Source organism: Kribbella sp. NPDC049584, assembly GCF_040675555.1.
Classification (GTDB): Bacteria; Actinomycetota; Actinomycetes; order Propionibacteriales; family Kribbellaceae; genus Kribbella.
Genome location: NZ_JBFAPF010000013.1, coordinates 1 through 54,827 on the forward strand (window position 1 = coordinate 1; position 54,827 = coordinate 54,827).

The following is a 54,827-nucleotide window of genomic DNA, read 5'->3' on the forward strand; positions in this document are numbered from 1 at the left end:
TGTTGTTGGTGAGTGTTGTTTTGCGGTTTGTTCTCCCCATCCCCCCCCCGACCCGCGCCCCGCCCCGCTCAGCGGAGCCGGGCGCGGCTGGTTGTGGCGAGTTGCAGCGGACCGTCGCAGCCCTTGTCGCGTTCGATGCCCGGCGTTCACCCGCCTGACGTAGCGTGAAGGTATGGCTCCGACACCCTTGCTCGGTTCCCGGACCCTCGACCGGCAGACGGCCCGCACGCTGCCGCCGGGCCCGAAGCTCCCGACGCTCGTCCAGACCGTGCTGTTCGCCAGTCACCGCCGGACGTTCTTCCCGCGGATGCGGGACAAGTACGGCGACGTGTTCACGATCCGCCTGGTGCCGTCGAGCCGGGTGTGCGTCGTACTGAGCCGGCCGGACCATATCCGCGAGGTGTTCGGCAGCCCGCCCGCGGTGATGCACGCCGGCGAGGGCAACACGGTGCTCGAGCCGATCATGGGTTCGCACTCGTTGTTGCTGCTCGACGACGAGGACCACGTCCGGATGCGCAAGCAGCTGATGCCGGCGTTCTCCGGCGCGGCACTGCGCGGATACGCCGGGATGGTGCTGGAGCTCGCCCAGGCCGAGGTCGCGAAATGGCCGGTGGACAAGCCGTTCAAGGTGCACCAGCGGATGCGGAACCTGACGCTCGAGATCATCCTGCAGGTGATCTTCGGCGTGACCGACATCGACCGGCTGAACACCCTGCGCCCGCTGATGGACAAGATCGTCTCGGTGTCGCCGGTGATCATGCTCGGCGGTTTCTACCCGCCGCTGCTCCGGATCCGGCCGTGGAAGACGTACCTGGACACCCAGCGCAAGGTCGACGAGATCCTGTACGACGAGATCGCGAAGCGCCGCGAGACGTTCGCCGGGCGCAACGACGTACTCTCCCGACTGCTTGCTGCGGGCAACTGGTCCGACGTCGAGCTACGCGATCAGCTGGTGACGTTGCTGCTGGCCGGGCACGAGACGACGGCGACCGCGATGGCCTGGGCGTTCCACGAGCTCGCGCGGCGGCCGGAGGATCTCGCGTTCGGGCAGCGGGCCGCGGATGCCGGCGCGGACGACGAGCTGGAGGCGATGGTCAAGGAGGCGCTGCGGGTGCATCCCGTGGTGTACCAGGTCGGCCGTCGCCTCACCGAGACGACCGACATCGCCGGCTACCGCCTCCCCCGCGGAACGACGATCATGGCCGCGATCGGGCTGGTCCATCGGGATGCGGAGCACTTCCCGATGCCGCAGGAGTTCCGCCCGCAGCGGTTCCTGTCCGACGACCCGCCGGCGCCCGGCACCTGGATGCCCTTCGGGGGCGGCGCCCGGCGCTGCATCGGCGCAGGCTTCTCGCTGATGGAAGGCACCGAGATCCTCCGGGCAGCCCTCAGCGCCTACAACTTCCAGGCCCCGAACCCGAGGCCCGAGCCGCCCCAGGCGAAGAACGTCACCCTCGTCCCGCGCCACGGCTCGGTGGTCAGCGTCACCCGACGCTAGCTCACTGGCGGGTTATGTCGTCGGTAGCGCGAAGTACGACGTCATCGGTGACATAACCCGCCAGCGACGCTCCTGGGTCAGTCCTCGGGGTCCCCGACGTCGCCGAGGTCTACGTCGTCGTAGCTCTCGAGGTCTTCCTCGTCGTCGTCCTCGAGCTCGAAGTTGTCCTCGTCGTCGACCAGGTGCACGGCCGCCTCCTCGGCTCCGGCCGCGGCGCCGTCGATGCCGACATCCTCAGCGAACAGCTCGTCGTCGTCGTCGCCGTGCGCGCCCTCGTCGGGGGCGACCAGGCGCCCGGTGCGGACCACGCCGACCTCCGGGCCGCCGACGTCCTCGCCGTCCTCGGCGTACGGGTCGGTGTCCGGGACCTCCTGGGCGAACCGCTGGTCGAGCGTCTCGCCCTGCAGCGCCTCGTCGGCGGTCGTGCCGAAACCTTCGCCCGCGGACCACTTCTCCGGCGGCGAGTACCCCTCGTCGAGCAGATCGTCGACACCCCGGTCGTTGAGGGTGTCCTCCTTCTGCAGCTGATCCTCGTCGTCTACGGAGTAGCTGCCGTAGTCCTCACGGTTGTCGTCACTCATGGGGCAACCTTGGCGCGTCGCAAGCCATGGAATCAAGCTCGACGCAGAATGGGGCAGGTGGATCCGGTCAGGCTGACGTTGGACCAGTTGCGGGAACTGCGCGACGACATCGCGCCGCACGCAGCCCAGCGGTCGCGTGCCTCGATCCGCCGACGCGTCGAACGCTTGCGCAGCCGGGCCTTCTTCATCGCCCAGTGCGCCCTCGCCGCCGGGGTCGCCTGGGCGCTCGGCCGGTACGTCGTCGGCCACAAGCAACCGTTTTTCGCGCCGGTCGCCGCCATGGTCTGCCTCGGCTTCAGCTTCGGCCAGCGACTCCGCCGGGTAGCCGAGGTCATGGTCGGCGTGGCGGTCGGCGTCGGTGTCGGGGACCTGTTCGTCCGCGTCTTCGGCACCGGCATCCCGCAGATCATCTTCGTGATCGCGCTCGCGATGAGCGTCGCCGTACTGCTCGGGGCCGGCACGCTGATGACCACCCAGGCCGGTGTCCAGGCCGCGATCGTCACCACCTTGCTTCCGAACCCGGGCGCGGGCTTCAGCCGCTGGCTCGACGCGGTCCTCGGCGGCCTCGTCGCGCTGGCCGCGGCCACGATCGCCCCGGCCGCCGCGATCAGGCGTCCGCGGCAGCAAGCTTCCGCCGTACTGAGTGAGCTGGCCGAGATCCTGATCGAGACCGCGGACGGCCTCCGCTCCCGCGACGAGGAAGCGCTCACCGATGCGCTCCGCCGCGCCCGGTCGAGCGAGTCCCGGCTCGACGAATTGCGCAGCGCAGCCGACGAGGGCGTCGCGGTCGTCCGGCTGTCGCCGTTCCGCCGCCGGCACCGCGGGCGGGTCCAGGAGATCGCCGATCTCGTCGTACCGCTGGATCGCGCGATCCGGAACATCCGGGTCCTGGTCCGGCGGTGCGCGGTGTCGGTGTGGCGGGACGAGGCGATGCCGGCGGAGTACCCGATGCTGCTCGAGCGCCTCGCCGACGGCACCCGCCTGATCGCCGAATCCCTGTTCGAGCCGGCCGCCGAGGTCGCCGCCCACCGCGTGCTGGGCGAGCTCGGCCGCCGTACTGCGGTGATGCCCCTGCCGACCGGCCTGTCCGCGGTCGTCGTACTGGGCCAGCTCCGGTCCACGATCGTCGACCTGCTCGAGCTGACCGGCACGTCGTACGACGACGCCCGGAAGCTCGTCCCGCTGCGGTTGGACGGGCTCGACGAGAAGTAGTGGCTCAGGTCACATCGGGAATTCCCGTCATACCTGCGCACCGGCCGCGTCTCACTGGCATGACGATCCACCGACTGATGACCACGATGGCCAACGAGCAGGTCCGTGAGCTCGAGGACCTGCTGGCGGTCGACAACCAGGCCACTGACGACCGGAGCGACGCCGCCGCCGAGCAGTAAGGCGCGAACCGGACGAACGGATCCCGGCGGCGCGCCGCACGGTCCTGCCCACCGAGCTGGACCGCACGGAAGTCGCACCAACGCAGAGGCGCCCAGTGCGAGGCGCCGCCGGATCCGTTGCCGGTGCACCGCCACAGAGGTGCACCCAAAACCACCCACCGACCTTCCTGACGCCGCTTGCGCGAGGCTCAGGCCGGTCCGGCGGGTGGTTTTTGTCTGAAGGGAATGAAGGAAGGAAAGATGCCCTCGCTCCGCTCGGGGGTGGGGTCAGAGCTTCGCTCGGGGTGGGGTCAGGGCGGGCGGGCTCAGGTCGCCACGGTGATTTCGGTGGTTACTGAGTTGGCGATGAAGCATTCCTGGTGGGACAGGTGGTGGATCTTTTCGATCGTCTCCGCGTCGGGCTCGGGGCCGTTCCAGACGATCTTCGGGTGGAGTGTGACCTGTGTGATCGCCAGCCGGCCCGCGGCGTTCGGTGCCATCACTCCGACGGCGTGGTCGTCGTACGCGTCCACCACCAGGCGCTTCCGGGCCGCGATCGACAAAAAGGTCAGCATGTGGCAGGACGACAGCGCCGCCACGAACGCCTCCTCCGGGTCGACCGGGCCCGGGTTGCCCAGGTACTTCGGGTTCGCCGAGCCGGGCACCGTGATGCCGCCGTCGAAGCGCCACTCATGGTCGCGGTTGTAGCTGTCGTAGGCGAAGTCGTACTCACCACGGCTCCAACTCACATCGACAGTGTGCGACGAGTGCTCCGACATGTTCAGCTCACCCTTCCGAGACGGCCGTCTTCGCGGTTGCGGTGACGGGATTGCATCGTACGGGAGTATGTCCCGGCAGCTTCGCGACGAAGTCGCTGTCGTAGCGAGCGGCCATACCGGCGACCGGGAAGTCCGTGGTCACCCACTGCGCGCCGCTGTCGAGGGCGATCCCGAGCCGCGTGTAGTCCTCGTCGCGGATCGTCGCCATCGGCTCGTCGGACCGGGTCCGCACCAGGTAGCCCTTGCGAACCAGCCGCTGGATCTCGGCCTGGCCCGTACCGCGCGGGTCGTTCACCTCGGTGACCGCGGCGTCCGGCGCGCCTTCCGGTCCGCGCGTGAAGACCGCCCGGCCCTCCAGGTTTGGCTTCCCGGCGGTGTAGGTGTCGCGGATCGCGCCCGGTCCGCCGTTGTCGAAGTAGAACATCACCTGGCCGCGGACGTCCTTCAGCTTCGGCCAGCCCATGGTCAGCACGGACTGCTCGAGCGTCAGGCCGGGCTTGCGTACGTCGTCCGGCGTGAGGATCTCCTTCTCCGTGAACACCGAGCGGATCTCGGTGTCGACGCTGTCCAGGTTGCCGGCGTCCCACGGCGGCGCGACCACCCCGCCGGCCGCGACCACGTTCGGGTCGGACTGCTTCAGTTCGAGGTTGATCGCGATCGGCACGTGGCTCGGATGCGCGTCGGACCAGGTCTTCACCTGCTGCAGGCACAGCACGAACGTGTCGCAGTTGGTGTTGTAGTCGAAGTCGGGGATGTGCATGACCTTGATCCCGGGCTTGGCCATCGCCGGATCGGTCAGCGGTCCCTGTCCGGTCAGCTTCCGGATCAGCGGATACGTGTACAGGCCGCCCTGCGGATCCGGGAACAGGTCGAGCTCGAGCGAGCGGACGTTCTGGTCCTCCAACTGCTGCGAGATCGGAGCATGCGAGTACCAGAGGTCGACCGAGCCGGCGTTCTGCTGCTGCTGGACCTTCTGCTCGTTCGGGCTGAGCTCCCGGTGGTACGAGTTGTGCGAGCCGACCACCTGCATCTGGTTCAGCCGCAGGCTGTCGCCGCCGTGTGAGTCGTGTCTGGTGACCGCCGTACCACCGGCGACCCCGGATGCGGCGAGTGCCACCGAAGCCAGGCCGGCCACCGTGGTTCTGCTGATGCGCATGCGAAAACGTCCCCTCCGTCGACTGCGATTGAGGGCAATCTGTCACAGGAAGGTGGCAACGTTGTCCCCCCGGACGATGGACAATGTGCGACATGGTGACTTCGGGGGCGTATCCGCTCCGCCGGACGCCGACCCAGGACCGGGCCAGCCGGCAGGTCGAGCGGATCCTGGACGCGGCCTGCGCCGAGGTGGTCGAGCGCGGGTACGACGCGGCGTCGACGAGCGGGATCGCGAAACGGGCCGAGATCGCGGTCGGCAGCGTGTACCGGTACTTCCCGGACAAGCGCAGCCTGATCCAGGCGATCGAGCGGCGGAACCAGGCGCGCTACACCGAGGCGGTCAGCGAGCGGCTGGCCGACGTATCGAGCTGGCGGGCCGCGGTCGACGTCACGCTGGACACGTTCCGGGAGATGCACCGGACCGATCCGGGGTTCAAGGCGGTCGTGCTCAGCGGGCTCGGCGATCCGGAGCTGGAGTCGAAGCCGGGCGAGTTCGACGATCAGCACGCCGCGGAGTTCGCGGAGCTGCTCGCGGCGCGGTTCGGCGCGCGGGATTCGCGGGACTTCCGCCTGGCCGTCACGCTCAGCATCGCGATGGGCGAGTCGCTGGCTCATCTGGCGGACCGACTGTCCACGACCGAGGCGGAGTACGTGCTGGCTCAGGGTCGGCCGGTGCTGTACAACCTGCTCGCCCCTCATCTCCCTGCTTGAGCCGGTAGCGGCTCAAGCAGGTTGTTCTGGCCGGCGGTGCGGCCGGCGACTTACGGCTGCGGTACCGCGGCCGCGTACGGGCCGAGGGTCGGCCAGTGGCTGACCCGGCCGGCCAGGCGGGCCCGGCGGGGGGTCCGGACGTCGTACGCGACGATCACCCGGTCACCCTTGGCGTAAGTAATCCTGCTCCCGACCGGGAACTTGCGGCCGACCTCGTACGGTCCCTCGCCCCGGCGGGTGTAGTACTCGACGATGACCTCGGTGTAGACCGCCGGGGCACCGCTCTCCAGTTGGCCGCGGACCGGGCCACGCACCCGGATCACTCGTCCCGCGGTCTTCTCCTCCGTACTGCTGGGCTCGTTCCGCCGGATTCCGGCCAGAACGTCGGTCACGATGAAGGCTGCAACCACCAGCACCAGGCCGAACCCACCTAGTACAACGATCGTCAACATGGCACTCACCCCCGACGCGCCGCCCGCGAGCGACGCGGTCGTTGTTGTCGTTCCTGCCTCGCGCGGCCCTTGCCGCACACCGGTGAGACGCCACCGGATTCCACTCGGTTCCAGGTAAAGACAAATTCCTTTCTACAGCATCATGGTAGAGCCCGGTGGAGCGGTGTTGCTAGAGGTAGAGTTGACCTGAAGTTGTCAGATTCCGCCCATTCCGAACTGGTACTGCGGCGGCACCGGCCGCTCTGTGCCGAGTGCCTGTTCGGCGGCAACCCAGTAGTCGGTGAGTGGATTCGCGCCTTCGCGGACCGTCGCCAGCTGGATACCCGCGGCCAGCAGATCGTGTGCCGCGGCCGGATCGCCGGTCTCCAGGGCATGCCGGACGCGGAGGAGCTGGATCCGCGGGTCGTCGGGGGCATGCTCGAGCAGCCGCCCCGCCCGTACGACGTCCGAGTCAAGGGCGGCCGCGACCGCCTCAACCACCAACGGAACCAGGCCTGGCAGCAATTCGACGGCACGTTCGTAGTACGCCAACTCGCCTGTGACCAAGCCGAGATTGCGCAGCGCCCAGGCGTTCGCACCGGACCGTTTCCACGCGTCGATCGCACCGTCGACATCACCGTGGTAATGCCGCGCGACTCCCCTGTGATACCAAACCAGCCAGTTGTCCTCGGCCGCTTCCAGCAGCTCACGCCAGGCCACCAACGTCCCATCCGGTATGCCGTCAACCGCCGGCAGCCGCCCTTCGAGAAGGGGCAACCAGGCCCGCTCCCGGGCGGTCATCGTGGCGTCGTCGAACGGTGTACCTGCCGACACCGCCCATCCCGTCCGGGCCAGCTCCAACGCTCCCCACCCTGACCCCACCGCCAGGCGTTCTACCGGCGGAGCGTCCACAACTCCCAGCCAGTCGACCTCGCGTGCAGCCAACCCGTCCAGCACCCCCGCCAACGCAGTGGCCCCCGCTGATCGAGCTGTCTTCCAGTCCTCGGAATGCGCGGCACCGGCGTCCATCGACAGCCGCCCGTACGCCTCCATCCAGTGCCACTCAGTGCGCTCTGGCAGCTTCAGGTGCTCCATCTGCGTCCGCGCGAGCCCCGCCTGAATCTCGGCGTACCCGTCACCCTCCAGACCAGGCGACAGCCATTCCTGCCAGCGCCGCCCACCATCGCCCTGTCCCCAGACGAACAGCTTGCGTCCCTGCAACCGCTCGGTCGACGCCTGTACCAAGCCGGTCCCTGAACCGTCCACGGACGCGATCCAAGACTGCTCCTCGGCCAGCGGTTCGAAGAAGTAGTCGACGGCCTGCGGATGCCGCATCGGATAGGTGAGGTCGGTCTCGACGTCAATCAGATCGAGCCGGCTCCCGTAGCCGAACCGCCAGGCCTGGTCCGCCGGCACCAGCACTCGGCTCTCCGGCGTCTGCGCGACCGCGATGTTCGACCACCAGTACGCCGGGACTTCGACGTCGGACGGGTTCTGCAGCCGGACGCCGACGTACAGGAACTCGGAGTCGGCCGGCAGCCAGAAGTCCAGTTGGGTGACGAGGTTGCGGGTGCGTTCGAGCTCCCACAGGCGGAGGACCGGCGTACCGTCCGGGCCTTCGACGCGGGCGGCGTGCATCGGCGCGCAAGTGCCGGTCCAGTGGCCGGTGCTGCCGACGTTCCACTCGACACCGCCGGCGAACCAGGCGTTGCGCAGGGCAAGGTTCGCGGGCTGGAACACCGGGTTGCGGTAGAGCAGTTCCTGATCGGTGGCCTTGTGGACGATCGAGTACAGCCGTCCGCCGAGCGTCGGCAGGACGGTCGCGCGCAGGTGGTCGTTCTCGAGCACGAGCGCCGGGAACGAGGTCTCGACCAGGGTGCGGTCGTACCCGTCCTGGTCGAGGCACGGGAGCGTGCTGTGCAGACGGCCGTACTCGATGTTCTCCCGAAGCTCGTCCGGAAGGTCGGCGATGTTCTCGACGACATGCGGTTCGCGTTGCGTCCGGAGCGGCGCGAGCGGGTTCTCCGGACCGAGCGAAGCTGCGGGAAGTACGAGGTTTTGCGCAGAAAGGATCGTCACTGCCTCATCTTCGCAAGTGCGCTATACATGGTCGACATGGACGCTGATGTGATCGTGGTCGGAGCGGGTTTGGCGGGGCTGGCTGCGACTGCGGAGCTGGCCGACGCGGGGCGGAAAGTGTTGCTGCTCGACCAGGAGCCCGAGGCGTCTCTGGGCGGGCAGGCGTTCTGGTCGTTCGGCGGGCTGATGTTCGTGGACTCTCCGGAGCAGCGGCGGATGGGCATCAAGGACTCCCGCGATCTCGCCCTGCAGGACTGGCTCGGCTCGGCCGGATTCGACCGGCTGGACGACGAGGACAAGTGGGCCCGGCAATGGGCCGAGGCGTACGTCGACTGGGCGGCCGGCGAGAAGCGTCCATGGCTGCATGGGCAGGGCGTGCGGTTCTTCCCGGTCGTCGGCTGGGCCGAGCGCGGCGGGTACAACGCGGACGGCCACGGCAACTCGGTGCCCCGCTTCCACATCACTTGGGGCACCGGCCCAGGCCTGGTCGCGCCGTTCGAGCGGCGGGTGCGCGAGGCGGTCGCGAAGGGGCTGGTCGAGTTCCGGTTCCGGCATCGGGTGGACGAGCTGACCGTCACGGCCGGGGTCGTCGACGGTGTCGCGGGCAAGATGCTCGAGCCCAGCGACGTACCGCGTGGGGTGTCGAGCTCGCGGGTCGAGGTCGGCGACTTCCAGCTGTCGGCGCAGGCGGTGATCATCACGTCGGGCGGCATCGGCGGCAATCACGACCTGGTCCGGTCGCAATGGCCGAAACGGATGGGTGAGCCGCCGAAGCGGATGATCAGCGGCGTACCGGCACATGTCGACGGGCGGATGCTCGCCATCACCGAGAAGGCCGGCGGCCGGTACGTGAACCGCGACCGGATGTGGCACTACACCGAAGGCATCCAGAACTGGGACCCGATCTGGCCGATGCACGGCATCCGGATCCTGCCGGGGCCGTCGTCGCTGTGGTTCGATGCCACCGGCAAGCGACTGCCGGTGCCGCTGTTCCCGGGCTTCGACACCCTCGGCACGCTCGAGCACATCATGACGACCGGGTACGACTACACCTGGTTCGTGCTCACGCAGAAGATCATCGAGAAGGAGTTCGCCCTGTCCGGCCAGGAACAGAACCCGGACCTGACCGGCAAGGACATCAAGGGCGTGCTCGGCCGGGCTCGCGGCGGGGCGACCGCGCCGGTGCGGGCGTTCATGGACAACGGCGCCGATTTCGTTGTCCGCAGCAACCTTCCCGATCTGGTCCGCGGGATGAACGACCTGACCGGTGAGAACCTGATCGACCTCGACGACCTCGAGCGGCAGATCGTCGCGCGGGACCGCGAGCTGACCAACACGTTCACCAAGGACCTGCAGGTGACCGCGCTGCGCGGCGCCCGCAACTACCGCGGCGACAAGCTGATCCGGGTCGCGTCACCGCACCGGATCCTCGATCCGAAGGCCGGCCCGCTGATCGCCGTACGGCTGAACATCCTGACGCGCAAGTCCCTCGGCGGCCTGCAGACCGACCTGGACTCGCGCGTACTGCGCGATGACGGCACCCCGCTACCCGGCGTCTATGCGGCCGGCGAGGTTGCGGGCTTCGGCGGCGGCGGTGTCCACGGCTACCGATCGCTCGAGGGCACGTTCGTCGGCGGCTGCCTCTTCACCGGCCGTACGGCGGGCCGCGCCGCAGCCCAAGCAGTCTCGTGACCGTCCCGGGCGCGGAGTACGAGGAGCTCGCTCATCTCGACGACCTGAGCACCACCGGCACAGCCGTGTCCGGCCACACGAATCCGGCCGATTACGCGGGTGCCACCCACGCCGGTCTCCCCGCGCCGCCCGGAGTGCCCGGCGTCCAGATCGACGGCTATTTCCCGAGTACGTCGTCGACGAACACCACCCACGGATGGCACCACGACGCGCAGTTCGTCATCCGCCTCCCCGAGGAGTGGAGCGGCGTACTCGTGGTCTCCGGGGCGCCCGGCGTACGCACGCAGTACGCGAACGATGTCGCGATCTCGGACTACGTGCTCTCACTCGGACACGCGTACGCCGCAACCGACAAGGGCAACACGGGCGTCGAGTTCTACGTCGGCTCGCAGCGGCCCGGTGACGCGATGGTCGAGTGGAACGAACGGATGACCGAGCTGACTCGCGCGGCCCGAGGGACGGTCGAGCAGCACTACGGACGCCCGGCCGACGAGGTGATCGCGGCCGGCATCTCGAACGGCGGCTACCTCGTCCGCTGGCAACTCGAGAACCATCCCGAGCTCTACACCCGCGGCGTCGATCTCGAGGGCACGCTGTGGACCGCCGACGGCCCGAACCCGTTCATGTCGTTGCCCCCAGCAATCAAAGGCTACGAGCAGCAGTCACCCGAGGCGGTCGTCGCAGCAGGTTTCGATCCGGCGTCGGACTTCCTCTGGGAGTACCACTACACGATCTACTGGCGGCTGACCCAGCGCATCTACACCGCGGAGCTCGATCCGACGTACGCCGGCGACGAAGCGGAGTACGACTATGCCCGGCGCCCGGCGGCACATGAAGCGCTCCAGCGGATCGCGTTGACCGGCAGGATCGAGCGCCCGCTCTTCACGATCCACGGCACGTACGACTGCCTGCTGCCGATCGGCGCCAACTCCGACGCGTACGCCGAACTCGTCCGCGAGGCGGGTCGATCGGAGCTGCACACGTACCAGCGGGTCGAGGCAGGCAATCATCTCGACGGTCTCGTCGACACCTACCCCGACCGGTTGGTACCACTCGTTCCCCTGCTGCGCGAGGCGATCAGTACACCATCGTGAGCAGATCGGCGAACAGCTCCTGGTCGTCGATCTCCAGCCCCCTGTTGGTGAACCACGTCGCCATGTTGTGGCAGTCGCGCATCAGGAAGTCCATGCCCTTGGGGTTACCGACGATGTCGACCACCTGCGGCAGGTCGATCATCACGATCCGGTCCCCCTGGGCGAGGACGTTGTACGGCGAGAGGTCGCCGTGCGCCAGCCCGGCCCGGGCCAGTTCACGCATCCCGCCGCGGACCTGCTCGAAGTACTGGCCGAGCAGTTCCTTCGACGGCCGGACCTGGGCGAGCCGTGGCGCGGCGCCGCCCTCACCGTCGTCGATGAATTCCATCAGCAGCTCGATGCCGTCGATCTGGACCGGGTACGGCACCGGGACGCCGGCTTTCCACAGCCGGTTCAGCGCGTCCCACTCGGCGTACGCCCAGTGGCCGGCCGCGACGCTGCGGCCGTGTGCCGTCTTCTTCTGCATGGCACGACTGTCACGGCTGTTGCGGGTCCGCCGGCCTTCGACGTACGACGTGCTGCGGTGGAAGGACCGGTGCTCCTCGGTGCGGTACCGCTTGGCGGCCAGCAGCGAGGACTTCGCCGGGTTGTCGCCGATGGCTTCGACGGCCCGTTCGACCAGGAAGACGTCTGCTTCCTTACCGGTTTTGAGGACGCCGAGCTCGGTGTCGATCGCAGCCTGTTCCGTCACAACCCATGAGGGGCGTGGTTCCGGGCCGCGAGAACCGCGCTCGACGTCCAGCCAGGTGGACCACCGCTGATCCGGACCGAGCTGCTCGTCGACCGAGTGGAACTTGAAGACGAAAGCGTCAGCCGGATCTGGTTGGGACTCGTCGCCGGTGAGTTCGGACCAGCGGGAGTCGAGATCGGGGAAGTAGTTATCGGTGAGTTCGTACTCTGAAGACAACTGGGGTGCTCCTGAACCTAGAGATGGAACTGATGCGGACATGCCGCAGCACAGTGATGGCCATCCGTCAGCCCTCCTTAGGTCCAGGCAGCGATCGCCGCCGCTCGGTCAAACCAGGATGCCCGGGGGCTCCAGGTCTCGCAACGTATTTAACGCAGGTGAGAACGCGCGGTCGGCCGCAGCCGCAGTTCCTGTGCCGGCCCCGCGGTCCGGCAGACCAGTTCCGGCAGTACGCGCTGCTGCCAGACCCGCGATCCCGCCAGCGCGCGCCGATGCTCGTGGTACGCCGAGTCGTCGGCGAACCGTGCGAACCAGGCGAGCACCACCTCGTCCCGCAACGGCAACGCCGGAAAGTTGTTCTCGGCAACCAAACTCTCGAATACGGCGACCGGTGCGGCCCCGGTGGCAGTCAGCACCGGCACGACCTGATCGGTGAAGAACTCGGCGAACCCGTCGTCCGCCGAACCGCGGTGATACACGGCCCCGGCGACAACCGACGACGCGGGAGCGGTGCTGCCGATCGGCGGCCGGGGCGCATCGCGCTCGGGGTAGCGATCGTCCAGCCGGAGCGGCCGCAGCAGCAGCGCGTTGTCCGAGTCGATCATCGTCGCATTGGCGACCGCGGCGTGCTCGCGCCAGACCGGGCCGTAGTAGAAGGCCTTCAACGCCTCCGCCCGTGCCGGCAGGTCCCGGAATCCGCGGATCCAGACGAACCGGTCGGGATCGTCCAGATCGCGGAACTGACCGGCGATATGCATCCCGGTCTCTTCCTGACCTTCGACGAAATACGTGTCGAAGGTCTCGATCAAGGTGTCACGCTGCCCGGGGTGCAGCGTGTACTGGCGCAGGTCCACGACGGCGCAGCACTCGTTCATAGGTGCAAACCAAGCATCGAAACCTGACAGTTACTGTCAGGCGACAGTCGTTTGAAACACCCGTAACAGGCAAGTACTTGAAAGCTCCGGCCGATTTTGATCTGGTGGAGGTCAGTGGTTCAGCCCCTTGCCACCGGACATGTACGACGACACGACGAGGTTTCTCCCGTGACGATCGCAGCTGTCAACGTCGAAGATTGCAAGCAGACCATTGCCGATGCCACCCATGAGCTTCTGCTCGAGGCGGATGGCGCCCCCGAGCCCCGGCGCCAGGCTTGTCTTGACGAGGTCGTTCTGCTGAACGCCCCGGTCGCGAGATCGATCGCTTCCCGCTACCGCAGCAAAGGCGTCGACTCCGACGACCTCGAGCAGGTCGCTTACCTGGGCCTGGTGAAGGCCGCCAACGGATACCGCGTGGACGCCGCCACACCCTTCCTGTCGTACGCCGTACCCACGATCCGGGGCGAGCTGAAGCGCTACTTCCGCGACTGCGCCTGGACGATCCGGCCGCCGCGTCGGGTGCAGGAGATGCAGGGCAGCATCGCCGCGGCGGAGCCGGAGCTGATCCAGCGCCTCGGTCACGTGCCGAGCGACGAGGAGACCGCGGCGGCGCTGGGCACGGATCCGGCCGAGGTCGCCGAGGCCGCGTCGGTCCGCGGCTGCTTCAGCACGCTCTCACTCGACGCCCCGGGGGCGCCGGAGGGCGGGACGAGCCTGATCGAGACGGTCGCCAACGCCGAGGACGGCTACGACCTGGTCGAGGACGTGCACACCCTCACGCCCGCGGTCTCGTGCCTGGGCGATCGGGACAAGCACATCCTCCAGCTGCGGTTCTGCAACGGGTTCACGCAGGAGGAGATCGGCCAGGAGCTCGGGGTCAGCCAGATGCAGGTGTCCCGTCTCCTCCGCGGGATCCTGGAGAAGCTCCGGGGCGAGCTGGCCAGCGGCGTACCGGCGAACGGGCAGTAAGTCGAGGTCGGTGCGGTAGCGTCGCTTCCGTGGACTTCGAGGAGGCGGCGGATGCGCTGTATGCGGCCCCGGCGGCCGACTTCATTGCTACTCGCAACCAGCTCGCGAAGCAGCTGAAGGCCGACGGCGACCCGGTCGGGTCGACGCGGCTGAAGGCGATGCGCAAGCCGACCGTTGCGGCCTGGGTGACGAACCTGGTCGCCCGCAAGGCGCCGGACGAGCTGGACGACCTGCTGGCGCTCGGGGACGAGTTCCGCGAGGCGACCGCCGACCTCGACGGCGACCGGCTGCGGGAACTGACGCCGAAGCGTCACGAACTGCTGGACAAGCTGGCCAAGGAGGCTGCTCGGCTGGCGGCCGAGGACGGCCAGAAGATCAGCGCGGACGTCGGCCAGAAGCTGCGCGAGACGCTCGACGCTGCGCTGGTCGACCCGGCCGCGGGCGATGCCGTCCGCGAGGGCCGACTGAGCAGCGCACTCCGGCACGTCGGCTTCGGCGTCGTCGACGAGAACGGCGAACCGTCCAACGTCACTCCGCTGACCGACGAACGCCGCCAGGCCGCCCGCGACCGCCGCAAGACCCAGCAGGCCGAGACGGACGCCGCCCAGGAGAAGGCCGCGGCCGCACAGGAAGAGAAGGAGCGCGAGGCCGCCGAGCGGGCCAAGGCCAGGCAGGTGTTCGAGGAGGCGGTCGCGGCGGCACAGGAGGCCGAAGCGAAGGTCGAGGACCTCGACACCCAGCTCGACAACGCCCGCGAGGCGCTCGCCGAGGCGCAGGCCCTCGTCCACCGCCTGGGCGCCGACCTCGACGAGGCCCGGCGTACCGCCCGGGAGGCCCAGAAGGAGAGCCGCGAGGCGCGGAAACGGTACAACCGGCTCTGAACTGGGTACCGGCCGGGCCGACGCGGAGAGGAGCCGTCGATGGCACGGGCGATCTGGAGCGGGTACATCAACTTCGGACTGGTCTCGGTTCCGGTCGGGCTCTACAGCGCGACCCAGGAGCACGAGATCGACTTCCACCAGTTCCAGAAGGGGACGTCGGACCGGATCCGGTACAAGCGGGTGAACGAGCGCACCGGCCGCGAGGTCCCGTTCGAGAAGATCGTGAAGGGACACGACGTCGGCGGCGGCGAGTACGTGATCGTCGAGCCCGACGAGCTGGACGACATCGCACCGGGCAAGTCGCGGTCGCTGGAGATCGACACGTTCGTCGACCTCGACGAGATCGATCCGATGCACTTCCAGAAGAGCTACTACCTGGCGCCGTCGGACTCCGAGAACGCCTCGTCGTACGCCCTGCTGCGGGATGCGCTGGCGAAGACCAACCGGGCCGGCATCGCGAAGTTCGTGATGCGCGGCAAGGAGTACCTGGCGACGATCCGGGCCGACGATCGGGTGCTCGTGCTCGAGACGATGTTCTTCGCCGACGAGATCCGTGACCCGGACGAGGAGCTCGGCTCGTTGCCGCGGAAGTCCGGCGCCGGCAAGCAGCTGTCGATGGCGGTCGACCTGATCGAGGCCATGAGCGGCGAGTGGAAGCCGGCCGCGTACAAGGACACCTACACCGAGCGTGTGAAGGAACTGGTCAAGTCCAAGCACCAGGGCAAGGAGGTCGTGTACTCCGAGGAGGAGCCCCAGGCCACCAACCCGACCGATCTGGTCGCCGCCCTGCGGGCCAGCGTCGAGGAGGCCCGGAAGAACCGCAGCTCGAGAACCAAGAAGACCGCCGCGAAGAAGACCACCACGAAAAAGGCTGCGAGCAAGAAGACCACCGCCGGCAAGAAGGCAACTGGCAAGCAGGCAACTGGCAAGAAGGCGGCGCGGAAGAAGGCTGCTTAGTTGCCGAGGAGGTAGCGGCTCGGGTTCGCCGGGGCGCCGGCGTCGAGCCAGCGGTGGAAGCCTTCCGGGTTGCGGCGTTCGAACTCGTCGAGGCAGATGCGGCGTACTTCGGCGACGGCCTGCCGGTCGCGGAGGCCGGCACCTCGGGAGAGCTGCATCGCGGTGTCGGACCAGACGCCGCAGAGCTCCTCGATGCTCAGCGGGCACTGCAGCGACTCGATCAGACGCTCGTCGTCGGCGAACTGGGCCTCGGTGAGGCGCTCCAGCTTGCGTTGCTTCCGGGACCGGCGCCGACGCGGCGGCCGGTCCGGCACGACGAGGTCGATCACGATGAACAGGGCGGCAAGCATCAGCGCCGCCGCTATCCCGAGCGCGCCCCAGGCGAGCAGCCGCACCAGCCCGGGCAAGCACAGCACTGCCGCCGAGCACGCGGCCGCGATCACCGCCGAGGAGCCGTACGACGCTTCGTCGGCCACATGCCGAACCACCGCAGCGAGCGGCCAGACGAGCAGGAACACCACCGCCAGCAGGATCGATGCGGCCAGCGGACCCAACAGCAGCACACCGCAGAGCGCCCCGGCTGTCCCGACTCCGAGACCCGCCGCGACCCCCATTCGCCGTACCACTGCAGACCGACGCATCACCGCAACTCACTCACCGTCACCACAGGCCGGATCCCCCTCCCCCGACGAACGAACGAGCCATCGGCACCGTTCCCCGTTCAGCGTGGCCCCAACCAGGTGACCTGTTCAACCCGTGGGCCGAGCTGTGGCACGGACCGTCATCACGGATCATGTTCAGATGAGGACCTTCGCCGAACGCGTCCGCGGCCTCGCCCCGGCCCCGTGGGAGCACGACGCAGAGCTGCTCCGCAGTCTGTACGACGCTCAGCTCGGCAGCCGGCACGCGGACCTCGCCGCCCGCTGGATGCAGTCCCAGGGCACCGGCTTCTACACGATCGGCTCGGCCGGTCACGAGGGCAACGCGGCCGTCGCCGCCGCCCTGGAGCCGACCGACCCCGCGCTGCTGCACTACCGCTCCGGCGCCTTCTACCTGACCCGCGCGGCCCAGTGCGGCTCGAAGGAGGGACTGCGCGACATCCTGCTCGGCGTCGCAGCGGCGACCAGCGAGCCGATCGCGGGCGGTCGGCACAAGGTGTTCGGCCGGCACGAGCTGTCGATCATCCCGCAGACGTCGACGATCGCTTCCCACCTGCCGCGCGCGATGGGAGTCGCGTTCTCGCTGAACCGGTCGGCGAAGCTCGGCGTACCGTCACCGTGGCCGGCCGACTCGATCGTGGTGACCAGCTTCGGCGACGCGTCCGCCAACCACTCGACCGCGACCGGTGCGATCAACGCTGCGCTGCACGCGTCGTACCAGGGTCTGCCGATGCCGTTGCTGCTCGTCTGTGAGGACAACGGGATCGGGATCAGCGTGCGTACCCCGGACGGCTGGATCCGGCAGGCGTACGGCTCCCGCCCGGGCCTGCGGTACTTCGACGCGGACGGCACCGACCTGGACGCGGCCCTGTCGATGGCCACCGAGGCGGCGACCTTCGTACGACGCAACCGGCGCCCGGCATTCCTTCGCCTGCGCACGGTCCGCCTGCTCGGCCACGCGGGCTCCGACGTCGAGACGGCGTACCGCTCTCCCGCCGAGCTGGCCGCGGACGAGGAACGCGACCCGCTCCTCGGCACCGCGCGCTACCTGCTCGGCGCCGGCTACACCGCCGACGAGATCGTCGAGCTGTACGAGGACAAGCACGCCGAGGCGCTGCGGGTCGCGGCCGAGGTCGCCGGCCTCCCGCAGCTCTCGTCCGCCGAGACCGTCGCGGCCCCGCTCCAGTTCCCGTCTCGGGACGCTGTCGCCGGGGCCTTGCCACAGGCCACTCCGTCGACCGAGCCGTTGACGCTGAGCCAGTCGATCAATCGTGCACTGAGCGACGTGCTCGCGTCGTACCCGGAGGCGATGGTCTTCGGCGAGGACGTCGGCCGCAAGGGCGGCGTGTACGGCGTCACCCGCGGACTGCAGAAGGTCTTCGGCCCCGCCCGCGTGTTCGACACGCTGCTCGACGAGCAATCGATCCTCGGGCTGGCGCTCGGCGCGGGGGTGTCGGGGCTGCTGCCGATTCCCGAGATCCAGTACCTCGCCTACCTGCACAACGCCGAGGACCAGCTCCGCGGCGAAGCGGCCTCGCTGAAGTTCTTCTCGCAGGAGCAGTACGCGAATCCGATGGTGCTGCGGATCGCCGGGTACGGATACCAGAAGGGCTTCGGCGGCCACTTCCACAACGACGACGCGATCGGCGTACTGCGGGACATCCCGGGCATCGTCATCGCGTCGCCATCACGGCCGGACGACGCGGCGGCGATGCTGCACGCCTGTACGGCGGCGGCGCGATCGTCCGGCACTGTCAGCGTGTTCCTCGAGCCGATCGCGCTCTACCACCGCCGGGATCTGTACGACGACGGCGATGAGCGGTGGCTGTCGACGTACCCCGATGAACCCGTGCCGATCGGGCGCGGCCGGACGTACGGCGACGGGACCGAGCTGACCATCGTCACGTTCGGGAACGGCGTGCCGATGAGTCTGCGGGTGGCGGCCCGGGTGCCCGGCGTCCGCGTCCTCGATCTGCGCTGGCTCGCGCCGCTGCCGGTCGAGGATCTGTTGCGCGAGGCAACCATCACGGGCCGCGTCCTGGTCGCGGACGAGACCCGGCGGTCCGGCGGTGTGTCCGAGGGCATCCTGGCCACGCTGATCGACCACGGCTACACCGGCCGGCTGGCCCGGGTCACGAGCTACGACTCGTACGTCCCGCTGGGCGCGGCGGCGCACGACGTACTGCTGAGCGAGCAGACCATCGAGACGGCGGCGCGCTCGATGCTCAGCTGAACAGCCGCTGCCAGATCGACTTCTTCCTGGCCGGCCGGTGCTCCTCGACCTTGGACCGGGGAGCGGGTGCGGGGCGATCCATCCGCCACTGGGCGATGATCGCATCCTCGTCGATCGGGCCCGTCGGCACGACCGGTCCGGTGGTGTCGCGGATGCTGAGCCGGATCCGCTTGTTCAGATCAGCGAGATAGTCGCGGACCTCGGACTCGCGCCGCATGCCGCGGATCTTCTCGTGCACCTGCTGCTTCTCCTTGCGGAGCAGCATCGCCGGCGGCAGCAGCGCCTCGGTCTCGACGTCCTCGCGGTGCAGGAACTCCTTGACCCACCAGTCCGGATCATGCTCGTCGGCCAGCTTCAGCGGCTTGCCGGCACCGGGCAGATTGTCGAACTCGCCCTGGTTCTGCGCCAGCTGGATCTGCGACTCGACCCACTCCTGGTTGCTCATACCCGGTGGTCTGCGCTTGGTCATGGCCACACCTCGCTGTCATATCGACAGTTGCTTTCCGATCCAGAATACTGGCTTGTGAATGCAATCACAAGGCATACTCGAAATGTGCAGCTCACCGACGAAGAGATCGCGGCGATGACGCCTGCCGAGCGGCGGGACCTGATCCTGCGGCTGGCGCCCCATCCGGGCGGACTGCCGTCCCGGCGAACCCTGGACCGCCTGCGCAAGTGGCGGACCGTGCTGATGCTGGTCTGCGCGGCCGCCCTGATCCCGTGGACGGTGTATCTGGCGATCACCCTGCCGAGTCACTACGTGGCGCGGAACTGGGTCGCCACCTGGGTCGGCTTCGACATCCTGCTCCTCGCGATGATGGTGCTGACCGCGCTGGCCGGCTGGAAGCGCAAGCAGTTCGTGTTCCCGACCGCGTTCGCGACCGGGGTGCTGCTGATCTGCGACGCCTGGTTCGACGTGATGACCAGCCAGCGCGGCGGCGACCTCACCCAGGCGCTGCTCAGCGCGCTGCTGGTCGAGCTGCCGCTGGCGTTCGTCCTCATCGCCGGCCCGCTCCGCCTGCTCAGGTACGTCGCCATCCGGCACGGCATGATCCACCCGGACTCGCACCTGTGGCGGATGCCGATCCCGATTCCGGATCTCTACCCGCAGAACAGGGTGCCGCTTAGGGTGGATCCTCGAGACTGAGGAGGATGCCGCATGGGTGTTGAGGTGCTGTCCGTTGTCGGTGGCGAGCGGGTGGCGGACGCGGTACGGCGTACTCCGTCGACCAATCCTGCCCGGTTGAGCGAGGTCGTCGGGACGGTCGGTAGCGCCGGGCCGGAGGTGTTCGTCCGGGCCGCCTCGGTGGCGCACTCCGCCCAGGCCGCGTGGGCCGCGACACCGGCGCCGCAACGCGGGCAGCTGATCTCGAACGTGGGCCGGCTGATGAGGGCCAACAAGGAGCGGCTCGCCGCGCTCGTCACCCGCGAGATCGGGAAGCCGTTGGGTGAGGCGCTGGGCGAGGTGCAGGAGATCATCGACACCTGCGACTTCTTCCTCGGCGAGGGCCGGCGGCTCTATGGGCAGACGGTGCCGTCCGAGATGCCGGACAAGCAGCTGTTCACGTTCCGCCGACCGGTCGGGACAGTCGCGGTGATCACGGCCGGCAACTTCCCGGTCGCGGTCCCGTCCTGGTACATCGTGCCCGCCCTGCTCTGCGGCAACACGGTCGTGTGGAAGCCGGCGGAGTACTCCGCGGTGGTTTCCGACGCGTTCTACGAGATCTTCGCGCATTCCGGCGTACCGGCAGGGGTCTTCAACGTCGTGTACGCCGACGGCTCGGACACGTTCACGGGTCTCGAGCAGGCGCTGCAGGCGGGGCTGATCAACAAGGTCGGTTTCACCGGGTCGAGCGTCGTCGGCGAGCGGATCGGTGAGCTGTGCGGCCGGCATCTGCAGACGCCGTGCCTCGAGCTCGGCGGCAAGAACCCGATGGTGATCACCGAGGACGCCGATCTCGACCTGGCGGTGGAGGGCGCTCTCTTCTCCGGCTTCGGCACGGCGGGACAGCGGTGCACCTCCCTCGGTACGGCGATCGTGCATCGGTCCGTCCACGAGGAGTTCCTCGACCGGTTCGCTTTCGCCGTCGGCGAGGCGGCGATGGGTGATCCGGCGCAGGATGTGTTGTTCGGACCGTTGCTGGACGAGAAGTTCGCGGCCGGGTTCGAGAAATCGCTGGGGTGGATCGAGCCGCATCACCGGGTGCTCGGGCGGACCGGTCGGGTCACCGCGGACAATCCGCGGGCCGGGTTCGTCGGCGATCCGTCGGACGGATTGTTCTATCACCCGGTGATCGTCGCGGGCGTACAGCCGGACGACGCGCTGTTCCTGAACGAGACCTTCGGGCCGATCGTCGGCGTCACGCCGTACTCCGAGCTGGACGAAGCGATTGCTCTGGGCAACAAGTCGGGGTACGGGCTGTCGAGCTCGATCTACACGACCGACCCGAACAAGGCGTTCCGGTTCGCGCAGGGGATCTCGGCCGGGATGGTCAGTGTGAACAACTCGACCTCCGGGGCGGAGGCGCACCTGCCGTTCGGCGGGAACGGGAAGTCGGGCAACGGATCGCGGCAGAGCGGGATCTGGGTGCTGGACCAGTTCACCCGCTGGCAGTCGATGAACTGGGACTACTCCGGCAAACTCCAGAAAGCCCAGATGGACACGCAGACGGTAGAGGCCGACCTGTCCTTCGAACTCCCGTGACCACGGTGCCCGAGTCCGCCGACGTGGTGATCGTCGGCGGCGGGGTGATGGGGACGAGTATCGCGTTCCATCTGGCCGAGGCCGGAGTCGAGCGCGTTCTGCTCCTGGAGAAGGATCAGCTCGGCTCCGGGTCGACGTGTAAGGCGGCGGGTGGGGTTCGGGCGAACTTCTCCGACTCCGTGAACATCGCGCTCGGGGCGAGGAGTCTGGAGGCGTTCGCTGCGTTCGGCCAACGGCCCGGCCAGGAGATCGATCTGCATCGGGTCGGGTATCTGTTCCTGCTGGACACCGACGAGCAGGTGGAGCAGTTCCGCGAGAGCACACAACTGCAGAACACGCTCGGCCAACCGACGCGGATGATCTCGGTCGACGAAGCGGTCGAGCTCGCGCCGATCGCCGCGCCCGACGGATTGGTCGGCGCGTGTTTCTCACCGACGGCCGGTCACTGTACGCCGGAATCCGTCGTACTCGGGTATGCGACCGCGGCCCGCCGTCTCGGTGCGACGCTGCTGACCGGCTGCGAGGTCGTCGGGATCGATGCTGTTGGCAACCATCTGACCGCGGTGCGGACCAGTCGAGGTACCGTCCGGACGGGCACGGTGATCTGCGCGGCCGGGGCGTGGTCCGAGGGACTTGCCGCGTCGGTCGGGGTCGAGTTGCCGGTCACCCCGCTCCGCCGGCAGATCGTGGTGACCGAAGCGATTCCCGATCTCCCGGCGGACCTTCCGATGACGATCGACTTCGGCAGTACGTTCTATTTCCACCGCGAGGGTCCTGGTCTGTTGGTCGGCCTGTCCGATCCCGACGAGCAGCCCGGCTTTCAGCTGAGCCGCACGGATACCTGGATCCCCCGCCTGACCGACGTGATGGCGCGCCGCGCACCGTCGCTCCTGGACGTCGGCCTCACCGGCGGCTGGGCCGGCCTGTACGAGATCACCCCCGACCACAACGCGCTGATCGGCGAGGCCGACCACGTCTCCCGCTTCCTCTACGCCACCGGCTTCTCCGGCCACGGCTTCCTCCAAGGACCCGCCGTCGGCGAGGTCATCCGAGACCTGTACCTCGGCCGTAAGCCCTTCGTCGACATCAGTCCGCTGGACGCGCGCCGCTTCGCACACTCCGCAAACCGCGCCGAACGAAACATCGTCTGATGACACTCCTCCTCACCCGCTCCGACATCCTCGCGGCACTCGACTTATCCACCGCCCTTGCGGCCCTGCGCGCCGGATTCCTGCAGTCGGCCGACATCGAGCCACTGAGGATCCGCACCGATCTCCCGGCGCCCGGCACGGCGACCACTCTCCTCCCGGGTCTGATCCCAGGCATCCCCGCCTACACCGTCAAGGTCAACGCCAAGTTCCCCGACGCCTCCCCCGCCCTACGCGGCATCGTCTGCCTCCACGATCTGTCCGACGGCTCACTCCTAGCCATCCTCGACTCAACCACCATCACAAGCTGGCGAACCGGCCTCGCCGCAGCCCTCGCAACCGACCTACTCGCCCAGCCCGAACCGGCCGCGGACACCGTGGCGGCCGGCACGACCGGGGCGGGCACAACCGCGGCTGGCACAGCGGGAATCGGCACGCCCGGCGTCGGCGCGACCGGGGGTGGTGCGGCGAGGGGTGGGGTGGTTGGGGTGATTGGGGCGGGGGCTCAGGCTGGGATGGTGGTTGCGGGGCTGGCTGTTCTGCGGGAAGTCAGCCGTCTTGTCGTGCACGACGTCGCCCCTGAGCGGGCGACTCGATTTCTTGCTCAGCAAGGGATTCCGGGCAGGGTGGTGAGCTCGCCGCGGGCGGTGGTTGAGGGCGCGGATGTTGTTGTGTTGGCTACCTGGTCCCGAGCAGCGTTGCTGACGGCGGCGGACGTGCGGCCCGGGCTTCACCTCACCACATTGGGAGCCGACGAACCGGGCAAGGTGGAGCTGTCCGCAGACCTGTTGTCCGCCGCGCGGGTGGTCGTCGACGACCGGACGCTCGCCGTACAAATGGGCGCCCTGGGCAACGTTGGACTGTCCCACGATGCCGTGAGCGCGACGCTGACCGAAGTCCTGACGGGTGTCGCTCCCGGGCGTCGCACCGGCGACGAGGTCACCGTGTACGCGCCTGTCGGCCTGCCCTGGCAGGATCTTGCGATCGCCTGGCCCGTCTTCCAAGCAGCGCAGGGGCGCGGGCAGGTGATCGACTTCCTGAGTTAGTTGACGACTGCGCCGGCCGTGAGGTTGAGCGCGGTTCCGGTAATGGAGCGGGCCAAATCAGAGGCCGCGAACGCAGCGAGGGCACCGACGTCGGAGAGGGTCGCGGCGCGCTTGAGCATCGTGCTGTCGGCGGTGTGTTTCGCGATCGCCCGAGCCGCCTTCTCGGGGAAGTCGGCCGGGACCGCCTCCGGGATGCCGTTGGTCTGCAACGTCACCACGCGAATCCCGTGCGGCCCGAGCTCCAGCGCCAGACCGCGGCGGAGCGCCTCGACCGCACCGAAGCCCACCTGGAAACCGCCGAGGTTCGCGGCCGGGTCGCCGTACCCGCCGAAGGTCAGGATGACGCCGGAGCCCTGCGGGATCATCCGTCGCGCGGCCGCCCGAGAGGTCAAATAGAACGTGCGGACCATCGTCGTGATCGGCTGCTCGAAGTCCGCGAGGGACATGTCGACCAGCGGAGTACCGAAGAACTGCTGGTGGCCGATCAGGTTGAAGGAGATGTCGATCCGGCCTAGCGAGTCGGCGTGTTCCTCCACGGACTTCTCGTCGAGCGCGTCGACCACGGCGACGTCGGCGGTCCCGCCCGCGGTGCGGATCTCGTCGGCGACCCGCTCCAGCCGTTCCGCCGTACGTCCGGCCAGATGCACGGTCGCACCCTCGGCCGCGAACGCGCGAGCGACCGCGCTGCCGATCGGTCCGGCCGCGCCGTACACGATCGCGTGTTTGTCGGTGAGCATCATCAGTGGGCCTCCTCGGCCAGTTCGGTGACGAGGTCGTCGAGCTTCTGCATCGATGCGCGGATCCCGCGCTCCATCCCGCCGGCGACGTACAGGTCGCGATCCTCGACCGCGAAGAACACCGTGTTCTGGGTCAGCGTGGTGACCCCATCGGCCTCGTCGAAGGTGATCAGGTTCAGGTAGACGGTGCCGGGCGCCTGGTCGAACTCGTACGTCTGCACGATCCGCTCCGGCGTCGGCTCCCCGTGGTACAGCCCGTGGAACACATAGCCCTTGCCGTCACCGTCGTAGTGCGTCCACCGCCAGCGGCCACCGTGCCGCGGATCGAGCTGGTTCACGACCAGTTCGAGGTCGGCCGGTCCGAGCCAGCGCTTCACCAGCTCGGGCTCGGTGTACGCGCGGAACAGCAGCTCCCGCGGCGCGTTGAACTCCCGGACGATGACGACCTGCGGTACGCCGGGCTCCGCGACGATCTTCACGATTGCTCCTTCAGGTCGTCGAGCAGATCGTCGAGGCGGTCGAAGCTCTCCGCCCAGTACGCGCGGTAGTCCATCAACCAGCCGACCGCCTCGCGGAGCGGCTCGGCCTCGAGGTGGCTCAGCCGCGCGGTCGCCCGCTGCGAGCGGCTGATCAGTCCGGCCTGCTCGAGCACCTTCAGGTGTTTGGAGACGGCCGGTTGCGACATGCTGAACGGCGCCGCGAGCTCCGCGACGGTCGCGTCACCGTCCTTGAGCCGGGTCAGGATCGCCCGGCGGGTCGGGTCGGCGAGCGCGGCGAAGACGCCGGTCAGCACGACTTCAGAACCAGATGGTTTCAGAACCATGTGGTTAAGGATGCGTCCGGCGTACGCCGATCGTCAAGGCCCGATCAGGGATGCCGCGGCGTTTCCCAGCGGTTCGGGTCGCACAGCGACGGGTCCCAGCCGTGATCGATGCAGTACTGCCGGAGGATCTCCTCGCGGGTCGACGGCAGGCTGGTCGGGCGCGTCGGCGTCGGGGTCTTCGTGCTGGTCGTCGTCCGCGTCGGCTTCGGATCGGGCGTCAGCGTGCGCTCGGTGGTCTTGGTGCTGCTCGGACGCCGGGTCGACTGTTGGGTCGGCCGCTGCGTCGGTGCATGGGTCGGCACGGGAGTCGTCGTCGGGACCCGCGGCGGCGTGACCGTCGGTCGCGATACGGCCGGAGTTGCCGGCGTCATGCTGGGTGAGGCGGTGGGCGACGGGGACTGAGTGCCCATGACCTTCACGGCCGCGTCGTCCGAATCGCCGCCGAACAGGCCGATCGCGGACGCCGCCCAGAGGTTGACGCCGAGGAACATGACGAGCGCCGCGCCACCGGCGTAGACGACCCGCCGCGACGGACCGCCGTACTGCCCGATCGGCCCGCGGACCGGGTTGCCCTTGCCGTCGACCCAGAAGTGCCAGCCCTCCGGTGCGGGCGGCCAGGACGGATCCGGCCGCCACGTCTTCGGTGGGACCCAGCTGCGACGGGGCGGGGACGGCCAGTTAGGCGGTACCGCGAACCGCTTCACTCGAAAATCCTCCAGCTCTTCGTGCAGGCGCGCGCACCCAAGCCAACGACTCAGACCCGATGCAGGCTACTTGCGACTCGGCGTCATCCGCGTGTCGGGCTGACTTTTTCGATAAAACCCCTGGGTCGCACGGCTGCAAGCCGCGTTGGCGCGTCGGCCGGCTAGAGCACGTTGGTCAGCAAGCGGGTGAGGTCCTCCCCGAACGGGCGGTCGGCGTCGATCGGAGGCACGACGTCGTCGACCGCCTGGATGAGATCCTGCAGTCCGGGTGGGATCGCTCTGCCGGAGAGCGCGAACGCTTGGCGTACGGCGAGGAGCTCGCAGGCCACGATTTCGCGGGTGAGGCGGATCGCCTCGGCGAGGTTGCCGACCGCCTCCCAGGAGAAGGTCTGCACGTCTTCCTGGCCGTTGGACGTCTCCGCCGTACTGATTGCTGTTGGCAACGTCAGGCGGCGGAGCTGGTGAGTGGTGGCGACGGCGCGCTTGTGGACCGCGACGAGGCCGGCCTGCGGACCTGGCTCGCGGGCGAGCTGGGCGGTCAGGCCGGTGGCGTTGGGGTCGAGCAGGCGGTGCAGTCGGGCCGTTGAGACCTCGGCGGCGTGGGCCAGGGCGGTTGTCACGTGGTCGCAGTACGCGGCGAGGTCGATCCCGTGAAAGCCCGCGGTGCCGACGAAGTCGCCGTCCAGGTACGCCGGTGAATCGGACACGCCCTTGAATGCGCGGTCGACCGCGTCGTCCAGCTGCTGCGCGGTCCGGCGCAGGTGCGCGTTCACGTGGCCCGCAACCCGGAACGAGACCGGCGCCTGCAGGCTGCGCGGCTCTGGCTCGGGACCAGCGAGCCGGCGAAGCCGCGCGAACTCGCTTGCCAGTACGTCGTCTCCCCGCGCCGCGGCCGGCTCGTACGGATCCCGGTTGGCTCCCACCACAGCAATAGCCCCAGCCGCGACCGCAGTCAGCCGATCCGCCACCCACCACACCTTCGCCACCGCCAACGCCGCCCTCCCAGCCGCCCCAGGCGTACCGGCAAGCAAGGCAATCCCTTCCTTCGGCCCCAGCTCAAACGCCGGCAACAACCCAGCAGCAGACCGCAACTCACCCGCGTCGTCCGCAGGGCTCGCGTCGCCCGCAGCCATGCTGCCCGTGCTGGTGGTACTCCCCGAGTCAGCGGGGAACGGCGGGACGAGGAGCCAGCCGATGCCTACCAGGGGGCCGGCGGCGTGGGCGAGGGGGATGATTTCGCCGGCGGAGCCGGCTCCCTCGGCGGGGATGGCGGGGGTGTAGCCGCTGTTGATCAGGGCAACCAATTGCTGGATCAGGCCGACGGACACGGCTGAGTCGCCGGTGAGGAAGGTCTTCAGGCGGCCGATCAGCACCGCGCGCGACTCCTCGGGTGACAACCAGGGCGGCCCGCCAACGGCCCGACCCAGCAGGAGATTGCGTTGGTGGACGCGCTGCTCGGCGTCGCTCAGCCGGACCTTGCTCAGGTTGCCCATCCCGGTGTTGACGCCATACACCGGATCCCCCGACTCGAGAGTGCGCAAAGCCGCAGCGCGAACTGCGGCCATCCGCTCGAGCAGCGCGGGCGCCAGCTCGATCGGCTCGAGTCCGGCGGGATCGAGTTCTGTGGGTTCGTTGATCATCAGTGGAAGCGAAGCATCGTGCCGACGTCGGCGGATTCGGCTCGCCGCAGGATCAGGTGGGCGATCGCGACATCGAGCAACGACAACCCACGATGCCAGAAAAGGTTGCGTTCGGCATCGTTCTCACGGCCGGGTTTGCGCCCCGCGACGATCTCGCCGATCTCGGCGTACAGCGTCTCCGGCGACAGCCGCCCGGTGTCCACGTGCCGCCGCAACGCCCCGAACCGCCCGGACTGCGCCTCGCGCCAGTCGTCCACGACCACCTTGTCCATCACGTCGAGCAGATCCAGCTCGACCGCGGATACCGTACCGTATGGTACGGCGAAGGCTCCCGGCTTGATCCCAGCCGTCCGCAGGAGCGGCTCAGGCTCGGTCAGGCGGGTCGCCTCGACCAGGATGTCGGCCCCGTCGAACGCCTCCTCCGCGGTCGCCACCACCCGGACCGGCGTGGACAGCTCGGCCGACAACTCGGCAGCGAACTTCTCCCGCGACTCCGGCCGCCGCGACGTCACCCGGATCTCGTCGAGGTCGAGGAGGTCGTCGAGCATCGTCACGTTCCACCACGCCGTACCTCTCGCTCCGACATGCGCGAGGATCTTGCTGTCCCGCCGCGCGAGATGCCGAGCGCCGACCGTGGTCATCGCGCCGGTCCGGGCCGCGGTGATCATCGTCGCGTCGAGAACCGCGAGCGGCATACCAGTCGTCGGGTCGAACAGCGTCGCCATCGCGAGTTCGCTCGGCAGGCCCTGCTGGTAGTTCGGGACGAAGTCGCCGACCACCTTCACCCCGCTGATCCCGCGCTCACCGAGCCGGTCGAGGTGGCCGCGGAGGACGTTGAAGTGGCCGATGCCGCCGTTGTCCGGCGTCAGGTGCACCCGCGGCTCGAACGCCGTACGCCCCTCGCCGTGCTCGCGGACCGCGTCCTCGACCGCGTCCACGATCTCCAGCCGGGTCAGCCCCAACTCGTCGATGTCCGGACCGCTGATGAACCTCAACCAGATGCCGTCTGCCACTTGGCTCCTTCGGTTGTCGTCGGTTGATACTTAAGTTTCCCTTCGTCACGCTACGTTCGGCTCATGGGGTCGACGACTGGGACGCCACAGCGCACCGTGATCGGGCATTCGGCCGGTGACAAGGTGATGCTGTTCGGCGGGCTGCCGCTGCTCGGGCTGGTGCTCGGGTTCTTCCTGCCGCGGATCGCGGACTGGGCAACCGGGCGGGCGTGGGTGCCGTTCCAGGGCGTTTTGAAGTTGATCGCGGAATGGAACGGCTGGTGGGTCGTCGCGATCTGCGTCTTCGCCGGGCTGATCGCCGGCGTACTGCTGGCCGCGGTGGCGCTCGACGACATTCTCAAGGTGACGATCACCGACCAGTCGGTCGAGTTCCTGAAGAACCAGAAGACGGTGACGGTGCCGCGGGAGAAGGTCGCGGTCGCGTTCCTGGACGGCAAGGAGATCGTCCTGCAGGACGCGTCGTCGCGGGAGCTGGCTCGCGAGAAGCACGACCAGCTGAAGTCGGAGGCCAAGCAGATCCCGGTCGCCTTCCGCGCCCACGGCTACCCGTGGTCCGACGCCGGCGACCCGCACGAGTCCGAGTTCCGCCGCTGGATCGAGGACGACCCCGAGCTTCCACCCGCGGTCAACGCCATCCTCAAGGTCCGCGCGAAGGCGTTCGACCAGGGCGACAAAGGCAAAGCCGACCTCCGCGAACTTCGTAACGAGCTCACCAACCTCGGCTATACAGTGAAGGACCGGGACAAGAAGCAGTACTGGCGGGGTGGGTCATGAATGCGCCGATCGCGATGCCCTCGCTCGCTCGAGCTGAGTGGCTGGACTCGAGGCCGCTCGGCCCCGAGGAGTTGCGCGGGCGCGTCGTGCTGGTGAACTTCTGGACGTTCACCTGTATCAACTGGCTGCGCCAACTGCCGTACGTTCGCGCCTGGTCGCAGGCCTATCGGGACGACGGCCTCGTCGTGATCGGAGTACACACCCCCGAGTTCACGTTCGAGCACGACGTCGCGCGGGTACGCCGGGCAGCGGAGGAGCGGCGGATCGAGTACGGGATCGTGATCGACAACGAGTACGAGGTCTGGCGTGCGTTCAGCAACCACTACTGGCCCGCTCTGTACTTCGTCGATCGGAACGGCTCGATCCGTGACACCCATTTCGGCGAGGGGCGCTACGCACAGTCCGAGCGAGTGATCCAGCGGCTGCTCGGCATCGACCGCGAACCCGTGAGCGTCACCGGCATCGGCGTGGAGGCGGCCGCCGACTGGGCCGACCTGCAGACACCCGAGACGTACCTCGGCAGCGGGAGGGGCGGCGGGGTCGCATCCCAGGCGCTCGCCGGCGACTGGAGGGTCGAGCAGGAGCGGGTGGTGCTCACGAAGGCAGGCGGTCGGATCGCCTTCACTTTCCATGCCCGCGACGCCAACCTCGTACTCGCCCGCGGAGCCGAGCCCGTGCCGTTCCGGCTACTGATCGACGGGCAGCCGCCCGGAGAATCACACGGAGTCGACGTGTCCGCCGACGGACAAGGTCTCATCGACGACGGACGGCTCTACCAACTCTTCCGCCGGCAAGGCGAAGTCGGCAAGCGAACGCTGGAGCTCACGTTCCTCGCGCCCGGTGCCGAGGCCTACGTCTTCACGTTCGGCTAGGGATTGGGAGACATGCCCTAAGCGCCCAGCAGGTGGATGACAGCCTGTGCGTAGGCCTGTTCGGCGTCCTCGGCGGTGTGGGTGCTTTCGGTCAAGGTCACGCGGTAGCCGCCCGGGACCGACTCCAGGGATTGGAAGTGGTCGCCGAGGAGGGCGCGGAGTTGTTCCTCGCGCGGGAGCCAGATCACCTCGCGTTGCTCGATGCTGTCCAGGGCCCACTCGGTGGTGCCGTTGAAGCCGATCACCTTGCTGCCCTGGTAGTCGTGCACCTCGACGGTCATGTCGCTCACCACGAACACGTCGTCGTCCATGTCCCGGTCCGGTACGACGAAACGATCCCCTGCCGCAGGTGCCCACAGCACCCCGGCCTTGCGCAGTCGTCCGGCCTGCTCGATCGTAATCACCCTTCCATCCTCCCCACGGCACGCAAACAGCGCAGCTTCGCGGCGAGCCGCGGGGGGACGGAGGTCAGCGGCCGAGCGCGTTGCGCAGCTCCTCGGCACGGTGCGCGATCCGGTCCCGGCACTCGGTCGTGAGCGGCAGATCGAGCAGTGCGGTCGCCTGCAGCTGGCTGAGTCCGAACTGCGCGCGGAGCGTTCGTACGGCGGTGTCGCGGTCGGCGGACATCCGCAGTACCTCGGCGACCTCGTCCCGGCGCTCGAACGCGGCCAGTACGCCGTCGTAGATCTCGAGTTGCGTGTACGCCGACCGGTCCGGCTCCGCCACGGAGGTCACGTCTGTCTTGTCGTTGGAGCGGATCACCTGCCGCCACAGAGCGGGCACCGCCAGGCGGGCGCGGGTGTAGCGCCGGGACAGGGGCTGCGCGTAGGTCATGGTCATGGTGAGTTCCCCCTTGGGTTTCAGTCGGCCTTGGCGACCGCGTGCGGTTCGCGCGGCGGACACTTGGTACCGGGCGCGGTCAGCGCCTCGAAGTGCCATGGTTCGTTGTCGTACCGGCGGCACACGCCGTACCGCCAGCCGTTCTTGTTCAGCCAGGTCATCGCGGCCGCCGGACCGATGTCCACGGCCTTGCCCTGCACGTGAGCGGAGTACTTCGGCGGCAGCACCCAGCGCGTCGCCAGCTTGTACGAGCCGTACTTCTTGATCGCCGCGTTCAGCAGCCGCTGCTGCTTGGTCGCGCTGCGCCGGGCCGAGGTGATGCTGATCGTGATGCCGTCGGCCCTCGCGGCCGCCATCGCCTTCTTCAGCCGCGCCTTCAGCTTCGGCGACAGCCCGTTGATGCTCTCCTCCCGCACGCCCGAAGTCGTCTGCTCCGTCGTCTTCTGCTTCGTCGGAGTCGTCGACGGGGTCTTCGGCGGAGTGGACGGCCGAGTGGACGGCGGGTACGTCGGCCGCCGGGTCGGCGTCGGAGTACTGGCCGCCGGGGTCGTGGCGGGCGGCGCACCGACCGCCGGCGCGCTCACGGTCGACACCACCGGCTCCTTGTCCGCGGCAAGGCCGAGGAAGTCCCCGACCTGCGCGTGCCACAGCAGCAGCGAACCGACGACCGCGCCGACCCCGACCACACCGATCACGGACAGCAACCGCGTCCGCACCGCGCCGGGACGGCGTGGCGGCAGGTCGCCTGTCATCGGGCCTCCCGGCCTGGACTGAGGAGCGCAGGGAGCGAAGCGACCGGAGCGACGAGGGAAGGCCGGGAGCAACAGCCCGATGACACGCCGCGACGGAGTCGCGGCATCAGCACAGTCATGGGGTACAGCCTTTCGGATCAGCGCGGTCGACACATCGGTCTCAGGGACCGTCCTCGCGCCCCACCTGTAGCCCCTGAGTATCAGTTCGGACGCCGAGCCTCCTCCAAAAGTTGGAGGGACTGCCCCTCCGCGCAGATGAAGCTTCGGCAAACACCGACTGACTACGCTGGGCGACGTGATCGGAGTCTGGCGTCGGATGTCGCAGGGGCAGCAGGATCTGCTGCTCGCTGCGGTCATCGGCCTGGTCTGGTTCGCCGCGCTGAACCTCATCAACGGCACCGGACTCCGCCCGCACAACCCGGCCGTCTCCGTGGTGACCGGCGTCTTCCTGGTCGCCACGGTCGCGTTCGTACGCCGGATCCCGCGCACGATGCTCGTGATCGTCTCGGTCCTCTATCCGTTCCTGTACGCCGCGGCCGGCACCGGACTCGCAGCACAGCTCGGGCTGACGATCTTCGGCCAGCCCGAGATCAGCGACGCGGCGCTGCAGTCGGAGATCCATCTGGTCCCGCTGCTCGTGGTCGGCTACCTGGCCGCGTCGGCCGGCGTACGGCGCTTCACCTGTCTGTTCTTCACGATGGGCAGCCTGGCCGGGCTGATGATCGGGCTGCCGACCGTGGTGGCGCTCGTCCTCAGCCACGTGAACCGCGACGTCCTGCTGGGCGACCGGTACCGGAGCCTCCCGCGCGACGTGCCGAGCCTGTACAGCTATATCGACGTGTCGCTGTTCGTGTTCGCGGAGGCACTGATCTGCGGAATGGTGCTGCTCGGCGCGGACGCCCGCCGTAGGCGCAAGAGCGTCGCACTCCTGGAGCAGCGCAACGCCGAGCTGGTCCGTCTCCGCGCCGTCGAGGCCGAGCGGGCCGCCGTGGCGGAGCGGACCCGGATCGCCCGGGACCTCCACGACGTGATCTCACACCACGTCAGCGCGGTCGTGATCCGCGCGCAGGCCGCCGACCGGGTGGCCGACCAGCGCCCCGAAGTACTGCGGGAGGCGATCCGCTGGATCATTGCCAGCGGCAAGGAAGCACTGACCGCGATGCGGGAGACGGTCCGCGTGCTGAACACGGCCTCGCCCCAGATCGCCGGCGACACCGGGTCGGGCGGCGGGACCGCGCCGGTGCCGGATCTGGCCGATGTTGCGCGGATGGGTGAGCGGCTGAAGGCGGTCGGGATCGACGTGACGATGGATCTGCCGCCGCGGCAGCGTCAGCTCACGTCGGCGGCGGACCTCACCGCGGTACGGATCATCCAGGAGGCGCTGACCAACGTGATGGTGCATGCGAAGGCGACCGCGGCGCGGGTGACCTGGCAGAGTGGGCCGCAGGGTGAGCTGCTCACCATCGACGACAACGGGAACGGCGGACCGCCGCCGGTGAACGTGCTGGAGACCGCGCGGCGCAGCGAGAGCGGCCGCGGCAACGGGCTGATCGGGATGCGGGAACGAGCCACAGCGGTCGGCGGAACCCTCGCCGTCGCGGCCGGCCCCCTGGGTGGATGGAGAGTGCAGGCATGGCTGCCGCCGCAGAACTGAACGAGCCGATCCGGATCCTGGTCGCCGACGACCAGGGTGTGATCCGGATGGGGCTGGCGATGATCCTCGATCATGAACCCGACCTGACCACGGTCGCCCAGGCCGAGAACGGCGAGGAGGCGCTCCGGCTGATCGAGCAGTACGACCCGGACGTCGTCCTGATGGACATCCGGATGCCGGTGATGGACGGTCTGGTCGCGACGGAGCGGATCACGACGGCGAACCGGGCCGCCGGACGCGCACGTCCCGCCGTACTGGTGCTGACCACGTTCGACGACGAGGCGTACGTGCTGGCCGCCGTACGCGCCGGGGCGTCCGGGTTCCTGCTGAAGGACACCGATCCGGACCTGCTGGTATCGGCCGTCCGCGCGGTGTACCGCGGCGACTCGCTGGTCGACCCGGCCTCGACGCGGGTGTTGCTGGAGCGCTGCATGGAGCTCGAGCGCCAGGTCGGCGGCGGTACGCCGGACGCCGCGCCCGCCCAGCCGGATCCGCGCTGGGTCGGACTACTCGCCCAGCTCAGCGAACGCGAGCGCGAGATCCTGGTCTGGATGGCTCGCGGCCTGTCGAACCGCGACCTCGCGACGAAGCTGTTCGTCAGTGAGACCACGGTCAAGACCCACGTGAGCTCAGTCCTGTCGAAGCTCGGGCTGTCCAGCCGCGTCCAGGCGGTCGTCGTCGCCTACGAGGCCGGAGTGGTCCGCCCGGGCGAAGCCGACGTCCGCTGGGATTCCTAGGAATTCCTAGGAATACAGCCAGAGCACGACCGCCCCCACGGCAAGCAGAATCACAACAGTCACAGCTTGGCTCAGCACCGACGCCTTCTGGCGTCGGGGTAGGAAATCCCCGGTCATGGGGCCTCCCGCCCTGGACTGAGGAGCGCAGGGAGCGCAGCGACCGGAGCGACGAGGGAAGGGCGGGAGTTACAGCCCCATGACCCGCCGCGCCGGAGGCGTGGCATCAACACAGTCATGCTTCAAGAGTCGCGCGCGGAACCCGGTCGCCCATCGGCCGTGAGGATGGTTCCGGCCTCCTACCTGAGGATGACTGGTCGTTGCCAAGGGCATCCGAACGGGCGGCGCGCTGAAGACGATCGGCCAGAGCGGTCAGCGCGGTCGAGAGTTCCGGCGCGTCGATGACCTCGAAGTCCACGTCGAGGAGCCCGAGATACAGCGCGAGCATCTGCGGGGTGTCCGATCCGAGCCGGATCTGGCAGCTGTCCGGCCCGAGCTCCTCGATCTCGACCGGCAGCGGAAGCTTGGCGCGGACCTCGGCCGCGGAGGTGTGCAGCACGACGCGGGCGAAGTATCGCCAGGTTGCCGTCCCGACGCCGCGCTGTAAGTAGGCGGCGACCTCGGTCTCCGGCAGCTCCCGGGGAGTGAAGCGCGCTCCGCCGGGGATCTTCGGCGTGATCCGGTCGGCCCGGAAGGTCCGCCAGTCGTCGCGATCCGGATCCCACGCGATCAAGTACCAGCGGCGGCCCATGCTGACCAGCCGGTGCGGCTCGACTTCCCGTCTGCTCGATTGCCCCTCGTGGTTCGCGTAGTCGAAGCGCAGGCGGTGTTCGGAGCGGATCGCCGCGGCGATCGCGATCATCACGTCGGCATCGACCTTCGGCCCGGTGCCCGGTACGGCGAGAGTCGCTGATTGCATCGCGCTGACCCGGTGGCGCAGGCGTGGCGGCAGGACTTGTTCCAGTTTGGCGAGCGCCCGGATCGAGGTCTCACCGATGCCCTCCACACCTCCGTTGGCGGCGGTGCGCAGTCCGATCGCGACCGCCACCGCTTCGTCGTCGTCCAGCAGCAGAGGTGGCAGCGCTGCGCCTGCGCCCAACCGGTAGCCGCCGGTGAGACCGGGCGCGGCTTCCACCGGATAGCCGAGCTGCCGCAGGCGATCGACATCGGTCCGGATGGTCCGCGTGGTCACTCCGAGCCGCTCGGCCAGTTCCGGGCCGGACCACAGCGCGCGGGCCTGGAGCAACGACAGCAGCCGGAGCAGCCGGGCCGAGGTGTTCAACATTCGTCCAGGATGCCGGTTACTGCGGAAGAAAGTCTTCCGCAGTGGCTCCTAGGGTCGAATCATGACCGACGCACAAGAGATCCGTCCGTTTCTGATCGAGGTCGACGACGCTGATCTGGCCGACCTGAAGCTCCGACTCGAGCACACCCGCTGGCCGCATCCCGTGCCCGGAGACACCGACGACTGGAGCCGCGGGATCCCCGGCGGCTACCTGCGCAACCTCGCCGAGTACTGGCGTACGTCGTACGACTGGCGGAAGGCGGAGCGGGAGCTCAACAGCTTTCCGCAGTTCACGACCGAGATCGATGGACAGACGATCCACTTCTTCCACGTCCGCTCCCCCGAGCCGGACGCGATGCCGCTCCTGATCACCCACGGCTATCCCGGGTCGGCGGTCGAGTTCCTCCGTCTGCTCGGACCGCTGTCCGACCCGGTCGCACACGGCGGACAAGCCGAACACGCCTTCCACGTGGTGGTGCCGTCGTTGCCCGGGTTCGGGTTCTCCACCCCGTTGTCCGGCGGCGGCTGGGAGCTGGGGCGGACCACGGCCGCGTTCGCCGAACTGATGACCCGACTCGGGTACGAGCGTTTCGCGGCGCAGGGCGGCGATATCGGCGCGGGCGTCACGGGCCACCTCGGCGCGACGGTGCCCGACCGGGTGATCGGTACGCACGTGAACAGTGACCGAGGGGCCCTCGGGATGGCCGGCGAGTTCTTGCCGCTGCCGGACGACCTCGACGCCGATGACCTGGCCGTCATCGAGCAGGCCAAGGCGTCCTGGAAGGCGGGACGTGGCTACCTGGACCTGCAGAGCCACACGCCGGAAACGATCGCGCCGGCGCTGACCGATTCGCCGGTGGCGCAGCTGGCCTGGATCGCCGAGAAGTTCCAGCTGTGGACCGATCCGTCGAAGTCTCCGGAGGAGTCCGTGGACCGCGACCAGTTGCTGACCCTGGTGAGCATCTACTGGTTCCGCCGCGCCGGCGCGAGCGCGGCCCGCTTCCTGTACGAGGCAGCGCATTCCGGACTCGGCTGGGGTGCGCAGTCGCCGGTGCCGGCCGGCTGGGCCGTCTTCAACAGCAGCCCGGTCGTCCGCCGGATCACCGATCCGGAGCAGCGGATCGCGCACTGGTCGGACTTCGCCCAGGGAGGTCATTTCCCGGCGATGGAGTGCGGCGAGTTGCTCGTCGAGGACGTGCGCGCCTTCTTCCGTACGCTGGCCCGATGAACAACCCCGTCCTCAGCCGTCGCGAGCTCAATCGGGCTCTGCTGCAGCGCCAGCAGTTGTTGCGCCGGGAGCCCGGTCCGGTCGCCGAGCTGGTCGAGCGCCTGGTAGGACTCCAGGCGCAGGCGCCGCTGGCGGCGTACGTCGCGCTGTGGTCGAGGCTCGAGGACTTCGACCCGGCCGAGTTGTCGGAGCTGATGACCGAACGCCGGGCTGTTCGCGCCTCACTGATGCGGGCCACGATCCATCTGGTCACCGCGGACGACTGCCTGCTGTTGTGGCGGCTCGTGCATCCGGTCGCGGACCGTGGACTGCGAGGCGCGTTCGGCAAGCAGCTGGCCGGGGCCGACATCGACGCGGTCGTTGCCTATGGCACCGACTTGCTGAGCCGGGAACCGTACAGCCGCAGCCGGCTCCGGGACGTGCTCGGCGAACGCTGGCCGGACTGGGACGCGACAGCGATGGCGTACGCCGTCAGCTACCTGACCGGAACCGTCCAGGTCACGCCGCGCGGGGTCTGGGGTAAGACCGGTCCCGCCGCGCTGCAGACGATCGAGAGCTGGCTCGGCCGGTCGCCGGTGGCGGACCCGTCGATCGACGCGCTCGTACTGCGCTATCTGGCTGCCTTCGGGCCGGCGAGCGTGGCCGACGTACAGCAATGGTCGGGGTTGACGAAGCTGCGAGAGGTCGTGGATCGGCTCCGGCCCGAGCTGCGCGTGTACGCCGACGAGGAGGGGCGGGAACTGTTCGATGTACCGGAGGGACCGGTGCCTGATGGTGAGACGCCTGCGCCGGTTCGGTTCCTCCCGGAGTACGACAATGTGCTGCTCTCGCACGCGGATCGACGGCGGGTCAACCCGGCCGGACGGCCGGTACCGCTGCCGCCGGGCAACGGCGCCGCGATGGGCACTGTCCTGATCGACGGGGACTACGCGGCCGATTGGCGCCATCATCGTGGCGCCGACCCGAGTCTGAAGATCATCACCCACGGCCCGATCACCGCCGACGTCCGGCACGCCGTCGAGGCCGAAGCCACCGAGCTGCTCACCTTGATCGGCAGCAAGGACACGCCGGTCGTCGTGACGGATCGCTAGGCGTCACCGAAGTACTCGCGGCGGACCTTCTTCGGGACGCACAGCGACCAGGCGTCGAGGATCAGCTCGCGGAGTTCCTCGTAGTCGACGGCCGCCAGGTTGAGCTCGATCCACTGGAAGCGTTCGTCGGACGGGCGGGGCGGGAGGAACTTGTCCGGTTCGGCGGCCAGCGCGGCGGCGCGTTCCTCGCGCGGGAAACCCAGGCCGATGGTCTGCTCGTCGGGCGCGACCGCGAGGTACACGATCTGGCCGACGCGGAACTTGATCCGGTCCCGGACCAGCACTTCGTAGCTGCGCGGTAGGTCCGCGGTGATTTCGCGGATGTCGGTGAGATCGACCACGTCTCCACGATAGACAGGCATAGCTGACAGCTCATGTCAGTGTTTGCGTGGGTACCCTGGTGGGATGCCTGGTGTCGTGAGCGCGGTCGAAGGAGCCGAGGTGGTGTTCCGCCTCGGTGATGCTCCGCATGCGTTCACCGGCGTTCGGTTGTGGCAGGAGCTCGGACTCCCCGCCGAACTGCTCGAGTTCAAGCCGGTCGATTACGGCTGGGAGCTGCGGCTGCCGCGCCCGTCGGTGCACCGGATGGAGTACCTGTTCGATATCGCCGACCTCGGGATGCGGACCGATCCGACGAATCCACGGACCGTCGGCGGCGCGTTCGGGCACCATTCCTGGCTACCGCTGCCGGGGTACGTCGAACCTGCCTGGCTGACCGTGCCGCCGATCCCGTCGACGCTGACCCCCTTCACCGCGGAGTCCCCGGTCGGGCCGGTGACCGCGCAGGTCTGGGCGCCGGAGGGCATCGCCCCGACGTTCGAGCTACCGCTGTTGCTCGCCCACGACGGTCCGGAGTTCGCCGCGTACGCCGGTCTCGCGCTGTACGCCGGCGCCATGGTCGCCCAGTCCACGCTGCCGCCGTTCCGGCTCGCGCTGATCGAACCGACTGCCCGCAACCTCTGGTACGCGGCGAATCCGCAGTACGCCGACGCGCTGACCCAGTACGTGCTGCCCGCGGTCGAGACGTCGTACCGCAGCCGGCGTCCGGTGATCATGGGGGCCAGCCTGGGCGCGCTCGCGGCGCTGCACGCGGAATGGCAGCATCCGGGCACCTTCGCCGGGCTGTTCCTGCAGTCGGGGTCGTTCTTCACGCCGGGCACGGATCCGCAGGAGTCCCGGTTCGAGTTCTATGCCGAGGTGACCGGGTTCGTCGAGCAGGTGCTCACGGCAACCACGGCGCCGAGTACGCCGCCGGTCGGGATGACTGCCGGGACGACCGAGGAGAACGTGCACAACAACCGGGTGATGGCTGCGCGGCTCGCCGAGCTCGGCCTCGAGGTCACGCTCGACGAAACACCCGACATGCACAACTTCACAGCCTGGCGGGATGTGCTTCATCCTGATCTGACGGATCTTCTGACGCAGACCTGGGGTGGGGCGGATGGAACGGGAGCAGGCCGAGTTGGAGGCGCCGGGGCTTGACCGCCCCGGAACAGTGATCCGCTACGGGCATTTCGGCCGCCCGGTGCTGGTCTTCCCGAGCGAGCAGGGCCGGGCCTGGGACTACGAGAACAACGGCATGGTCGACGCCGTCGCAGACCTGATCGAGGCCGGACGGGTGAAGCTGTACTGCGTCGACTCCTACGACCACGTCAGCTGGTCCGACCGGAGTATCCAGCTCGAGGACCGGGCCCGCCGGCACGAGCTGTACGAGTCCTGGATCGTGAACCAGGTCGTCCCGGCGATCGGGGCCGACTCGCCCGGGGTCAGCGACATCATCACGACCGGCTGCAGCCTGGGTGCTTTTCACGCGTTGAACTTCGCGTTCAAGCGGGCCGACCTGTTCCCGGTCGCGATCTGTCAGAGCGGGAACTACGACGCGAGCAGCTGGCACGCGTGGGGCCAGCGCGGCGACGCGACGTACTTCAACAATCCGGCCGACTACCTGCCCAATCTGTCGGGTGACCATCTCGACTGGTTGCGGCGCCGGCTGTTCATCCTGCTCACGGTGGGTCAGGGTGACTGGGAGACGAATCCGACCGGCTCGTTGCCGTCGGCTCGCGCGACCGACGCACTGCTGACCGAGAAGGGCATCCCGCATGAGCTGGATCTGTGGGGGTATGACGTAGCACACGACTGGCCGTGGTGGCGTCGGCAGCTCGCCCATCATCTGCCCCGATTCTGCTGAGGAGATTTCCCTCTTTCTTTCCTTCCCTTCCCCGATCTATAGGAGATCTTGTGTCTGACCGTTCGCGTCATCTGATCGGATTGTTGCTGGGGGCAGAGGAGGACTGGCCGCAGGCGTTCGAGGCCTTGCTGCAGCGGGTCGGGCCGGTCACGCTCGACGGGCACGAGCACGAGTTCGGGTCCCGGCGGCTGACCATCGAGCCGTTCGACCTCAACGATCCGGTCCGGGTCGGGCTGGTGATCGACCGGCTCGCGTACTGGTACTACCACCCGCGCGAGTGGCTGAAGAAGGCCGCGCTGATGAACGGCACGTACCTGCTGAACTCTCCGTTCACGTTCCAGTCGATGGAGAAGCACTCGGCGTACTGCGCGATGCTCCGGCTCGGGCTGAAGATCCCGCGGACCGTGCTGGTGCCGTACAAGAACCCGGTCGACAACGTGCGCTGGGCGTACACGTCGGCGAAGTACAACCGCCCGTTCGACCTGGACGCGATCGCCGACGACCTCGGCTACCCGCTGTACATGAAGCCGTTCGACGGCGGTGGATGGCGCGGGGTGTCGCGGATCAACAACCGTGACGATCTGCACCGCGCGTACGACGCGTCCGACGAGATGCTGATGCACCTGCAGGCCACGGTCGAGTACGACAAGTTCGCCCGCGCGCTGTCGATCGGCGCGGAGACGATGGTGATGGACTTCCGCCCGGACGAGCCGATGCACAACCGGTACGCCGTCTCGCACGATTTCTTGTCGCCGTCGGCCGGGCACCAGGCGGTCGCGATCAGCCGGATCGTGAACGCGTTCTTCGGCTGGGAGTTCAACTCCTGCGAGATGCTGGTCAAGGGCGACTCGGTGCACCCGATCGACTATGCGAATGCCTGCCCGGACGTCGCGGTCACGTCGCTGCACTACTACTTCCCGTGGGCGATCAGCGCGCTGGTCAAGTGGTCGGTCTTCTCGCTCGCCACCGGCCGCCGCAGCAAGGTCGACCTCCACACCGAGCGGTACTTCGAGATCGCGGACGACCCGTCGCTGGATTACGACGCGAAGATCGACGCCTATCTGGCCCTCGCGGACGAGTACTTCGAAACCCCGAAGTACCACGAATGGTGCGCGGCCCATCTGGGCGACTTCGACCTCCGCGTCCGCGAATGGGTCGCCGGCCCCGACTTCGACCGCTTGCTGCGCGAGACGGTCGTCGCGACGTACCCGGAGCACGAGCAGGAGAAGTTCCACGCCCACTTCAAGGGCCTGACCGACCTGTGGCTGGCGGATCAGGCAGGCTAGAGGGCGTGCGTGACGCGGAGGTACCGGACTGGTGGCGGCGGCTCGGGTTGGACGGGCTGGTGGATGTGCATGTGCATTTCCTGCCGGACCGGGTGATGAATGCGGTCTGGGCGTACTTCGACCAGGCCGGTGAGCACTACGGGACCGAGTGGCCGATCACCTACCGGACGTCGGTCGAGGAACGCTTGAAGACCCTCTCCGAGCTGGGCGTGCAGGCGTTTCCTGCGCTGGTCTATCCGCACAAGCCCGGGATGGCGGAGTCGCTCAACTCCTGGGCCCGGGACTTCGCATCGCGTACTCCTGGGTGCGTGTCGAGCGGGACGTTCTTCGACGAGCCCTCAGCGGCCGGCTATGTCCGCGAGGCACTGGAGCTCGGCACCCGCATCTTCAAGGTTCACGTCCAGGTCGGCGATTACGATCCGCGGTCGGGTGAGCTGGACGATGTGTGGGGACAGCTCGCCGAGGCCGGAACTCCGGTCGTCGTGCACTGCGGCTCCGGTCCGATCCCCGGCCGGCACACCGGTCCGGGGCCGATGGGCGAGGTGTTGCGCCGGCATCCTCGGCTCACCGCGATCATCGCTCATCTCGGCATGCCGGAGTACGCCGAGCATCTCGCGCTCACGGCGTACCCGAATGTGCATCTGGACACGACGATGGCCCTGACGCCGTTCACCGAGGCGATGATGCCGTTCCCCCGCGAGCTGGTCCCGCGGTTGGCCGACCTACAGGACCGAATCGTGCTGGGCACCGACTTCCCCAACATCCCATATGAGTACGCCGTCCAACTGGCGTCACTCGACGCGCTCGACCTGGGCGACGACTGGCTGCGCGCGGTGTGCTGGGACAACGGCGCCCGGCTACTCGGCCTCGCAAGAGCCGCCGAGGGGTGAGCAGCAGCCCTCACCCCGCCAGGCCTCGACGCCCTCGCGGACTGCCACGGCGGCAATGATCAGGCCCGCGATCGGGTCTGCCCAGGACCAGCCGAGGGTTGCGTTCAGCACAAGGCCGACCAGGAGCACCGCGGACAGATAGGTGCAGAGCAGCGTCTGCGCCGAGTCGGCACCGACCGCGTTAGACCCCAGCGCTTTGCCTGTGCGTCGTTGAGCCCAGGACAGAAACGGCATCACGATCAAGGACGCGATCGCCAGACCGATGCCGACCGGAGACGTGTCCGGATCGGCTCCGGTGATCAGGCTGCGCGCCGACTCGAAACCGACGTACGCGGCGAGGGCGAAGAAGGAGAAGGCGAGGAGGCGGAGGGCACGGCGTTCGCGGGACTCCGGCAGGGGGTGCCGGAACTGCCAGAGGATGATCAGCCCGCTCGAGACCTCGACGACCGAGTCCAGCCCGAATCCGACGAGAGCGGCCGAGCCGGCGACGATCCCGGACGAGACTGCGACGACTGCCTCGATCACGTTGTACGTGACCGACGCGCCGGCCAGCAGTTGGGCGCGCCGACCTAGCCGGCGGCGCTCTTGTGGATCGACGGCCCAAGTGCGTCCTAGCTGCAGTGGCTCAACCATGGCTCGACTCCGGTGCGGCGGCCGGGTTGCGCGTCAGACCGTAGTTCGGGCAGAGGGCGACCGCGTCGCCGGTCAGGCCGAGGAGGCGCTCGGCCGCAGCCAGCAGGTCCATCGTCGCCTCGGGGTGGGACAGGCTGAACATCGAAGCCCGCCCTTGCGGTCGCGACTCGACCAGACCGCAGTCCCGCAGACACGCGAGATGCTTGGACACGGTCGACTGCGCCAGCCCGAGATGCTCGGTCAGCTCGACTACCCGATGCTCACCCAACGCCAGATGCCGCACGATCGCCAACCGCGAGCCATCACTGAACCCGTGAAACAAACACGCCGCAACCGCCAGATCCGTACCGACAGCACTCATCGCCATTCGGCGATGTTATCGCAGATCGGCTCGCCGCGGGCGAGTGAGAACGTAGGCGGTGGGAGTGGCTCCGTTGTACCTGAGCAGGCGTTGGCGAACGACCTTGAGGGCTCGGTGTCGTTGGATCGCGGTGTTTAACAGGCGTTTTTCCTCGGTCAGGAGGACAGCCCGGCCGGCTGGGGTCAGGACTCGGTCGAGTTCGGACACGACCGCGGGGTAGAGCGTGCGGTTGAGCGCATGGCTGCCCACCTGCTTGCCGAACGGGAGATTCGTGACGACGCGATCAACGCTTGCGTCCGCTAGTGGAAGAGCCTCCGCCATGGTTTGCGCGAGCTGACGGCATCCGTTCGTGGTTGCGAGCTTGAGGGCGTGGGGGTCGTGATCGGTTCCGATGACGTGCGCGTCGGGTGTACGACGGCGTACGGCCAGCAGAATGGTTCCCGTTCCGCAGAACGGGTCCAGCACGCGCTGTCCAGGCCGGACCTTCGCCAGCCGGACGAGCACCTCGGCAACCACCGGATTGGTTGACCAAGGCAACCGTTCGAGCGGGCCGAAGCGGCGCATCCACGGCGCGACGCCGGCGCCGGAAACCGTGAAGTAGAGAGCACAGGCAACGAGTTCGTCCAACGGACCGTCGACCGCACATGCGACGGTCTCAGCGGACAGTTGACGGATCGAACGGACGGACGCCATCGCCCGGAGCTCCTCGATGAGGAGGTCGGCGGCGCCGTCGATGGTGCGCAGGACAAGATGGTTGGTGCAACAGGGCACGACGTGGCTCCTGAAGGGTCGCGATCGACAGAACAGTCGAAGCGCGGCGCACGCACGACGCAGCGGGCCGACTCCATCCGGAGCCCGCCGGGGTCGCACCTACGCCTTCAGAAACACGACATCAACGACAGGGTATTGGCTCGCGTCACCGGTCCTCATCTGATTTTGTTGGCGGATGGCTGAGGTGGAAGAACGGTCGCCGGATGACGCGGAGCTGGCCGTCCTGTTGAAGGCCGCGTTCGACGAACTCGTCTCGCGCAACGGCGCCGAGGGCCGGACGCAGGTCAAGGACGGCGCAAGGTACTTCGTCGTGGTCGACGGAGGACAGGCCGTCGGGTGCGGCGCCATACAGGTGTTCGGCCCGGACAGCGCTCATCCGGGAGACGCCGAGGTCAAGCGGGTATACGTGACACCGGCCGCTCGCGGTCGGGGCTATGCGCGTAGGTTGCTGGCCACGCTGGAGGAGGCAGCCCGCTCGGCCGGCCATCCAGTCCTGCGCCTGTCCACCGCGGAAAGACAACCGGAGGCGATCGCCCTGTATGGGTCAAGCGGCTACGTGCGGATCGCCCCGTGGGGCAAGTACGTCAACGAGCCGCTGACCCGCTGCTACGGAAAGGCACTCTGAGCGTGGCGCGTCTTCATACGGTCGAGCAGTTGCTCGAGGTGCTTGATCAGATGGTGGGCGCGAGCGGCCGAGGTGATCGCTCGCATGCGTCCGCGGCGAAGTACTGGACCGAGCTGCTGACGACGCCCGGGCATCCGCTCGCGCGCCGACTGCCCGACGAGCCGCTCGTCGATTGGAATGAGCGCGGGCTGCTGGGCGAGCTCGGCGGCGCCCGGGTGCTTGATATCGGGTGCGGCGGGGGCCGGAACACTCGGTGGTTCGCGGAGCAGGGGGCGACGGTCGAGGGTGTCGATCTCGCCGGGGAGCTGCTCGACGCGATCCGTCCAACCATGCCTGGATCAGTCACCCTGACCGCACTCGACGTACTGCGGGATCCGCTGCCAGGAGGCCCGTTCGACCTGGTGTACGACTCGGGCTGCTTTCACCACATCGCGCCGCATCGCCGCATCACCTACCTCGAGCGCATCCTCCCGCTCGTCGGCCCCGGCGGCCGCTTCGCGATCGTCACGTTCGCCTCGGAGCGCATGGAGTCGCCCTCAGATCTCGACGTGGTCACCACCGGCGACACGTACGGCGGCATGACGTTCTCCGTCGACGACCTCGGCACGATCTTCGGCGCCCTCACCCCGGTCGAGCTCCGCGCCGTACATCCCGACCGCCCCGACACGTTCGGCCCGGACTTCCTCAACGCCGCGCTCTTCCGGAACGAGGGCCGCTGAGCGGGGGATGAACAGCCCGTTGCTGACGCCATTCCAACGTTGTACTGTCGTGCTGTCGTCATCGGGATCAGCATCTGGGAGAGTTCATGTCGCAGCCTCGTGCGGAGTATCCGCGTCCGCAGTTCGTTCGTCCGGAATGGGTGAATCTGAACGGTGACTGGCAGTTCGAGATCGACCGGTCGGACTCCGGGCTGGAGCGCGGGCTGCGAGAGCGGGAGCTGACGCAGCGGATCGTCGTACCGTTCGCGCCGGAGTCCGAGTTGTCCGGAATCGAGGACGTCGACTTCCTGGAAGCGGTCTGGTACCGCACGACGGTCACCATCCCCGCGGACTGGGCCGGCAAGGAGGCGGTGCTGCACTTCCAGGCCGTCGACCACGACGCGACCGTCTGGGTGAACGGCGTCGAGGTCGTCCGGCACCGCGGCGGGTTCACACCGTTCAGCGCCAACCTCCGCCACGTCGCCGCCCCCGGCGAAGAAGCAACGATCGTCGTCCGCGCGCGCGACAGCCACCGCGGTCCGCAGGCGCGGGGCAAGCAGAGCCAGCTGTACTTCAACCACAGCTGCCTCTACACCCGCACCACCGGCATCTGGCAGACCGTCTGGCTCGAAGCAGTGCCCCCGGTGCACCTGAAGCGCCCGCGCATCACCCCGGACGTCGCCGGCTCGAGCTTCCACCTCGAAGTACCCGTCTCCGCGAACAAGCCCGGCCACCGGATCCGCGCCACCCTCAAGGACGCCGACGGCGAGGTCACCACGGCCGACGTACGCGCCGATCTCGATCTGGCCCCACGCCTGACTCTGCAGCTCCCGGCCGACCGCGTCCGCCTCTGGGACACCACCGACCCGCACCTGTACGACGTACACCTCGAGCTGATCGATGCCGACGGCAACGTTATCGACCAGGCCGACTCGTACGCCGGTCTGCGCTCGGTGAGCATCAACGGCAAGGCGATCCTGATCAACGGCAAGCACGTGTACCAGCGGCTCGTGCTGGACCAGGGGTACTGGCCGGAGAGCCTGATGACCGCGCCGTCCGAGGAGGCGCTGATCCGCGACATCGAGCTCAGCCTTGCGGCCGGGTTCAACGGCGCGCGCCTGCACCAGAAGGTGTTCGAGGAGCGGTTCCTCTACCACGCGGACCGCCTCGGCTACCTGGTCTGGGGCGAGTTCGGCGACTGGGGCTCCGGCGTTGGCAACACTGACAACGACAACCAGCAGCCGACGGCGTCGTACGTCGCGCAGTGGCTCGAGGCGGTCGAGCGCGACTACAGCCACCCGAGCATCATCGGCTGGTGCCCGCTGAACGAGACCCACCAGCTCCTGCACGACCGCATCACCCAGCTCGACGACGTCACCCGCGCGATGTTCCTCGCCACCAAGGCCGCGGACACCAGCCGTCCCGTGCTGGACGCGTCCGGCTACAGCCACCGCGTGCCGGAGACCGACGTCTGGGACTCGCACAACTACGAGCAGGACCCGGCCAAGTTCGCCGAGCAAATGGCGGACCTGGTCAACAACAAGCCATACGGCAACACCGGTGGCCCCGAGGGCAAGCCGATCTCGCTCCCGTACGACGGCCAGCCGTACTTCTGCAGCGAGTTCGGCGGCATCTGGTGGAATGCCGAGAAGGCCGCCGCCGGTAAGACCGGGAACTCCGCCGACTCGTGGGGCTACGGTCAGCGCGTCGCGGACGAGGAGGAGTTCTACACCCGCTTCGCCGGCCTGGTCGACGCGCTCCTCGACAACGAGCTGATGTTCGGCTACTGCTACACGCAGCTGACCGACGTCTTCCAGGAAGAGAACGGCATCTACAACTTCGACCGCTCCAACAAGCTCGACGTACCGCGCATCAAGGCGGTCCAGGACCGCCAGGCAGCTTACGAGAAGAACTGAAGGCCTAGGCTGCCGACCGCGACCAGGACCCAGAGGATCGCTCCGAGCAGGAGCGGCCTGGGTCCTGCGTCGCGCAGCTCACGCGGCCGCAGCGATAGTCCGATTGCAACTAGTGCGGATGTGATTAGTGTGCTGCCGATGATCGTGAGGGTCGGCAGCCAGGAGACGGGTACGACGCCCGCGGAGCGCAGGCCCGCGGCGGCGATGAACCCGATCAGGAACAACGGAACGAGCTTGCGCCACGGCAGCGGCTTGCGAATCGACGTCGTCGCACCGTCGTACGAACCCTCCCCTGCGGCGTCGAGCGCACGAGCCGCGCGGTTCTCGCGCCGGATCTTCAGCGCGACCAGCGTCAGCACGATCGGGATCAGGGTCAGCGAACGGGTCAGCTTCACCACGATCGCCTGATCGCCGGCGGCCTGGCTGTACGCATACCCGGCCGCGACGACGGACGACGTGTCGTTGACCGCAGTACCGGCCCAGAGCCCGAAGGACTCCGAGCTCATCCCGAGCAGATGCCCGAGCGGCGGGAACGTCAGCACGGCGACGATGTTGAACGTGAAGATGGTCGCCATCGCATAGGCGACCGACGAACGCCGGGCCCCGATCGCGGCAGTCGCGGCGGCGATCGCGGATCCGCCGCAGATCGCCGTACCGACGCCGATCAGCGTTTGCGTATCTCCGCGTACGCCGAGCAGCCGCCCGAAGAGCCACGCTCCGCCCAGGGCGAGCGTGAGCGTGCCGAGCATGACCGGCAGCGACGAGACTCCCACGCGCGCGACCTGCTGGAGCGACAGACCAGTCCCCAGTACGACGATCGACAACTGGAGCAATGTCTTCGAGGCGAAGTCGTACCCCGGGCGGCAGGCCTCGCTCCGGAGCGGCTGGATGAACAGGCCGGCGATCACTCCGAGCACGATCCCGAAGACGGGCCCGCCCACAACGGGCACCAGCCGGCCGAGCGGGACCGCCACCGCGGTGATCACCAAGACAACTGCCAGGCCTGGGATCCGGGACGCCGGCTTCGCAGCGGCAGTCGAGGTGTGCCGTGGCCTAACCTCAAGGTGCACCACTGAGCCGGTCCTTCCTGCGGAAATGTACGCACATTTACGGTAGGAGATGACCGGACATTTAGCAACCCGGAAGGAACGGATGAGCGTGGGCAGGCTGGACCGTGCCGGCGGCGGGCCGCTGTGGAAGCAGTTGCAGGAGGATCTCGTCCGGCGACTGCGGTCCGGGGAGTTCGACGACGCCTTCCCCGGGGAGCTCGCGTTGGTCGACGAGTACGAGGTCAGCCGGCACACGGTTCGCCAGGCGCTCGTTCAACTGCGGACCGACGGGCTGATCATCGCCGAGCGCGGACGCCAGCCACGGGTCGCGACGGTGCCGGAGATCCGGCAGCCGATGGGTGCGCTCTACAGCCTGTTCTCCTCTGTCGAGGAGTCCGGCCTCCCGCAGCGCAGCGCCGTACGCGCGCTCGATGTCCGTGCCGACGGCGTGATCGCCGCCCGCCTCAACCTGGACGGATCGACCCCGCTGCTCTACCTCGAGCGCCTCCGGTACGCCGGTGACGAGCCGCTGGCACTCGACCGCGTGTGGCTCCCCGCGACTCTCGCAGAACCGCTCCTCGACGCCGATTTCACCCACACCAGCCTCTACAACGAGCTCTCCACCCGCAGCGGCATCAATCTGGACCACGGCCGCGAAGACATCCGCGCCGTGAACCCGAGCCCGTCCGAGCGAGCGCTCTTGCACTGCCCCGCCGACGCTGCGGTCTTCTCGATCGTCCGCCAAGGCACCGCTCAGAACAGCGCGGTCGAGTGGCGCCACACCCTTGTGCGCGGCGACCGGTTCGCCCTGTCCGCGGAGTTCTCCGCGAACGCCGGCTACCGCCTGACGCCGAGCACCACGGCCCTGTCTCAGGCCTGGTGAAACGGATCATCCGCAGGTAACCAGGACGCCGCCGGGTCCAGGTCGACCTTCACGTCCCGGGTCAGCGCATCGACAGCCGCGAGTACGGCGGGACGCGATTCGTCCTGCCGCGCTACCAGCGCCCAGGTCCAGATCGGAACCGGCTCGACCACTGGTCGGCGTACGAACCCTCGCGGCAACGGTGTCGCATCCCGTTTCGGCGAACTCACGATCGGCCGGCCCAACCGCCGTACGTGATCGAAGAACGCCGGACCGGTGATCCCGTGATCCTCGATCCGTTCGACCATGGCGCCGGTCGCGCGGGCAAACTCGACCGCGTAGATGTTCCACGAAGCCCATGCCTCCGTGTCCGCATCGACCAGCACGACCGTGTCCCGCGCCCGGACCGGCACCTCGCCGCCGGGCGAGACCGCGAACAACCGATCCGCACCCAGCAGCCGGCCGGACAGTTCCTGCTCGGCCAGGTCGGTCGCGCGCACCCAGCAGATCGCGAGGTCGATACTCCCGTCCGCGACCCGCGCGGCCTGCGTGTGCGACGGCATCACCCAGGCGTCGACCAGCAGTTGCGCCACACCGGACACCCGCTCGGCCAGATCCGGAGGTCGCCAACTGACGTACCCCAATCGCACGGGCTCGCTCGCCGCGAATCCCCGCGCCGTACGCCGCAGCGCGTCCGCCTGCTCGAGCAACGCCCGACTCTGCGGCAGCAAGGTCTCGCCGTGGGCGGTCAGCGTCACGGTACGGCGGTCACGCTCGAACAGCCGCACACCAAGATCCCGCTCGAGGGACTTGATCTGCTGTGACAACGACGGCCCGGCGATGTGCAATCGGGCCGCGGCCCGCCCGAAGTTCAGCTCCTCGGCGACCGCCACGAAGTACCGCAACTGCCGCAGCTCCACCTGCCACAGCGTAGTAGGCGGAGCCTCCCAGCTGGGAGCAAACCGGTCGTGGAAAAGCTCGCATGGTTCGACCACCATCGAATCAACAACCTCGAGAAGGAGAACCATGAACCACCAGAAAGTCGCCGTGATCACCGGAGCGTCGCAGGGCATCGGGGCGGGCCTGGTCACGGCGTACCGCAAGCTCGGCTATGCCGTCGTCGCGAACTCGCGGACCATCACGCGCTCCGACGACCCGCTCGTGCTGGCCGTCCCGTCCGACCTCGCCGAGCCGGGCGCCGGCGCGCGAGTGATCGAGCAGGGCCTCGACACCTTCGGCCGGATCGACACGCTCGTCAACAACGCGGGCGTCTTCGTCGCCAAGCCGTTCACCGAGTACACCGACGAGGAGTACGACCAGATCACCGGCCTCAACCTGCGCGGCTTCTTCGACAGCACGCGCCGGGCGATCACCGCGATGCTCGAGAACGAGGACGGCGGGCATGTCGTCAACATCACCACCAGCTTCGCGGACCACGCGTTCAGCACGGTCCCGTCCGCGCTCGCGTCGCTGACCAAGGGCGGCCTGAACTCGGTCACCAAGTCGCTCGCGACCGAGTACGCCGCGCGGGGGATCAGGTTCAACGCGGTGGCGCCCGGCGTCATTCGTACGCCGATGCACCCGGAGGAGACGCACGAGTTCCTGGCGGCTTTGCACCCGGTCGGCCGGCTCGGCGAGATCGAGGAGATCGTCGACGCGATCACCTACCTGGAGAGCGCGAAGTTCGTCACCGGCGAGGTGCTGCACGTAGATGGCGGCCAACAGGCAGGCCACTGAGATGTCGGCGACTGCCGCGGTCAGTGAGAGGTTCGCAGCGGGTCGAGCCGCTTGGCGGTTGGCCGGGCAGGGGGCTGCGGCGCTGGCCGGCGGGATGGGGATCGGCCGGTTCGCGTATACGCCGATCCTGCCGATGATGCACGCACAGGTCGGCCTGTCACCGCGGCTCGGCGCCGCGCTCGCGACGGCCAACTACACCGGCTACCTCGCCGGTGCGTTGGCAGCCATCGCCGTACCGCGGTTGATCCACTCACGCTGGGTGCTTCGGCTATCGATGCTCATCCTCGCCGCGACGCTCGCCCTGATGCCACTCGGTCGGAGCGGATCGCTCTGGCTCGGGCTGCGGTTGATCGCGGGGATCGCGAGCGCGCTGGTGTTCGTGATCGCGGTCAGCGCCGTACTCCCCCGGCTGCACAGTCACCACGTTGGCTGGACATTCGGCGGAGTCGGCGCCGGCATCGCGCTCTCGGGCGCAGTACTTGCTGGCGGCAACTGGCGTACGGCGTGGTGGATCACGGCACTGCTCACGATCGCCTGCACGATTCCGGCCTGGCACCTGACCGGGTCGGCCAGGTCATCAACTGTTGCGCGGGGCACCAGATCGCGACACTTCAATGCACTGCTGGCCAGCTACACCTTGGAGGGTATCGGTTACATCATCGCCGGCACGTTCCTCGTTGCCGCGATCAACGAAACAGCATCCGGTGCTGTCGGCAACGGAGCCTGGATCATCGTCGGCCTGGCCGCCCTGCCGTCGACCGCGCTCTGGGCCTGGTTGAGTCGATCATGGTCGCGGTCGACGCTCCTGCTGGTCGCGCTGCTCCTGCAGGCAGTCGGCGTTGCGCTACCGACCTTCATCCACGGGATCGCGGCCGCGCTGATCTCCGCGGCGCTGTTCGGTGCGACGTTTCTCGGCGTCGCCAATCTCGCGATCGCGATCGGCGCCGAACTCAACGTGCCGCACGCGGTCGCCATCCTCACCACCGGCTACAGCCTCGGCCAGATCATCGGCCCGCTGGCCGTCGGACCTGTGCTCCACAACGGATATCACCAGGCGCTCCTGGTCAGCGCCGGCGTCGTGGCTCTCGCCGCGACGGCCGCACTCCTGGTCCGCCATCAACCGAAGGAACTCACATGAACGACATCCTGTACGACGTCCTTGCCCAGTGGAAGTCAGCCATCGACGACCACGATCCGCAACGTGCCGCCGCGCTCTTCACCAAGGACGCGATCTTCCAAGGCCTGCATCCGTACGGCGTGGGCCGTGACGCCGTCGCGGAGTACTACGAATCACAGCCCGTCGGCCTGTCTCCGCAGTACAGACTGCTGGAAACCCGCCAGCTCGGCGAGGACACGCTGCTCGCATACTTGGCCGTCGACTTCACCTTCACCGATCGGCCGACGATCCCGGTCAACCTGCTGGTCATTCTTCGGCGGACCGATGGCGGCTGGCTCATCTCGCACTATCAGGTCTCGCGGTTGTAGATACTGATCGCATGACGGTCAAGGAACTACGGTTGGTGGTCACGGCGGACGACTACGAGGAGGCGGTCGCGTTCTACCGCGACGTGCTCGGGCTGCCGGAGCGGGCGTCGTACTCCTCGGAGGACGGGCGGGTGACGATCCTCGAGGTCGAACGGGCCACGCTCGAGATCGCGGATCCCGGGCAGGCGGACTTCATCGACGCGGTCGAGGTCGGTCGGCGGGTCGCGGGCAAGTACCGGGTCGCGCTCGAGGTGGAGGATTCCGCGGCGACGACGCAGAAGCTCGCCGACGCCGGCGCGACGGTGATCGCGGAACCGACCCGAACGCCGTGGAACTCGCTCAACGCGCGGCTCGAAACGCCTGGTGGCATTCAACTCACACTCTTCACGGAACTTGACCTGAAGCAGGCTTGAAGTGTTGGGCTAGGGACCATGTGGAACATCGAGAGCCTTGACCTGGACGCCTACCTCGCGCGGATCGGGCACGCGCGAGTGGCGCCGTCGGCGGATGCGTTGCGGAGTCTGCATCGGGCGCATGTGCTGGCGATCCCGTTCGAGAACATCGACGTGATCCTCGGGACGCACCCCGGGATCGGGCTCGATGCGATCCAGGCGAAGCTGGTCGGCCGGCAGCGCGGCGGGTATTGCTACGAGCACGCGCTGTTGTTCGGCGCGGCGCTCGAGCAGCTCGGGTTCGACGTCGTACGACGGGTTGGCCGGGTGCAACCGCACAAGGCGGGCCCGCGTACGCACGCCCTGCTGAAGGTGGGGGTTGATGGGTCGTGGTTCCTGGCTGACGTCGGCTTCGGGGCCGGTCAGCTCTATCCGACTCCGCTGAAGGACGGGGTCGTGGTCGACCAGGCCGGCTGGGATCATCGACTCACGCTCGACGGCGACGTGTGGACGCTGTCGAAGAAGACCGCGGACGGCTGGGAGCCGCAACACGCCTCCAACGACGAGCCGGTGCGACCCATCGACTACGAGGTCTACCACCACTACGTCTCCACCCACCCAAACTCCCCATTCACCGGCCGCCCGGTGGTAATGCGCGTGTCCGACGGCGTCGTACGACGACTGATAGGCAACACCCTCACCACGGAATACGCTGACGGCCACACAACCAAGCAAACCGTGCCAACCCAGGACCTCCCCGACGCCCTCAAGTCCCTCGACGTACACCTCAACGAGGAAGAACTCGACCGCCTACGACTGCTGTAAGCCGACCGCCTCCTAGGTGCGGTTTCTGGGGGTTTCTGTTCGGAAGGATTCGCCTAGTTCTTCGGCGAGGCCGAAGTAGTGGCGGAAGTTGTAGATGAGGGGGGACCACGCGGCGGGGTCTACGTGGGAGGTTCCCGGGACGACGATTGCTTGCTCGGCGTGGACTCGTAGGACCTCGGCTTGGGCGATGAGGAAGTTGCCCTTGGCATCCAGGTCGGCTTGGGTGACGGTTCCCTCGAACTGGATCGGGCATTCCGCGACGCGGGGTGGTGTGACCAGTTCTGACGGGACCGGTGTGAGGCCGGCGGCCGCGAACTTCTCGCGTCCGAAGCGGAAGCGGGCTTGTTTGGACTCCGGCACGGGATTGCGGCCGGTCAGGCCGGCGATCCGCTCGACGGCTTCCCACTGGGACGGCGACGGGAAGTTGATCACGACGTCCGGGCGGGAGCGCAGGTTGATCGCGGTCTGACCGGTCATGCCGACACCCAGGACGACAACATCACCAAGCGCCCACGCGGACGACATCGGCGCGAGATTCACAGTCCCGTCCTCGTTGACCGTGCTGAGGAGCGCTACCGGCGTTCCGACGTACAGGATGGAAGGTTCGATAGTCAGATGGGTCATGTGAATCGACAGTAGGCACCGGACAATTCGGCGGCCGCCTAACTGACGCCAAGGCATGATGGGCGGTATGAGTGCCGAAGGTGAGGAGCTGGCCGGTTGGGCGCGGATGCTTGCCGACGGGACGCGGGCGACGGTTTGTCTGGCCTTGCTCGACGGGCGGGCGTGGACGGCGACCGAGCTCGCGAAGTTGGCGAAGGTGTCGCGGCCGACGATCAGTGAGCACCTCAACTTGCTCGTCGGCGGCGGTCTGCTGACCGAAGTACGGCAGGGGCGGCACCGCTACGTGAAGCTGACCGGACCCGATACAGCCGAGTTGATCGAAGGGCTCGCCGCGCTGGCACCACGACGTACCGAAGTCGCGAACAGCCTGTCAGCAGTCAGCAAGCGGGACGCGTTCGCGAGAGCTAGGACGTGCTATGACCACCTGGCAGGCAAACTCGGCGTCGCCCTGGCCGACGCGATGACGGAGCGTGGCCTGATCGACTGGTCGGACGGGATCGCGCTGACGCCGGAAGGCCAAGCCTGGTTGGAGAATCTCGGCGTCAAGGTCGAGGTACGACGAGGCCGCC

The 54,827-nt window shown here is 68.3% G+C and carries 59 protein-coding genes (1 of these 59 running past the window's edge); 33 read left to right on the plus strand and 26 right to left on the minus strand.

The window, feature by feature from the left end:
- Positions 1-172: 172 nt before the first annotated feature.
- Positions 173-1,498 carry a cytochrome P450 gene (locus AB0J62_RS34090; RefSeq protein WP_363880193.1) on the plus strand — a complete coding sequence of 442 codons (1,326 nt, stop codon included), beginning with the start codon at positions 173-175 and terminating at the stop codon, positions 1,496-1,498.
- 77 nt (positions 1,499-1,575) lie between these two features.
- Here the strand turns inward: AB0J62_RS34090 and AB0J62_RS34095 are convergent, their stop codons facing one another.
- Positions 1,576-2,079, minus strand: coding sequence for a DUF5709 domain-containing protein (locus AB0J62_RS34095; RefSeq protein ID WP_363880197.1), 504 nt, complete (start codon positions 2,077-2,079; stop codon positions 1,576-1,578).
- A gap of 48 nt (positions 2,080-2,127) precedes the next feature.
- On the opposite strand from AB0J62_RS34095, the gene AB0J62_RS34100 reads away from it, so the two are divergent.
- Positions 2,128-3,291, plus strand: a complete 1,164-nt coding sequence (locus AB0J62_RS34100; RefSeq protein ID WP_363880200.1) for an FUSC family protein — start codon at positions 2,128-2,130, stop codon at positions 3,289-3,291.
- Between the two features lie 484 nt (positions 3,292-3,775).
- On the opposite strand, the gene AB0J62_RS34105 is transcribed toward AB0J62_RS34100, so the two are convergent.
- Together AB0J62_RS34105 and AB0J62_RS34110 are read right to left on the minus strand one after the other, a co-directional pair.
- A complete protein-coding gene (locus AB0J62_RS34105) occupies positions 3,776-4,198 on the minus strand; it encodes an OsmC family protein (protein ID WP_363880203.1) in 423 nt (140 codons plus the stop codon).
- A 37-nt stretch (positions 4,199-4,235) separates the two neighbouring features.
- Complete coding sequence (locus AB0J62_RS34110) at positions 4,236-5,384, minus strand: phosphatidylinositol-specific phospholipase C1-like protein (protein ID WP_363880206.1); 1,149 nt, start codon at positions 5,382-5,384, stop codon at positions 4,236-4,238.
- A gap of 92 nt (positions 5,385-5,476) precedes the next feature.
- On the opposite strand from AB0J62_RS34110, the gene AB0J62_RS34115 reads away from it, so the two are divergent.
- Positions 5,477-6,094 carry a TetR/AcrR family transcriptional regulator gene (locus AB0J62_RS34115; RefSeq protein ID WP_363880209.1) on the plus strand — a complete coding sequence of 206 codons (618 nt, stop codon included), beginning with the start codon at positions 5,477-5,479 and terminating at the stop codon, positions 6,092-6,094.
- 50 nt (positions 6,095-6,144) lie between these two features.
- On the opposite strand, the gene AB0J62_RS34120 is transcribed toward AB0J62_RS34115, so the two are convergent.
- Positions 6,145-6,546 carry a DUF3592 domain-containing protein gene (locus AB0J62_RS34120; protein ID WP_363880212.1) on the minus strand — a complete coding sequence of 134 codons (402 nt, stop codon included), beginning with the start codon at positions 6,544-6,546 and terminating at the stop codon, positions 6,145-6,147.
- Between the two features lie 195 nt (positions 6,547-6,741).
- Entirely contained in the window at positions 6,742-8,604 is a 1,863-nt protein-coding gene (locus AB0J62_RS34125; protein WP_363880215.1) for a DUF5107 domain-containing protein, read from the minus strand.
- Positions 8,605-8,640: 36 nt separating this feature from the next.
- Between AB0J62_RS34125 and AB0J62_RS34130 the strand changes: the two genes are divergently transcribed.
- Both AB0J62_RS34130 and AB0J62_RS34135 read left to right on the plus strand, forming a co-directional pair.
- Positions 8,641-10,296, plus strand: a complete 1,656-nt coding sequence (locus tag AB0J62_RS34130) for an FAD-binding dehydrogenase (protein ID WP_363880218.1) — start codon at positions 8,641-8,643, stop codon at positions 10,294-10,296.
- Positions 10,293-11,390, plus strand: a complete 1,098-nt coding sequence (locus tag AB0J62_RS34135) for a tannase/feruloyl esterase family alpha/beta hydrolase (RefSeq protein WP_363880221.1) — start codon at positions 10,293-10,295, stop codon at positions 11,388-11,390. The genes AB0J62_RS34130 and AB0J62_RS34135 overlap by 4 nt, the downstream gene beginning before the upstream one ends.
- Here AB0J62_RS34135 and AB0J62_RS34140 read toward each other — a convergent pair.
- Both AB0J62_RS34140 and AB0J62_RS34145 read right to left on the minus strand, forming a co-directional pair.
- Complete coding sequence (locus AB0J62_RS34140; protein WP_363880224.1) at positions 11,374-12,297, minus strand: RIO1 family regulatory kinase/ATPase; 924 nt, start codon at positions 12,295-12,297, stop codon at positions 11,374-11,376. The genes AB0J62_RS34135 and AB0J62_RS34140 overlap by 17 nt on opposite strands.
- Positions 12,298-12,446: 149 nt before the next feature.
- Positions 12,447-13,172 carry an NIPSNAP family protein gene (locus tag AB0J62_RS34145; protein ID WP_363880226.1) on the minus strand — a complete coding sequence of 242 codons (726 nt, stop codon included), beginning with the start codon at positions 13,170-13,172 and terminating at the stop codon, positions 12,447-12,449.
- Between the two features lie 168 nt (positions 13,173-13,340).
- On the opposite strand from AB0J62_RS34145, the gene AB0J62_RS34150 reads away from it, so the two are divergent.
- The 3 genes from AB0J62_RS34150 to AB0J62_RS34160 are packed head-to-tail and all read left to right on the plus strand — an operon-like array spanning position 13,341 to position 15,979.
- Positions 13,341-14,141, plus strand: a complete 801-nt coding sequence (locus AB0J62_RS34150) for a sigma-70 family RNA polymerase sigma factor (RefSeq protein ID WP_363880228.1) — start codon at positions 13,341-13,343, stop codon at positions 14,139-14,141.
- A gap of 29 nt (positions 14,142-14,170) precedes the next feature.
- Entirely contained in the window at positions 14,171-15,022 is an 852-nt protein-coding gene (locus AB0J62_RS34155) for a hypothetical protein (protein ID WP_363880230.1), read from the plus strand.
- A 39-nt stretch (positions 15,023-15,061) separates the two neighbouring features.
- Positions 15,062-15,979 (plus strand): Ku protein, encoded by a 918-nt coding sequence (locus AB0J62_RS34160; RefSeq protein ID WP_363880233.1) that lies wholly within the window; start codon positions 15,062-15,064, stop codon positions 15,977-15,979.
- On the opposite strand, the gene AB0J62_RS34165 is transcribed toward AB0J62_RS34160, so the two are convergent.
- The gene (locus tag AB0J62_RS34165) at positions 15,976-16,593 is read right to left on the minus strand and encodes a hypothetical protein (RefSeq protein WP_363880236.1); all 618 of its coding nucleotides are present in this window, start codon (positions 16,591-16,593) and stop codon (positions 15,976-15,978) included. The genes AB0J62_RS34160 and AB0J62_RS34165 overlap by 4 nt on opposite strands.
- A 187-nt stretch (positions 16,594-16,780) precedes the next feature.
- Between AB0J62_RS34165 and AB0J62_RS34170 the strand changes: the two genes are divergently transcribed.
- Positions 16,781-18,871 carry a thiamine pyrophosphate-dependent enzyme gene (locus AB0J62_RS34170; protein WP_363880239.1) on the plus strand — a complete coding sequence of 697 codons (2,091 nt, stop codon included), beginning with the start codon at positions 16,781-16,783 and terminating at the stop codon, positions 18,869-18,871.
- On the opposite strand, the gene AB0J62_RS34175 is transcribed toward AB0J62_RS34170, so the two are convergent.
- The gene (locus tag AB0J62_RS34175) at positions 18,864-19,340 is read right to left on the minus strand and encodes a DUF1992 domain-containing protein (protein WP_363880242.1); all 477 of its coding nucleotides are present in this window, start codon (positions 19,338-19,340) and stop codon (positions 18,864-18,866) included. The genes AB0J62_RS34170 and AB0J62_RS34175 overlap by 8 nt on opposite strands.
- Positions 19,341-19,424: 84 nt before the next feature.
- Here AB0J62_RS34175 and AB0J62_RS34180 point away from each other — a divergent pair, with 84 nt between their 5' ends.
- The 4 genes from AB0J62_RS34180 to AB0J62_RS34195 are packed head-to-tail and all read left to right on the plus strand — an operon-like array spanning position 19,425 to position 23,769.
- Positions 19,425-20,018 (plus strand): hypothetical protein, encoded by a 594-nt coding sequence (locus AB0J62_RS34180; RefSeq protein WP_363880245.1) that lies wholly within the window; start codon positions 19,425-19,427, stop codon positions 20,016-20,018.
- A gap of 12 nt (positions 20,019-20,030) precedes the next feature.
- Positions 20,031-21,575, plus strand: a complete 1,545-nt coding sequence (locus AB0J62_RS34185) for an aldehyde dehydrogenase family protein (RefSeq protein ID WP_363880248.1) — start codon at positions 20,031-20,033, stop codon at positions 21,573-21,575.
- A gap of 5 nt (positions 21,576-21,580) precedes the next feature.
- A complete protein-coding gene (locus AB0J62_RS34190) occupies positions 21,581-22,726 on the plus strand; it encodes an FAD-binding oxidoreductase (RefSeq protein ID WP_363880251.1) in 1,146 nt (381 codons plus the stop codon).
- Complete coding sequence (locus AB0J62_RS34195) at positions 22,726-23,769, plus strand: ornithine cyclodeaminase family protein (protein ID WP_363880254.1); 1,044 nt, start codon at positions 22,726-22,728, stop codon at positions 23,767-23,769. Before AB0J62_RS34190 ends, AB0J62_RS34195 begins: the two co-directional genes overlap by 1 nt.
- On the opposite strand, the gene AB0J62_RS34200 is transcribed toward AB0J62_RS34195, so the two are convergent.
- From AB0J62_RS34200 to AB0J62_RS34225, 6 genes are all read right to left on the minus strand, one after another.
- Positions 23,766-24,509 carry an SDR family oxidoreductase gene (locus AB0J62_RS34200; protein ID WP_363880257.1) on the minus strand — a complete coding sequence of 248 codons (744 nt, stop codon included), beginning with the start codon at positions 24,507-24,509 and terminating at the stop codon, positions 23,766-23,768. The genes AB0J62_RS34195 and AB0J62_RS34200 overlap by 4 nt on opposite strands.
- Positions 24,509-24,985, minus strand: a complete 477-nt coding sequence (locus AB0J62_RS34205) for an SRPBCC family protein (protein ID WP_363880260.1) — start codon at positions 24,983-24,985, stop codon at positions 24,509-24,511. Before AB0J62_RS34205 ends, AB0J62_RS34200 begins: the two co-directional genes overlap by 1 nt.
- Positions 24,982-25,329, minus strand: coding sequence for a metalloregulator ArsR/SmtB family transcription factor (locus AB0J62_RS34210; protein WP_363880263.1), 348 nt, complete (start codon positions 25,327-25,329; stop codon positions 24,982-24,984). The genes AB0J62_RS34205 and AB0J62_RS34210 overlap by 4 nt, the downstream gene beginning before the upstream one ends.
- A gap of 44 nt (positions 25,330-25,373) precedes the next feature.
- Positions 25,374-26,033, minus strand: a complete 660-nt coding sequence (locus AB0J62_RS34215; RefSeq protein WP_363880266.1) for a hypothetical protein — start codon at positions 26,031-26,033, stop codon at positions 25,374-25,376.
- 161 nt (positions 26,034-26,194) lie between these two features.
- Positions 26,195-27,673, minus strand: coding sequence for an aromatic amino acid lyase (locus tag AB0J62_RS34220; RefSeq protein ID WP_363880269.1), 1,479 nt, complete (start codon positions 27,671-27,673; stop codon positions 26,195-26,197).
- Entirely contained in the window at positions 27,673-28,686 is a 1,014-nt protein-coding gene (locus tag AB0J62_RS34225) for an ornithine cyclodeaminase family protein (protein WP_363880272.1), read from the minus strand. The genes AB0J62_RS34220 and AB0J62_RS34225 overlap by 1 nt, the downstream gene beginning before the upstream one ends.
- A 63-nt stretch (positions 28,687-28,749) precedes the next feature.
- Here AB0J62_RS34225 and AB0J62_RS34230 point away from each other — a divergent pair, with 63 nt between their 5' ends.
- Positions 28,750-29,460: a hypothetical protein gene (locus AB0J62_RS34230; RefSeq protein ID WP_363880275.1), complete on the plus strand. Its 711-nt coding sequence runs from the start codon at positions 28,750-28,752 to the stop codon at positions 29,458-29,460.
- Positions 29,457-30,332, plus strand: coding sequence for a redoxin domain-containing protein (locus tag AB0J62_RS34235; RefSeq protein WP_363880278.1), 876 nt, complete (start codon positions 29,457-29,459; stop codon positions 30,330-30,332). The genes AB0J62_RS34230 and AB0J62_RS34235 overlap by 4 nt, the downstream gene beginning before the upstream one ends.
- Before the next feature lie 17 nt (positions 30,333-30,349).
- On the opposite strand, the gene AB0J62_RS34240 is transcribed toward AB0J62_RS34235, so the two are convergent.
- The 3 genes from AB0J62_RS34240 to AB0J62_RS34250 all read right to left on the minus strand — a co-directional run bounded on the left by AB0J62_RS34240 (position 30,350) and on the right by AB0J62_RS34250 (position 31,924).
- A complete protein-coding gene (locus AB0J62_RS34240) occupies positions 30,350-30,736 on the minus strand; it encodes a pilus assembly protein CpaE (protein WP_363880281.1) in 387 nt (128 codons plus the stop codon).
- 64 nt (positions 30,737-30,800) lie between these two features.
- Entirely contained in the window at positions 30,801-31,172 is a 372-nt protein-coding gene (locus AB0J62_RS34245; RefSeq protein ID WP_363880284.1) for a hypothetical protein, read from the minus strand.
- A gap of 20 nt (positions 31,173-31,192) precedes the next feature.
- On the minus strand, positions 31,193-31,924 hold the full coding sequence (locus tag AB0J62_RS34250) for a M15 family metallopeptidase (RefSeq protein ID WP_363880287.1): 732 nt from the start codon (positions 31,922-31,924) through the stop codon (positions 31,193-31,195).
- A gap of 295 nt (positions 31,925-32,219) precedes the next feature.
- Between AB0J62_RS34250 and AB0J62_RS34255 the strand changes: the two genes are divergently transcribed.
- Both AB0J62_RS34255 and AB0J62_RS34260 read left to right on the plus strand, forming a co-directional pair.
- A complete protein-coding gene (locus AB0J62_RS34255) occupies positions 32,220-33,578 on the plus strand; it encodes a histidine kinase (protein WP_363880290.1) in 1,359 nt (452 codons plus the stop codon).
- Positions 33,575-34,315, plus strand: coding sequence for a response regulator transcription factor (locus AB0J62_RS34260; protein WP_363881015.1), 741 nt, complete (start codon positions 33,575-33,577; stop codon positions 34,313-34,315). The genes AB0J62_RS34255 and AB0J62_RS34260 overlap by 4 nt, the downstream gene beginning before the upstream one ends.
- Positions 34,316-34,547: 232 nt before the next feature.
- Here AB0J62_RS34260 and AB0J62_RS34265 read toward each other — a convergent pair whose 3' ends face one another.
- On the minus strand, positions 34,548-35,597 hold the full coding sequence (locus AB0J62_RS34265) for a YafY family protein (protein ID WP_363880293.1): 1,050 nt from the start codon (positions 35,595-35,597) through the stop codon (positions 34,548-34,550).
- 61 nt (positions 35,598-35,658) lie between these two features.
- Between AB0J62_RS34265 and AB0J62_RS34270 the strand changes: the two genes are divergently transcribed.
- Positions 35,659-36,825, plus strand: coding sequence for an epoxide hydrolase family protein (locus AB0J62_RS34270; protein WP_363880296.1), 1,167 nt, complete (start codon positions 35,659-35,661; stop codon positions 36,823-36,825).
- On the plus strand, positions 36,822-37,916 hold the full coding sequence (locus AB0J62_RS34275; protein ID WP_363880299.1) for a winged helix DNA-binding domain-containing protein: 1,095 nt from the start codon (positions 36,822-36,824) through the stop codon (positions 37,914-37,916). Before AB0J62_RS34270 ends, AB0J62_RS34275 begins: the two co-directional genes overlap by 4 nt.
- Here AB0J62_RS34275 and AB0J62_RS34280 read toward each other — a convergent pair.
- Positions 37,913-38,257, minus strand: a complete 345-nt coding sequence (locus AB0J62_RS34280) for an MmcQ/YjbR family DNA-binding protein (RefSeq protein WP_363880302.1) — start codon at positions 38,255-38,257, stop codon at positions 37,913-37,915. The genes AB0J62_RS34275 and AB0J62_RS34280 overlap by 4 nt on opposite strands.
- Before the next feature lie 64 nt (positions 38,258-38,321).
- On the opposite strand from AB0J62_RS34280, the gene AB0J62_RS34285 reads away from it, so the two are divergent.
- The 4 genes from AB0J62_RS34285 to AB0J62_RS34300 are packed head-to-tail and all read left to right on the plus strand — an operon-like array spanning position 38,322 to position 42,280.
- Positions 38,322-39,398: an alpha/beta hydrolase-fold protein gene (locus tag AB0J62_RS34285; RefSeq protein WP_363880305.1), complete on the plus strand. Its 1,077-nt coding sequence runs from the start codon at positions 38,322-38,324 to the stop codon at positions 39,396-39,398.
- Positions 39,358-40,104, plus strand: coding sequence for an alpha/beta hydrolase-fold protein (locus AB0J62_RS34290; RefSeq protein ID WP_363880308.1), 747 nt, complete (start codon positions 39,358-39,360; stop codon positions 40,102-40,104). The genes AB0J62_RS34285 and AB0J62_RS34290 overlap by 41 nt, the downstream gene beginning before the upstream one ends.
- 50 nt (positions 40,105-40,154) lie before the next feature.
- The gene (locus tag AB0J62_RS34295; RefSeq protein ID WP_363880311.1) at positions 40,155-41,390 is read left to right on the plus strand and encodes a hypothetical protein; all 1,236 of its coding nucleotides are present in this window, start codon (positions 40,155-40,157) and stop codon (positions 41,388-41,390) included.
- A 5-nt stretch (positions 41,391-41,395) separates the two neighbouring features.
- Positions 41,396-42,280, plus strand: a complete 885-nt coding sequence (locus AB0J62_RS34300) for an amidohydrolase family protein (RefSeq protein WP_363880314.1) — start codon at positions 41,396-41,398, stop codon at positions 42,278-42,280.
- Here the strand turns inward: AB0J62_RS34300 and AB0J62_RS34305 are convergent.
- The 3 genes from AB0J62_RS34305 to AB0J62_RS34315 are packed head-to-tail and all read right to left on the minus strand — an operon-like array spanning position 42,248 to position 44,045.
- Positions 42,248-42,913, minus strand: coding sequence for a cation transporter (locus AB0J62_RS34305; protein ID WP_363880317.1), 666 nt, complete (start codon positions 42,911-42,913; stop codon positions 42,248-42,250). The genes AB0J62_RS34300 and AB0J62_RS34305 overlap by 33 nt on opposite strands.
- Positions 42,906-43,280: a metalloregulator ArsR/SmtB family transcription factor gene (locus AB0J62_RS34310; RefSeq protein WP_363880320.1), complete on the minus strand. Its 375-nt coding sequence runs from the start codon at positions 43,278-43,280 to the stop codon at positions 42,906-42,908. Before AB0J62_RS34310 ends, AB0J62_RS34305 begins: the two co-directional genes overlap by 8 nt.
- Positions 43,281-43,289: 9 nt before the next feature.
- On the minus strand, positions 43,290-44,045 hold the full coding sequence (locus AB0J62_RS34315; RefSeq protein ID WP_363880323.1) for a methyltransferase domain-containing protein: 756 nt from the start codon (positions 44,043-44,045) through the stop codon (positions 43,290-43,292).
- Between the two features lie 175 nt (positions 44,046-44,220).
- Between AB0J62_RS34315 and AB0J62_RS34320 the strand changes: the two genes are divergently transcribed.
- The 3 genes from AB0J62_RS34320 to AB0J62_RS34330 all read left to right on the plus strand — a co-directional run bounded on the left by AB0J62_RS34320 (position 44,221) and on the right by AB0J62_RS34330 (position 47,284).
- Positions 44,221-44,670: a GNAT family N-acetyltransferase gene (locus tag AB0J62_RS34320; RefSeq protein ID WP_363880326.1), complete on the plus strand. Its 450-nt coding sequence runs from the start codon at positions 44,221-44,223 to the stop codon at positions 44,668-44,670.
- 2 nt (positions 44,671-44,672) lie between these two features.
- Positions 44,673-45,389: a methyltransferase domain-containing protein gene (locus AB0J62_RS34325; RefSeq protein WP_363880329.1), complete on the plus strand. Its 717-nt coding sequence runs from the start codon at positions 44,673-44,675 to the stop codon at positions 45,387-45,389.
- 86 nt (positions 45,390-45,475) lie between these two features.
- Positions 45,476-47,284, plus strand: a complete 1,809-nt coding sequence (locus AB0J62_RS34330) for a sugar-binding domain-containing protein (protein ID WP_363880332.1) — start codon at positions 45,476-45,478, stop codon at positions 47,282-47,284.
- Here AB0J62_RS34330 and AB0J62_RS34335 read toward each other — a convergent pair.
- Positions 47,269-48,357, minus strand: a complete 1,089-nt coding sequence (locus AB0J62_RS34335; RefSeq protein ID WP_363880335.1) for a putative sulfate exporter family transporter — start codon at positions 48,355-48,357, stop codon at positions 47,269-47,271. The genes AB0J62_RS34330 and AB0J62_RS34335 overlap by 16 nt on opposite strands.
- Positions 48,358-48,436: 79 nt before the next feature.
- Between AB0J62_RS34335 and AB0J62_RS34340 the strand changes: the two genes are divergently transcribed.
- Positions 48,437-49,216 carry a GntR family transcriptional regulator gene (locus AB0J62_RS34340; protein WP_363880338.1) on the plus strand — a complete coding sequence of 260 codons (780 nt, stop codon included), beginning with the start codon at positions 48,437-48,439 and terminating at the stop codon, positions 49,214-49,216.
- Here AB0J62_RS34340 and AB0J62_RS34345 read toward each other — a convergent pair.
- A complete protein-coding gene (locus AB0J62_RS34345; protein ID WP_363880341.1) occupies positions 49,204-50,115 on the minus strand; it encodes a LysR family transcriptional regulator in 912 nt (303 codons plus the stop codon). The two genes, AB0J62_RS34340 and AB0J62_RS34345, sit on opposite strands and share 13 nt — an antisense overlap.
- Before the next feature lie 106 nt (positions 50,116-50,221).
- Here AB0J62_RS34345 and AB0J62_RS34350 point away from each other — a divergent pair, with 106 nt between their 5' ends.
- The 5 genes from AB0J62_RS34350 to AB0J62_RS34370 are packed head-to-tail and all read left to right on the plus strand — an operon-like array spanning position 50,222 to position 53,634.
- On the plus strand, positions 50,222-50,932 hold the full coding sequence (locus AB0J62_RS34350) for an SDR family oxidoreductase (protein WP_363880344.1): 711 nt from the start codon (positions 50,222-50,224) through the stop codon (positions 50,930-50,932).
- Entirely contained in the window at positions 50,907-52,070 is a 1,164-nt protein-coding gene (locus AB0J62_RS34355; protein ID WP_363880347.1) for a YbfB/YjiJ family MFS transporter, read from the plus strand. Before AB0J62_RS34350 ends, AB0J62_RS34355 begins: the two co-directional genes overlap by 26 nt.
- Entirely contained in the window at positions 52,067-52,417 is a 351-nt protein-coding gene (locus AB0J62_RS34360; protein ID WP_363880350.1) for an SgcJ/EcaC family oxidoreductase, read from the plus strand. The genes AB0J62_RS34355 and AB0J62_RS34360 overlap by 4 nt, the downstream gene beginning before the upstream one ends.
- A gap of 11 nt (positions 52,418-52,428) precedes the next feature.
- Positions 52,429-52,830: a VOC family protein gene (locus tag AB0J62_RS34365; RefSeq protein WP_363880353.1), complete on the plus strand. Its 402-nt coding sequence runs from the start codon at positions 52,429-52,431 to the stop codon at positions 52,828-52,830.
- A gap of 18 nt (positions 52,831-52,848) precedes the next feature.
- Entirely contained in the window at positions 52,849-53,634 is a 786-nt protein-coding gene (locus AB0J62_RS34370; RefSeq protein ID WP_363880356.1) for an arylamine N-acetyltransferase, read from the plus strand.
- Positions 53,635-53,646: 12 nt separating this feature from the next.
- Here AB0J62_RS34370 and AB0J62_RS34375 read toward each other — a convergent pair whose 3' ends face one another.
- Positions 53,647-54,258, minus strand: coding sequence for a flavin reductase family protein (locus tag AB0J62_RS34375; protein ID WP_363880359.1), 612 nt, complete (start codon positions 54,256-54,258; stop codon positions 53,647-53,649).
- A gap of 67 nt (positions 54,259-54,325) precedes the next feature.
- Between AB0J62_RS34375 and AB0J62_RS34380 the strand changes: the two genes are divergently transcribed.
- A protein-coding gene (locus AB0J62_RS34380) for a helix-turn-helix domain-containing protein (RefSeq protein WP_363880362.1) crosses the window boundary here: on the plus strand, positions 54,326-54,827 show its 5' portion. Its footprint extends 176 nt past the window's final position; only the first 502 of its 678 coding nucleotides appear in the window; it begins with the start codon at positions 54,326-54,328; its stop codon lies beyond the right edge, outside the window.

Excerpts from the sequence above, each read along its gene's own strand:
- AB0J62_RS34355 (WP_363880347.1), top strand. The coding sequence starts at position 50,907 with ATGGCGGCCAACAGGCAGGCCACTGAGATGTCGGCGACTGCCGCGGTC.
- AB0J62_RS34235 (WP_363880278.1), top strand. The coding sequence starts at position 29,457 with ATGAATGCGCCGATCGCGATGCCCTCGCTCGCTCGAGCTGAGTGGCTG.
- AB0J62_RS34330 (WP_363880332.1), top strand. The coding sequence starts at position 45,476 with ATGTCGCAGCCTCGTGCGGAGTATCCGCGTCCGCAGTTCGTTCGTCCG.
- AB0J62_RS34340 (WP_363880338.1), top strand. The coding sequence starts at position 48,437 with ATGAGCGTGGGCAGGCTGGACCGTGCCGGCGGCGGGCCGCTGTGGAAG.
- AB0J62_RS34170 (WP_363880239.1), top strand. The coding sequence starts at position 16,781 with ATGAGGACCTTCGCCGAACGCGTCCGCGGCCTCGCCCCGGCCCCGTGG.
- AB0J62_RS34360 (WP_363880350.1), top strand. The coding sequence starts at position 52,067 with ATGAACGACATCCTGTACGACGTCCTTGCCCAGTGGAAGTCAGCCATC.
- AB0J62_RS34100 (WP_363880200.1), top strand. The coding sequence starts at position 2,128 with ATGGGGCAGGTGGATCCGGTCAGGCTGACGTTGGACCAGTTGCGGGAA.
- AB0J62_RS34200 (WP_363880257.1), bottom strand. The coding sequence starts at position 24,509 with ATGATGCTCACCGACAAACACGCGATCGTGTACGGCGCGGCCGGACCG.
- AB0J62_RS34275 (WP_363880299.1), top strand. The coding sequence starts at position 36,822 with ATGAACAACCCCGTCCTCAGCCGTCGCGAGCTCAATCGGGCTCTGCTG.
- AB0J62_RS34270 (WP_363880296.1), top strand. The coding sequence starts at position 35,659 with ATGACCGACGCACAAGAGATCCGTCCGTTTCTGATCGAGGTCGACGAC.
- AB0J62_RS34120 (WP_363880212.1), bottom strand. The coding sequence starts at position 6,546 with ATGTTGACGATCGTTGTACTAGGTGGGTTCGGCCTGGTGCTGGTGGTT.
- AB0J62_RS34095 (WP_363880197.1), bottom strand. The coding sequence starts at position 2,079 with ATGAGTGACGACAACCGTGAGGACTACGGCAGCTACTCCGTAGACGAC.
- AB0J62_RS34305 (WP_363880317.1), bottom strand. The coding sequence starts at position 42,913 with ATGGTTGAGCCACTGCAGCTAGGACGCACTTGGGCCGTCGATCCACAA.
- AB0J62_RS34370 (WP_363880356.1), top strand. The coding sequence starts at position 52,849 with ATGTGGAACATCGAGAGCCTTGACCTGGACGCCTACCTCGCGCGGATC.
- AB0J62_RS34145 (WP_363880226.1), bottom strand. The coding sequence starts at position 13,172 with ATGAACGAGTGCTGCGCCGTCGTGGACCTGCGCCAGTACACGCTGCAC.
- AB0J62_RS34290 (WP_363880308.1), top strand. The coding sequence starts at position 39,358 with ATGGAACGGGAGCAGGCCGAGTTGGAGGCGCCGGGGCTTGACCGCCCC.
- AB0J62_RS34210 (WP_363880263.1), bottom strand. The coding sequence starts at position 25,329 with ATGGTTCTGAAACCATCTGGTTCTGAAGTCGTGCTGACCGGCGTCTTC.
- AB0J62_RS34245 (WP_363880284.1), bottom strand. The coding sequence starts at position 31,172 with ATGACCATGACCTACGCGCAGCCCCTGTCCCGGCGCTACACCCGCGCC.
- AB0J62_RS34250 (WP_363880287.1), bottom strand. The coding sequence starts at position 31,924 with ATGACAGGCGACCTGCCGCCACGCCGTCCCGGCGCGGTGCGGACGCGG.
- AB0J62_RS34320 (WP_363880326.1), top strand. The coding sequence starts at position 44,221 with ATGGCTGAGGTGGAAGAACGGTCGCCGGATGACGCGGAGCTGGCCGTC.
- AB0J62_RS34365 (WP_363880353.1), top strand. The coding sequence starts at position 52,429 with ATGACGGTCAAGGAACTACGGTTGGTGGTCACGGCGGACGACTACGAG.
- AB0J62_RS34220 (WP_363880269.1), bottom strand. The coding sequence starts at position 27,673 with ATGATCAACGAACCCACAGAACTCGATCCCGCCGGACTCGAGCCGATC.
- AB0J62_RS34285 (WP_363880305.1), top strand. The coding sequence starts at position 38,322 with ATGCCTGGTGTCGTGAGCGCGGTCGAAGGAGCCGAGGTGGTGTTCCGC.
- AB0J62_RS34160 (WP_363880233.1), top strand. The coding sequence starts at position 15,062 with ATGGCACGGGCGATCTGGAGCGGGTACATCAACTTCGGACTGGTCTCG.
- AB0J62_RS34130 (WP_363880218.1), top strand. The coding sequence starts at position 8,641 with ATGGACGCTGATGTGATCGTGGTCGGAGCGGGTTTGGCGGGGCTGGCT.
- AB0J62_RS34230 (WP_363880275.1), top strand. The coding sequence starts at position 28,750 with ATGGGGTCGACGACTGGGACGCCACAGCGCACCGTGATCGGGCATTCG.
- AB0J62_RS34165 (WP_363880236.1), bottom strand. The coding sequence starts at position 16,593 with ATGGGGGTCGCGGCGGGTCTCGGAGTCGGGACAGCCGGGGCGCTCTGC.
- AB0J62_RS34175 (WP_363880242.1), bottom strand. The coding sequence starts at position 19,340 with ATGACCAAGCGCAGACCACCGGGTATGAGCAACCAGGAGTGGGTCGAG.
- AB0J62_RS34265 (WP_363880293.1), bottom strand. The coding sequence starts at position 35,597 with ATGTTGAACACCTCGGCCCGGCTGCTCCGGCTGCTGTCGTTGCTCCAG.
- AB0J62_RS34375 (WP_363880359.1), bottom strand. The coding sequence starts at position 54,258 with ATGACCCATCTGACTATCGAACCTTCCATCCTGTACGTCGGAACGCCG.
- AB0J62_RS34185 (WP_363880248.1), top strand. The coding sequence starts at position 20,031 with ATGGGTGTTGAGGTGCTGTCCGTTGTCGGTGGCGAGCGGGTGGCGGAC.
- AB0J62_RS34310 (WP_363880320.1), bottom strand. The coding sequence starts at position 43,280 with ATGGCGATGAGTGCTGTCGGTACGGATCTGGCGGTTGCGGCGTGTTTG.
- AB0J62_RS34090 (WP_363880193.1), top strand. The coding sequence starts at position 173 with ATGGCTCCGACACCCTTGCTCGGTTCCCGGACCCTCGACCGGCAGACG.
- AB0J62_RS34195 (WP_363880254.1), top strand. The coding sequence starts at position 22,726 with ATGACACTCCTCCTCACCCGCTCCGACATCCTCGCGGCACTCGACTTA.
- AB0J62_RS34350 (WP_363880344.1), top strand. The coding sequence starts at position 50,222 with ATGAACCACCAGAAAGTCGCCGTGATCACCGGAGCGTCGCAGGGCATC.
- AB0J62_RS34115 (WP_363880209.1), top strand. The coding sequence starts at position 5,477 with ATGGTGACTTCGGGGGCGTATCCGCTCCGCCGGACGCCGACCCAGGAC.
- AB0J62_RS34110 (WP_363880206.1), bottom strand. The coding sequence starts at position 5,384 with ATGCGCATCAGCAGAACCACGGTGGCCGGCCTGGCTTCGGTGGCACTC.